The 46,972-nt window shown below is 53.4% G+C and carries 43 protein-coding genes, 1 tRNA gene and 1 other RNA gene; 31 read left to right on the top strand and 14 right to left on the bottom strand.

Features of this window, described 5'->3' with window-relative positions; translation table 11 throughout:
- Positions 1-27 precede the first annotated feature (27 nt).
- Positions 28-1,107, top strand: coding sequence for a class II fructose-bisphosphate aldolase (gene fbaA / locus JTI85_RS18315; RefSeq protein ID WP_003027029.1), 1,080 nt, complete (start codon positions 28-30; stop codon positions 1,105-1,107).
- Positions 1,108-1,164: 57 nt separating this feature from the next.
- Here the strand turns inward: fbaA and JTI85_RS18310 are convergent, their stop codons facing one another.
- Positions 1,165-2,070 carry a carbamate kinase gene (locus tag JTI85_RS18310; RefSeq protein WP_061068536.1) on the bottom strand — a complete coding sequence of 302 codons (906 nt, stop codon included), beginning with the start codon at positions 2,068-2,070 and terminating at the stop codon, positions 1,165-1,167.
- A 338-nt stretch (positions 2,071-2,408) separates the two neighbouring features.
- Here JTI85_RS18310 and JTI85_RS18305 point away from each other — a divergent pair, with 338 nt between their 5' ends.
- The 9 genes from JTI85_RS18305 to JTI85_RS18265 all read left to right on the top strand — a co-directional run bounded on the left by JTI85_RS18305 (position 2,409) and on the right by JTI85_RS18265 (position 11,979).
- Positions 2,409-3,632: an MFS transporter gene (locus JTI85_RS18305; RefSeq protein ID WP_219351861.1), complete on the top strand. Its 1,224-nt coding sequence runs from the start codon at positions 2,409-2,411 to the stop codon at positions 3,630-3,632.
- Between the two features lie 13 nt (positions 3,633-3,645).
- Positions 3,646-5,307: an acyl-CoA synthetase FdrA gene (locus JTI85_RS18300; protein ID WP_061068534.1), complete on the top strand. Its 1,662-nt coding sequence runs from the start codon at positions 3,646-3,648 to the stop codon at positions 5,305-5,307.
- Positions 5,308-5,323: 16 nt separating this feature from the next.
- On the top strand, positions 5,324-6,586 hold the full coding sequence (locus tag JTI85_RS18295) for a DUF1116 domain-containing protein (RefSeq protein ID WP_061068533.1): 1,263 nt from the start codon (positions 5,324-5,326) through the stop codon (positions 6,584-6,586).
- Between the two features lie 38 nt (positions 6,587-6,624).
- Entirely contained in the window at positions 6,625-7,497 is an 873-nt protein-coding gene (locus tag JTI85_RS18290; protein WP_199969652.1) for a DUF2877 domain-containing protein, read from the top strand.
- Entirely contained in the window at positions 7,415-8,347 is a 933-nt protein-coding gene (allS, locus tag JTI85_RS18285; RefSeq protein ID WP_061068532.1) for an HTH-type transcriptional activator AllS, read from the top strand. The genes JTI85_RS18290 and allS overlap by 83 nt, the downstream gene beginning before the upstream one ends.
- 126 nt (positions 8,348-8,473) lie before the next feature.
- Entirely contained in the window at positions 8,474-9,334 is an 861-nt protein-coding gene (locus JTI85_RS18280; RefSeq protein ID WP_040232115.1) for a small-conductance mechanosensitive channel MscS, read from the top strand.
- A 149-nt stretch (positions 9,335-9,483) separates the two neighbouring features.
- Positions 9,484-10,119 (top strand): arginine exporter ArgO, encoded by a 636-nt coding sequence (argO, locus tag JTI85_RS18275; protein ID WP_003027005.1) that lies wholly within the window; start codon positions 9,484-9,486, stop codon positions 10,117-10,119.
- A gap of 93 nt (positions 10,120-10,212) precedes the next feature.
- On the top strand, positions 10,213-10,959 hold the full coding sequence (locus JTI85_RS18270) for an oxidative stress defense protein (protein WP_199954402.1): 747 nt from the start codon (positions 10,213-10,215) through the stop codon (positions 10,957-10,959).
- A gap of 123 nt (positions 10,960-11,082) precedes the next feature.
- Complete coding sequence (locus tag JTI85_RS18265) at positions 11,083-11,979, top strand: LysR family transcriptional regulator (RefSeq protein ID WP_219351860.1); 897 nt, start codon at positions 11,083-11,085, stop codon at positions 11,977-11,979.
- On the opposite strand, the gene JTI85_RS18260 is transcribed toward JTI85_RS18265, so the two are convergent.
- The 5 genes from JTI85_RS18260 to argP all read right to left on the bottom strand — a co-directional run bounded on the left by JTI85_RS18260 (position 11,976) and on the right by argP (position 18,521).
- Complete coding sequence (locus tag JTI85_RS18260) at positions 11,976-13,442, bottom strand: acetyl-CoA hydrolase/transferase family protein (RefSeq protein WP_192464393.1); 1,467 nt, start codon at positions 13,440-13,442, stop codon at positions 11,976-11,978. The genes JTI85_RS18265 and JTI85_RS18260 overlap by 4 nt on opposite strands.
- Positions 13,443-13,466: 24 nt before the next feature.
- Complete coding sequence (scpB, locus tag JTI85_RS18255) at positions 13,467-14,252, bottom strand: methylmalonyl-CoA decarboxylase (RefSeq protein WP_003026994.1); 786 nt, start codon at positions 14,250-14,252, stop codon at positions 13,467-13,469.
- A gap of 10 nt (positions 14,253-14,262) precedes the next feature.
- Positions 14,263-15,258 carry a methylmalonyl Co-A mutase-associated GTPase MeaB gene (gene meaB, locus JTI85_RS18250; protein WP_124020899.1) on the bottom strand — a complete coding sequence of 332 codons (996 nt, stop codon included), beginning with the start codon at positions 15,256-15,258 and terminating at the stop codon, positions 14,263-14,265.
- On the bottom strand, positions 15,251-17,395 hold the full coding sequence (scpA, locus tag JTI85_RS18245) for a methylmalonyl-CoA mutase (RefSeq protein ID WP_219351859.1): 2,145 nt from the start codon (positions 17,393-17,395) through the stop codon (positions 15,251-15,253). The genes meaB and scpA overlap by 8 nt, the downstream gene beginning before the upstream one ends.
- 232 nt (positions 17,396-17,627) lie before the next feature.
- Complete coding sequence (gene argP, locus JTI85_RS18240; RefSeq protein ID WP_003026988.1) at positions 17,628-18,521, bottom strand: DNA-binding transcriptional regulator ArgP; 894 nt, start codon at positions 18,519-18,521, stop codon at positions 17,628-17,630.
- A 170-nt stretch (positions 18,522-18,691) separates the two neighbouring features.
- On the opposite strand from argP, the gene rpiA reads away from it, so the two are divergent.
- Both rpiA and serA read left to right on the top strand, forming a co-directional pair.
- Positions 18,692-19,351 carry a ribose-5-phosphate isomerase RpiA gene (rpiA, locus tag JTI85_RS18235; protein ID WP_086523812.1) on the top strand — a complete coding sequence of 220 codons (660 nt, stop codon included), beginning with the start codon at positions 18,692-18,694 and terminating at the stop codon, positions 19,349-19,351.
- Between the two features lie 271 nt (positions 19,352-19,622).
- Complete coding sequence (serA, locus tag JTI85_RS18230) at positions 19,623-20,855, top strand: phosphoglycerate dehydrogenase (protein ID WP_115642908.1); 1,233 nt, start codon at positions 19,623-19,625, stop codon at positions 20,853-20,855.
- A gap of 381 nt (positions 20,856-21,236) precedes the next feature.
- On the opposite strand, the gene JTI85_RS18225 is transcribed toward serA, so the two are convergent.
- From JTI85_RS18225 to zapA, 3 genes are all read right to left on the bottom strand, one after another.
- Entirely contained in the window at positions 21,237-21,833 is a 597-nt protein-coding gene (locus tag JTI85_RS18225) for a 5-formyltetrahydrofolate cyclo-ligase (protein ID WP_101742755.1), read from the bottom strand.
- A 19-nt stretch (positions 21,834-21,852) separates the two neighbouring features.
- Positions 21,853-22,036: non-coding RNA, 6S RNA (ssrS, locus tag JTI85_RS18220), on the bottom strand.
- 41 nt (positions 22,037-22,077) lie between these two features.
- Positions 22,078-22,407 carry a cell division protein ZapA gene (gene zapA / locus JTI85_RS18215; protein WP_003026980.1) on the bottom strand — a complete coding sequence of 110 codons (330 nt, stop codon included), beginning with the start codon at positions 22,405-22,407 and terminating at the stop codon, positions 22,078-22,080.
- Between the two features lie 167 nt (positions 22,408-22,574).
- Between zapA and JTI85_RS18210 the strand changes: the two genes are divergently transcribed.
- The 8 genes from JTI85_RS18210 (at position 22,575) to JTI85_RS18175 (ending at position 32,814) form a co-directional block, all read left to right on the top strand.
- Positions 22,575-23,153, top strand: coding sequence for a YecA family protein (locus tag JTI85_RS18210; protein WP_086523442.1), 579 nt, complete (start codon positions 22,575-22,577; stop codon positions 23,151-23,153).
- A 24-nt stretch (positions 23,154-23,177) separates the two neighbouring features.
- Positions 23,178-24,503 carry a Xaa-Pro aminopeptidase gene (pepP, locus tag JTI85_RS18205; protein ID WP_199986144.1) on the top strand — a complete coding sequence of 442 codons (1,326 nt, stop codon included), beginning with the start codon at positions 23,178-23,180 and terminating at the stop codon, positions 24,501-24,503.
- Positions 24,500-25,678, top strand: a complete 1,179-nt coding sequence (gene ubiH, locus JTI85_RS18200; protein ID WP_219351857.1) for a 2-octaprenyl-6-methoxyphenyl hydroxylase — start codon at positions 24,500-24,502, stop codon at positions 25,676-25,678. Before pepP ends, ubiH begins: the two co-directional genes overlap by 4 nt.
- Before the next feature lie 115 nt (positions 25,679-25,793).
- Positions 25,794-26,996, top strand: coding sequence for an FAD-dependent 2-octaprenylphenol hydroxylase (ubiI, locus tag JTI85_RS18195; RefSeq protein WP_219351855.1), 1,203 nt, complete (start codon positions 25,794-25,796; stop codon positions 26,994-26,996).
- 452 nt (positions 26,997-27,448) lie between these two features.
- Positions 27,449-28,543 (top strand): glycine cleavage system aminomethyltransferase GcvT, encoded by a 1,095-nt coding sequence (gene gcvT, locus JTI85_RS18190; RefSeq protein ID WP_219351854.1) that lies wholly within the window; start codon positions 27,449-27,451, stop codon positions 28,541-28,543.
- A gap of 25 nt (positions 28,544-28,568) precedes the next feature.
- Entirely contained in the window at positions 28,569-28,958 is a 390-nt protein-coding gene (gene gcvH, locus JTI85_RS18185; RefSeq protein WP_005123344.1) for a glycine cleavage system protein GcvH, read from the top strand.
- 177 nt (positions 28,959-29,135) lie between these two features.
- On the top strand, positions 29,136-32,009 hold the full coding sequence (gene gcvP / locus JTI85_RS18180) for an aminomethyl-transferring glycine dehydrogenase (protein ID WP_219351852.1): 2,874 nt from the start codon (positions 29,136-29,138) through the stop codon (positions 32,007-32,009).
- A 61-nt stretch (positions 32,010-32,070) separates the two neighbouring features.
- A complete protein-coding gene (locus tag JTI85_RS18175) occupies positions 32,071-32,814 on the top strand; it encodes an SDR family oxidoreductase (protein ID WP_219351850.1) in 744 nt (247 codons plus the stop codon).
- Positions 32,815-32,855: 41 nt separating this feature from the next.
- Here JTI85_RS18175 and bglA read toward each other — a convergent pair whose 3' ends face one another.
- The gene (gene bglA / locus JTI85_RS18170; protein ID WP_219351848.1) at positions 32,856-34,289 is read right to left on the bottom strand and encodes a 6-phospho-beta-glucosidase BglA; all 1,434 of its coding nucleotides are present in this window, start codon (positions 34,287-34,289) and stop codon (positions 32,856-32,858) included.
- 120 nt (positions 34,290-34,409) lie between these two features.
- Entirely contained in the window at positions 34,410-35,138 is a 729-nt protein-coding gene (locus tag JTI85_RS18165) for a MurR/RpiR family transcriptional regulator (protein WP_003838265.1), read from the bottom strand.
- 52 nt (positions 35,139-35,190) lie between these two features.
- Between JTI85_RS18165 and yqfB the strand changes: the two genes are divergently transcribed.
- Together yqfB and JTI85_RS18155 are read left to right on the top strand one after the other, a co-directional pair.
- Positions 35,191-35,502, top strand: coding sequence for a N(4)-acetylcytidine aminohydrolase (gene yqfB / locus JTI85_RS18160; RefSeq protein WP_219351847.1), 312 nt, complete (start codon positions 35,191-35,193; stop codon positions 35,500-35,502).
- Between the two features lie 163 nt (positions 35,503-35,665).
- On the top strand, positions 35,666-36,325 hold the full coding sequence (locus tag JTI85_RS18155) for a hemolysin III family protein (RefSeq protein ID WP_003026947.1): 660 nt from the start codon (positions 35,666-35,668) through the stop codon (positions 36,323-36,325).
- A gap of 90 nt (positions 36,326-36,415) precedes the next feature.
- On the opposite strand, the gene ygfZ is transcribed toward JTI85_RS18155, so the two are convergent.
- Positions 36,416-37,396, bottom strand: a complete 981-nt coding sequence (gene ygfZ / locus JTI85_RS18150) for a tRNA-modifying protein YgfZ (RefSeq protein ID WP_048213166.1) — start codon at positions 37,394-37,396, stop codon at positions 36,416-36,418.
- 255 nt (positions 37,397-37,651) lie between these two features.
- On the opposite strand from ygfZ, the gene sdhE reads away from it, so the two are divergent.
- Both sdhE and JTI85_RS18140 read left to right on the top strand, forming a co-directional pair.
- A complete protein-coding gene (sdhE, locus tag JTI85_RS18145) occupies positions 37,652-37,918 on the top strand; it encodes an FAD assembly factor SdhE (protein WP_005123351.1) in 267 nt (88 codons plus the stop codon).
- Entirely contained in the window at positions 37,899-38,306 is a 408-nt protein-coding gene (locus JTI85_RS18140) for a protein YgfX (protein WP_048213165.1), read from the top strand. The genes sdhE and JTI85_RS18140 overlap by 20 nt, the downstream gene beginning before the upstream one ends.
- Before the next feature lie 91 nt (positions 38,307-38,397).
- Here JTI85_RS18140 and fldB read toward each other — a convergent pair whose 3' ends face one another.
- Positions 38,398-38,919: a flavodoxin FldB gene (gene fldB, locus JTI85_RS18135; RefSeq protein WP_040232135.1), complete on the bottom strand. Its 522-nt coding sequence runs from the start codon at positions 38,917-38,919 to the stop codon at positions 38,398-38,400.
- Positions 38,920-39,032: 113 nt separating this feature from the next.
- On the opposite strand from fldB, the gene xerD reads away from it, so the two are divergent.
- From xerD to lysS, 5 genes are all read left to right on the top strand, one after another.
- Positions 39,033-39,929 carry a site-specific tyrosine recombinase XerD gene (xerD, locus tag JTI85_RS18130; RefSeq protein WP_005123354.1) on the top strand — a complete coding sequence of 299 codons (897 nt, stop codon included), beginning with the start codon at positions 39,033-39,035 and terminating at the stop codon, positions 39,927-39,929.
- Positions 39,930-39,952: 23 nt separating this feature from the next.
- Positions 39,953-40,666: a bifunctional protein-disulfide isomerase/oxidoreductase DsbC gene (gene dsbC, locus JTI85_RS18125; protein ID WP_101742745.1), complete on the top strand. Its 714-nt coding sequence runs from the start codon at positions 39,953-39,955 to the stop codon at positions 40,664-40,666.
- 5 nt (positions 40,667-40,671) lie between these two features.
- Positions 40,672-42,405: a single-stranded-DNA-specific exonuclease RecJ gene (gene recJ, locus JTI85_RS18120; protein WP_048213162.1), complete on the top strand. Its 1,734-nt coding sequence runs from the start codon at positions 40,672-40,674 to the stop codon at positions 42,403-42,405.
- A 217-nt stretch (positions 42,406-42,622) separates the two neighbouring features.
- Positions 42,623-43,721 (top strand): peptide chain release factor 2 gene (gene prfB, locus JTI85_RS18115; protein WP_096878465.1). Its coding sequence is split into 2 segments (ribosomal slippage): positions 42,623-42,697 and positions 42,699-43,721, totalling 1,098 coding nucleotides; the frame shifts between segments, so codons are not numbered across the junction.
- 9 nt (positions 43,722-43,730) lie between these two features.
- On the top strand, positions 43,731-45,248 hold the full coding sequence (gene lysS, locus JTI85_RS18110; protein ID WP_137376208.1) for a lysine--tRNA ligase: 1,518 nt from the start codon (positions 43,731-43,733) through the stop codon (positions 45,246-45,248).
- A gap of 96 nt (positions 45,249-45,344) precedes the next feature.
- On the opposite strand, the gene idi is transcribed toward lysS, so the two are convergent.
- Positions 45,345-45,893 (bottom strand): isopentenyl-diphosphate Delta-isomerase, encoded by a 549-nt coding sequence (gene idi / locus JTI85_RS18105; RefSeq protein WP_048213161.1) that lies wholly within the window; start codon positions 45,891-45,893, stop codon positions 45,345-45,347.
- Positions 45,894-46,059: 166 nt separating this feature from the next.
- On the opposite strand from idi, the gene actS reads away from it, so the two are divergent.
- Entirely contained in the window at positions 46,060-46,818 is a 759-nt protein-coding gene (actS, locus tag JTI85_RS18100) for an amidase activator ActS (RefSeq protein ID WP_048213497.1), read from the top strand.
- Positions 46,819-46,898: 80 nt separating this feature from the next.
- Positions 46,899-46,972, top strand: a tRNA-Gly gene (locus tag JTI85_RS18095).

Below are 46,972 nucleotides of genomic sequence, written 5' to 3'. Positions count from 1 at the left end.
CAAGGCCGAAGATACAGGACTCGTAATATGTCTAAAATTTTTGATTTCGTAAAACCAGGCGTAATCACTGGTGATGACGTACAGAAAGTTTTCCAGGTAGCTAAAGAAAACAACTTTGCTCTGCCAGCTGTTAACTGCGTGGGTACCGACTCCATCAACGCCGTTCTGGAAACTGCTGCAAAAGTTAAAGCGCCGGTAATTGTACAGTTCTCCAACGGTGGTGCTTCTTTCATCGCGGGTAAAGGCGTGAAGTCCGACGTGCCTCAGGGCGCTGCAATCCTGGGTGCTATCTCTGGCGCGCATCATGTTCACCAGATGGCTGAACACTACGGTGTTCCGGTTATCCTGCACACTGACCACTGCGCGAAGAAACTGCTGCCGTGGATCGACGGTCTGCTGGACGCGGGTGAAAAACACTTCGCAGCAACCGGCAAACCGCTGTTCTCTTCTCACATGATCGACCTGTCTGAAGAGTCTCTGGAAGAGAACATCGAAATCTGCTCCAAATATCTGGCGCGCATGTCCAAAATGGGCATGACTCTGGAAATCGAACTGGGTTGCACCGGTGGCGAAGAAGACGGCGTGGACAACAGCCATATGGACGCTTCTGCACTGTACACCCAGCCGGAAGACGTTGATTACGCGTACACCGAGCTGAGCAAAATCAGCCCGCGTTTCACCATCGCAGCGTCCTTCGGTAACGTACACGGCGTTTACAAGCCGGGTAACGTGGTTCTGACCCCGACCATCCTGCGCGACTCTCAGGACTATGTTTCTAAGAAACATAACCTGCCGCACAACAGCCTGAACTTCGTCTTCCACGGCGGTTCCGGTTCTACTGCTCAGGAAATCAAAGACTCCGTAAGCTACGGCGTAGTGAAAATGAACATCGACACCGATACCCAATGGGCTACCTGGGAAGGCGTTCTGAACTACTACAAAGCAAACGAAGCTTACCTGCAGGGCCAGTTGGGTAACCCGAAAGGCGAAGATCAGCCGAACAAGAAATACTACGATCCGCGCGTATGGCTGCGTGCTGGTCAGGCAACCATGATCACCCGTCTGGAACAGGCTTTCAAAGAACTGAACGCGGTTGACGTTCTGTAATTCAGTCTGCTAACGACAAACAAGGCTTCCTCCGGGAAGCCTTTTTTTCATCTCGGTTTACTTTGTCACGCAGGTACCTTTTTCTCCAGCCAGAATCTGCGGGGCATCTTTCAGGGCGCCGATAAATGCCGCGTTCCCGGTCTGTTTGACAAACTGCATCACCGCCGCCGCTTTAGGCCCCATCGCGCCATCAGGTGTGGCAAATGGCGTAAGTTCCTCAACGGTGGCATGTCGTAGCGCACGCGCCTGCGGCGTTCCCCAGTTTTCATACACGGCATCGGCGTCTGTCAGAATCAGCAGATGGTCAGCGTTGATGGATTGTGCCAGAACGGCAGCAGTCAAATCCTTATCAATGACGGCCTCGGTTCCCTGGTAACCATCACCCTGTGCAATAACCGGAATACCGCCGCCACCACAGCAAACCACAGTATGTCCCGCATCCATCAGCGTACGGATGGCGTCGCTATCGAGAATTTTCAGCGGAGTCGGTGAGGGAACCACGCGGCGAATATATTGCCCATCGGTTTTCATCTGCCAGCCATAGCGTGCTTCCAGCTCTGCCTGTTGATCCGGTTGATACACGGGGCCAATATACTTACCGGGAGCTGAGAAGGCTTCGTCCTGCGGATCCACCTCAACCCGGGTCATCAGCGTTGTGACGGGAGAGTTACCCGCGGATGACGCCAGTTCCTGAGTAATAGCGAAACCGATCATTCCCTGGCTTTCCGCGACCAGAATATCCAGCGGCCAGACCGGGGATTCTTTGTATGCTGCATTCTGTAGCGCCAGCAGGCCAACCTGAGGGCCGTTGCCATGAACAATGACCAACTGATAGTCACGGGCTAATTCGGCTGCCATCTCAGCAAATACCTGAATGCTCCGCCGCTGGTTTTCTGCGCTCAAAATTTCTCCGCGCTGTAATAACGCATTACCGCCAAGAGCAATGACAATTCTCTTTTTCATTGATGACCTCATTATGCAAATTATCTCGCGGTCAAAATAACGTTTTATTACCTTTATTATGTGATGGGAGCGACAAGTAAAATATCTACAAAAATAACTCGATAATTAATGATGATTTCAGTCTCTTTATTTAAATTGTTTTAAAAATGATTATTAGACTTTTTTTAATAATGCTGTGGTCAGTTCCCAGGAATTTATAACAATGGATTTTGTGTGACTTTGTTCAAATGAAATACATTTTTACCCCGATAAGGTAGGCGCAGTTAAAACATCAAACCTCACGTATCGTGTCAGGTAACATGAGGTATTCAGCGGTAATTATTACCGGGAGATTGCTTATGTCTGGTTCATATGAAGTGGCTGAGGCCACAAAGAAAAAGGGAATACCGGCCTGGTGGGTCACCGTTTTCCTGTTCTGGCTCGGATGGATTTTTATGTACGCCGACCGTACGGTGCTCAATCCGGTGATGGGCGAATTAGAAAAGGAATTTGGTTTAAGCGGCACACAGTTAGGTATTCTTAATTCCGTGTTCTATTTTTCTTATGCTTTGCTTCAGGTTCCAGCCGGAATTCTGGGCGACAAAATTGGTAAGAAAAAAGTACTGGTTCCAGGATTTATTCTATTTGGTGTTTTCACCGCGGTTACTGGTTGGGCGAAAAGCTGGTATACGTTGCTATTTGCCCGCGTGGTAACGGGGGCTGGTGAAGGAACCTACTACGGTCCGCAATACGGTCTCTCTTCCGAGCAGATCCCGAAGAAATATCGTTCTCTTGGCAGTGCGATCATCAACAGTGGTATGGCCTTTGGTATTGCGCTGGGTTTGATGGCCTCAAGCTGGCTGGTATACGATCAAGGACATTCGTGGCGCATGCCATTTTATGCGATGGCGGTTCCCTCGGTGTTGGTCGGGGTGGCTATATGGCTGTTCGTAAAAGAGAAGAAACGCACCGCTGATGTCGATGGTGCGCCGGTGAAAAAAGGTAAGTTCAGCGACCTGCTAAAAAATCGTAACTTAATTATTACTTATATAATGGTGTTCTGTAGCCTGTTCGGTTTCTTCGTAATCCTGACCTGGCTTCCCTATTATTTGCAAAATGAACGTGGTATTGCCGGTAGCGAAACCGGGTTTATCTCTTCGCTGGTGGCCTGGATTTCAATTCCTGGCGCGCTGTTATTCTCCAGCCTTTCTGACAAATTAGGCAAGCGAAAACCATTAATTATGTTTCTGGTGCCGGTAGCGATTATCAGCATGCTGTCAATTATTTGGATGCCGAATATGACAGGGGTAATCATTGCGCTGTGTGTCTATGGTCTGGTGGGTAAACTGGCGCTGGATCCAGTACTGGTTGCGCTGGTTGCCGACAGCGTGGATGAAAATAACTACAGCACCGCATTTGGTTTATTTAATTTCATCGGCATGAGCTCATCTATTCTTGCCCCCATTATTGCCGGCGCGGCACGTGATATGACCGGAAGCCTGGCTTCCAGCTTCTATGTTTCAGCCACTCTGCTGGCTATCGGTTTAGTTGCAATGCTGTTTTTAAAAGAAAAACGCACATAAAGAGGTAGCGGTAATGATTTACGCCTTTATTAAAAAGGGAAGTTTTCAGGATTCCGTCAGCCTGATGATCATTTCCCGAAAACTCAGTGAACGCCCGGAAGTCGATCAGGTTTCAGTCATGATGGGAACGCCAGCCAATAAATCAATGCTGGATTCCACCGGATTCTGGCACGACGACTTTGCTGACGCCACGCCAAACGATATTTGTGTCGCAGTCCGAACCGAAGGCGAAGAGCCCGGGATACTGGATTTGATCCGTGAGCAACTGGAAAAAGAGCTGAACGCGATTACCAATGCGTCAGGGAGTTCGCATCAACTGGTTAAAGCACGTCGCTTCGAAAGTGCGTGCCAGAAATTGCCTCAGGCTAATCTGTTGCTGATATCGGTCGCTGGGGAATATGCCGCGTCCGTTGCCAAAGAGGGACTGTTGGCGAACAAAAACGTGATGCTCTTTTCCGATAACGTGCCGCTGGAGCAAGAAGTTGAGCTGAAAACGTTGGCGCGCGAGCGCGGGCTTCTCGTCATGGGACCAGACTGCGGAACCGCGATGATAGCCGGAAGTCCATTAGCTTTCGCCAACGTACTCCCTGAAGGCGGGATTGGCGTGATTGGCGCGTCAGGCACCGGGATTCAGGAAATTACTTCGCAGATTGCACTACACCAGCAGGGTGTGAGCCACGCTATCGGTCTGGGTGGTCGCGACCTGAGTGCTGATGTTGGCGGCATCAGCGCATTGACCGCACTGGAAATGCTGGCTACGGATGATGCCACGCGGGTGATTGCGTTTGTCTCTAAACCACCGTCACCGCAGGTGCGAACCCGCATTATTGCCGCGATGCAAAACGTGGGTAAACCGGTTGTCGCGCTGTTTCTGGGAAGCAAGCCGGAGCAGCGTCGCGAAGGTAACGTCTGGCTGGCGAATTCACTTTCTGATGCTGCACAACTGGCGGTATTGCTGATGCGTGTGGCACTGCAGAGACAGGTTCAACCGGAAGTGGCAGGTAAAGGTATTTACGGTCTGTACGCCGGCGGCACGTTGGCAGCTGAAGCCGCTATGTTGCTCTCTGCCGGGCTGGGAGTACCCGTTAGCGAAAGCCATGACCAGGGAGTGATGCTGGAAGGCGGTGGCCATCGCATTGTCGACCTGGGGGACGACAGCTACACCCTGGGCAGACCGCATCCGATGATTGACCCGACGACTCGCAGCATTGAGATCGAAAAACTGGCCGCGTTGCCGGATGTGGGCGTACTGCTTCTGGATGTGGTGCTGGGCTATGGCGCCTGTGCTGACCCGGCTGGAGCGGTTGTTGAGGCGGTAGAGCAGGTGCGAGCCAAACGTGCCGCCCCGCTTGTGGTGATTGCCACTCTGACCGGAACCGAGGCCGATCCGCAGGGGCGCTGTGGGCAGGCGGAGATACTTCGCGAGGCTGGGATAGCGGTGGTGGAAACGCTGGAAGAGGCAGTTTTACTCGCCGTCAACCTGACACATCACCAGGAACGTAGCATCCTGGCATCCCATAGCGCACTCCTTGATGGCGTACAGGTCATTAACGCTGGATTACGCAGCTTTGCACTGGATCTGCAAAGCAGCGGTACGCCGGTTGTGCATTATCAGTGGGCGCCTGTTGCCGGTGGCAACGCCCGTCTTGCCAGTTTACTCAAACAGTTACATTAAGTTCAGAGGTACGGATATGTATTCATCTATTGCACAGGCCAACGAAGCCATTATCGAACGAATTAAAGCCGCGCGTCCCCACTGGGTTGCTGTGCGCCCTGCAAAAGAAGCGGTGGCCGAATTGTCTTCTGGACGCAAATTATTGCACGCTGGTCCGCCGATCGCCTGGGAAGAGATGACCGGCCCAATGCGCGGAGCCTGCATTGGCGCATCATTGTTTGAAGGCTGGGCGGTGACGGAAGAAGATGCCGTGTGGATGCTGGAGCAGGGTGAGGTTGATTTTATCCCTTGCCATCACGTTGGTGCGGTAGGTCCGATGGGGGGAATCACCTCCGCTAATATGCCGGTGCTGGTGGTGCGTGACGTGGTGCATGGTAACCAGTCCTGCTGCAACCTCAATGAAGGTATTGGCAAAGTGATGCGTTTTGGCGCCTACGGTGATGACGTGCAAAAGCGCTTGCGCTGGATGCGCGACACGCTGGCGCCAGTACTACAGGAAGCGCTCTCGCTGATGGAAAATGGCGTCGATCTGACGGCAATGATGGCGCAGGCCATCACCATGGGCGATGAGTTCCACCAGCGTAATATTGCTGCCTCTTCTCTGTTACTGCGTACACTCTCTCCGGTGATCGCGGGTCTGGATCGTCCGAAGACGGAAATCACTGAGGTACTGCAGTTCCTGAGCGTAACAGACCAATTCTTCCTCAATTTGGCTATGGCCTATAGTAAGGCAGTGATGGATGCCGCGGCGGAAATTAAGGCAGGCTCAGTGGTCACTGCGATGACGCGTAACGGTCGTGATTTCGGCATTCGCGTGAGCGGAACTGGCGATCGCTGGTTTACCGCGCCGGTAAATACGCCGCAGGGTTTGTTTTTTACCGGCTATAGCCAGGCTGACGCGAATCCGGACATTGGCGACAGCGCCATCACAGAAACGTTGGGGATTGGTGGTGCAGCAATGATTGCGGCACCCGGCGTAACGCGCTTCGTCGGCGCGGGTGGTATGGGCGCGGCGCTGGAAACCTCAGAAGAGATGGCGGAGATCTATCTTGCCAACAACCCGCTGTTTCAGATCCCCTCATGGGATTTCAAGGGGGCATGTCTGGGGCTGGATGTCCGTCGTGTCGTAGAGACGGGGATTACGCCGCTGATTAATACCGGTATCGCGCATAAAGATGCGGGGATTGGTCAGGTCGGGGCGGGAACCGTACGTGCACCGCTACTCTGTTTTGAAAAAGCACTTGAAGCTCTGGCCGAACTACATCACATCACCGCCTGATATTGAAGGGGCGGCAAGGCCGCCCCTGAGTATTACTGATGAAGACAATTAATGCTCTAGCCTGCGCCGGGTTTTATCGGCTTCCCGATGGCGAATGGAGACGGCATAGCTGTTTTACGCAGGCGATTAACTTTTGCCGTCCAGACGGTGAGTTATTGACGTTGCTTCGCCACGGAAAAGGAATGGGGCCGACAGCCGTATTGCTGAGTACCGTGCAGTTTCCCCACGTGGCTCAGATTGAATGGCTAAGCAAACAAGGAAATATCCTTCGAGGGAAAAACATCACAATTTGCCCGCGTCGCATACTGCAATTGCCAATAAGCTCCATCGCCATTGCCCCAGTCGATCTTTCTTTTTGTACGCAACACAGTGGCCTCTGCGGAGCGCTAAATCAACCGGTTCACACGATGTCGCACTATTCTGAGATTATTAAGCAGCTTTATTGTTGGTATTGCGGCATGACCCCCGACTGGAGCTGGCTGATCGGATGTGGACCTGGGCTGACGCCTAGCGGTGATGACATGCTCACTGGCATGTTGGCCGTACTGTATGCCGCAGGGTTTTCTGCGCAACTTCAGTATTTTTTACCTCCGGCGAAACAGCTGGCAAAACTCACTACATCAGTCAGTTGCAGCTATTTGAACAGCGCCAGAGTGGGGGAGTTTTCTACATCAGTGCAGAAGGTCATACGCGCTTTACAACCGGGGCGCGAGTCTCATTTTGCAATTGCGCATCTGCTTGCTGTTGGTCATACCTCGGGAGCAGATATATTGCTAGGGATAGCAATAGCTCAACAGTGGTTACAGAGGAACGATCCAAGGAGAATGCATGCTCGATCAGGAAACAATACGCACGTTTATTCGGGTTGCGGAGACGGAGAGTTTTTCCCGCGCAGCCAGTTCGCTTCATAAAACGCCAGCGGCGATTAGCTATCGTATCAAAACGCTGGAAGAGCAGGTGGGGACTCAACTCTTCATGCGCACTACGCGCACTGTCAGTCTGACATTGGCCGGACAGCATCTGCTTGAGCATTGCCGGCAGTGGCTCAACTGGCTGGATGCGATGCCGGATGAGCTTCAGCAAATCAATGCGGGCGTTGAACGGCAGGTGAATATCGTTATCAATAATCTGCTGTACCAGCCACAGACCACGGCGGATTTACTGACCTGGCTGCATCAACAATTTCCCTTTACCCGCTTTCAGATTTCCCGACAGGTCTATATGGGCGTGTGGGATTCACTGTTGTATGACGATTTCCAGTTAGCCATTGGCGTCACCGGATCGGAGTCGTTGTCCAATAATATTTCTCTGTTGTCACTCGGTGACATCAGTTGGCAGTTTGTGGTGGCGCAGAATCATCCTCTGGCTCGCCACCCCGCGCCTGTACTGTCAGACGATATGCTGCGTCGTTACCCGGCGATTAATATTGAAGATACCTCGCGCACGCTTACGCGCCGCGTTGCCTGGCTGCTCAGTGGTCAAAAGGAGATCAAAGTTCCGGATCTCAGTACCAAGCTGGCCTGTCATTTAAGCGGCCTCGGGGTCGGTTTCTTGCCGGAGCGGATGTGTCGTCCTTATGTTGAGTCCGGAGCATTGGTTGCCCGTGAGGTAATCAATCCACGCCAACCGTCACCGCTCTCTATCGCCTGGAAGAATGCAGGTAGCGGAAAGGTGGTCAGTGAAATTGCCGAAATCTTTAAGCAGAAAGATCCACTGGTCAGCGGGTTCTTGCGGATGATTGATCAACCAACCGATCATTGAATCTACGAATGCTTTTATTGGATCATGTTGAAAAATGGCATGTTCGGTCTTTTTTGTTTACCTTTAGTACAGTATTTTTGTGAGAATGATCTCATGAATTTTTTTGACATGACCAAGGAATACTAAATGGAAGATTTGAATGTTGTCGACAGCATAAACGGTGCGGGCACCTGGCTGGTGCGTAACCAGGAACTGCTGTTGAGCTATGCCGTCAACATCGTTGCGGCCATCGCGATTGTCATTATCGGTATGATCGTGGCGCGCATCGTATCAAATACCGTTAACCGCCTGATGCTGGCGCGTAAAATTGATGCCACCGTTGCCGACTTCCTCTCTGCACTGGTGCGTTACGGTATTATCGCGTTCACGCTGATTGCCGCGCTGGGCCGCGTTGGGGTGCAAACTGCCTCCGTGATCGCCGTTCTCGGTGCCGCAGGTTTAGCCGTCGGTCTGGCGTTGCAAGGCTCGCTGTCTAACCTCGCCGCAGGTGTCCTGCTGGTAATGTTCCGTCCGTTCCGTGCGGGTGAGTATGTCGATCTCGGCGGCGTGGCCGGAACCGTGCTCAATGTGCAGATTTTCTCCACCACTATGCGCACCGTTGACGGTAAGATTGTTGTGATCCCAAACGGTAAAATTATTGCCGGGAACATCATTAACTTCTCTCGCGAGCCGGTTCGTCGTAACGAATTTATTATCGGCGTGGCTTACGACTCCGATATCGATCAGGTGAAAAAAATCCTCACTGATATCATTCAGTCGGAAGATCGCATTCTTAAAGACCGTGAAATGACGGTGCGCCTGAATGAGCTGGGGGCTTCCTCAATTAATTTCGTCGTACGCGTCTGGAGCAACAGCAGCGATCTGCAAAGTGTCTACTGGGATGTACTGGAACGCATTAAGCGTGAGTTCGATGCCAACGGCATCAGCTTCCCGTATCCGCAGATGGATGTGAACTTCAAGCGTGTGAAAGAGAGTACGGCAGAGTAATTACGCGCCCGGAGGTGCTTTCGCTTTCCGGGCCGATAAAACTATCTTTCCATTAATTTCCCTAATCTGCGATTAAAATTATCAATTTCCGCTAATGATTTTCCCGCGCTATAGTCTGCTCCTAAGAGAAACAGTTCGGGATGATTAACGTGTTATCGTATTATTTTCAAGGGCTTGCACTTGGTGCGGCCATGATACTTCCGCTTGGTCCACAAAATGCCTTCGTGATGAACCAGGGCATTCGCCGCCAGTATCACATCATGATTGCTTTACTCTGTGCTATCAGCGATTTAGTGCTGATCTGCGCCGGTATCTTTGGCGGTAGCGCTTTGCTGATGCAGTCGCCGTGGTTGATGGCGCTGGTCACCTGGGGCGGAGTGGCGTTTCTGCTCTGGTACGGTTTTGGCGCGTTAAAAACGGCGATGAGCAGTAATCTGGAACTGGCCAGCGCTGAGGTAATGAAGCAGGGACGTTGGAAAATCATCGCCACCATGCTGGCGGTAACCTGGCTAAACCCACATGTTTATCTGGATACCTTTGTGGTGCTGGGGAGTCTGGGGGGCCAACTGGACGTTGAGCCTAAGCGCTGGTTTGCGCTGGGAACCGTCAGCGCTTCGTTCCTGTGGTTTTTCGGTCTGGCATTGCTGGCGGCCTGGCTGGCTCCGCGTCTGCGCACGGCTAAAGCACAGCGCATCATCAATACCCTGGTAGGATTAGTGATGTGGTTTATCGCTTTTCAACTGGCAAAAGAAGGTGTTGCGCACGTTCATGCGTTGTTCAACTAAGTGTTGTCTGATGGACAACGCAGCGAGATCGGCTAAGCTTGCCTGCATGTGCCCTGAGTTTCGGGGTAATTAATGAAACATGGAGGAACGACCGTGAAGTTCAAAATAATGGCCCTGGCGGCATTAGTCGGATTCAGCGCACTATCGGTACAGGCAAATGAGTTGCCAAATGGACCGCACATCGTGACTTCCGGAACGGCAAGCGTGGATGCGACACCAGACATCGCCACGCTGGCAATTGAAGTGAACGTTGCTGCCAAGGATGCGGCTTCAGCGAAGAAGCAGGCCGATGAGCGCGTGGCGCAATATCTGTCCTTCCTTGAACAAAACCAGATAGCGAAGAAAGATATTAACGCTGCAAACCTGCGAACCCAGCCGGACTACGACTACCAGAATGGTAAAAGTATCCTCAAAGGGTATCGTGCAGTGCGCACCGTAGAAGTCACGCTGCGTCAGCTTGACAAGCTCAACGCGCTGCTCGATGGCGCGCTGAAGGCGGGTCTGAATGAGATCCGTTCGGTATCACTGGGCGTTGCTCAACCGGATGCTTACAAAGATAAAGCGCGTAAAGCGGCAATTGATGATGCCATTCATCAGGCTGAACAGCTGGCCGCGGGCTTCAATAGCAAACTTGGCCCGGTGTACAGCGTGCGCTACCACGTTTCCAATTATCAGCCTAGCCCGATGGTACGGATGATGAAGGCAGACGCGGCACCTGCTGCCTCTGCTCAGGAAACCTACGAACAGCCGGTTATTCAGTTTGACGATCAGGTTGATGTCGTCTTCCAGATTGAGCCGACGGCGGGGCAACCAGCGGCAACGCCTGCCAAAACTCAGTAATTGTTGCAGACCCGGCTTTCCAGCCGGGTTTTTTCTGTGAGCAACTGTAAAAATGAGACTTCACATCCGGTCTTTTTTTTCGCCGTAATGAGGATAGGCCATAGCGATTTTTAAGGGGACGCTATGGATATTTTTATCTCAAAAAAGATGCGTAATTTTATTCTGCTGGCGCAAACCAATAACATCGCCAGAGCGGCAGAAAAAATACACATGACCGCATCGCCGTTTGGCAAAAGCATTGCCGCACTGGAAGATCAAATCGGCTATACGCTGTTTACCCGTAAAGATAACAACATCAGCCTGAATAAAGCCGGACAGGAGCTGTATCAGAAGCTGTTTCCCGTTTATCAGCGCCTCTCTGCCATTGATAACGAAATCCATAACGCCTCTCGCCGCTCGCGGGAAATCGTCATCGGCATCGACAATACCTACCCGACGATTATTTTTGACCAGTTGATTAGCCTTGGTGACAAGTATGACGGTGTAACGGCTCAGGCCGTTGAATTTAGCGAGAATGGGGTGATTGATAACCTGTTCGACCGCAAACTGGATTTTATTATCTCGCCACAGCACGTTTCCCCCCGCGTGCAGGAGCTGGAAAACCTGGCGATCAGCGAACTGCCTCCGCTGCGTCTGGGGTTTCTCGTTTCCCGGCGCTATGAAGAAAAACAGCCGCAGGATCTGCTGCGCGAGCTGCCCTGGCTGCAAATGCGCTTCCAGAATCGCGCCAACTTTGAGGCGATGCTGGATGCATACATGCGGCCCTGCGGGATCAACCCGACGATAATCTATCGTCCGTACAGCTTTATGGCCAAGATTAGCGCGGTGGAGCGCGGGCAGTTTTTGACGGTGATCCCGCACTTCGCATGGCGGCTGGTGAACCCGTCGACGCTGAAATATTTCGACGCGCCCGGCAGTCCCATGTATATGCAGGAGTTTCTCTATTCGCTGAAAAATCATCGCTATACCGCCACCATTCTCCAGCATATTGCTGAAGATCGTGACGGTAGTGCAAGTTAACCCAGCATCGAGCCTGTTTCGAGAAGGTTGCGATGCAGATCGAACGCATGGCTGAGATCGTGATGGATATGCCCGCCGGGCGCTTTTTCCAGATAGCGGTGCAAATAATCTCTGTAAAGCGGATGCGCACAGTTATTGATAATCGTGTGCGCCCGCTGCATCGGAGATAGCCCACGCAGATCGGCAATCCCTTGTTCGGTCACGATCACTTTAACGCTATGTTCGCTGTGGTCGACATGGCTGCACATCGGTACGATGGTTGAGATTTTCCCGCCTTTGGCAATCGACGGCGCCATAAAGATAGACAGGTAGGCGTTGCGCTCGAAGTCCCCGCTGCCGCCGATGCCATTCATCAGGTTCACCCCCGCAACGTGCGTGGAATTGGCATGACCGTAGATATCAAACTCCAGACCGACGTTGAGCGCAATAACCCCCAGCCGACGGATGATTTCCGGGTTATTGGAGATCTCCTGCGGGCGCAATACAATCCGGCTGGCGAAGAAGTCCATGTTGTCGTAAATCTTCTGTAGCGACGGGGCTGAAATGGTCAGGCTGGAGGCGCTGGCACCGGTTATCTTGCCCGTTTCCAGCAGATGCACCACCGACTCCTGCAACACCTCCGAATACATCATAAAGGGCGGGATATCCGGGTTCTCGCCCAGTCGAGCCATTACCGCGTTGTTGATATTGCCCACCCCGCTTTGTAAGGGCAGAAACTCAGATGGAATGCGTTTGTGCGCCATTTCTGCCAGCAGGAAAGAGACTACGTTATCGGCAATTTGTTGGCTGACCGGATTGGTTTTATCCGATGCATTTCCTGCATCGGGCAGTTCGGTATCCACCACCGCAACCACCTTTTTGGGGTCTATCTGTACGCACTGGCTGCCTACGCGATCCATGGTATGAAAAATGGGTACGCTGTTACGCCGCGGCGGCGCACCGGGTATCACGATATCGGCAAACTCCGCCACACGCGGATTATGGTAATGATTCAATTCAATGATCACTTTTTTCGCCCGCAGCAGCCAGGTGGGGGCATTACCGATACCGCTGGACAGCCAAATCCGGCCATCCGGCGCGATGGCTGAGGCTTCAATGACGGCAACGTCGATCTCGCCAAAAAAGCCGTAATTAACCATTTGCGCCACTTCGCTCAAATGGAGATCGACAAACCTCACCTGGCCCTGATTAATTTTCTCGCGCAGGCCCGATGACGTTTGATAAGGCGCACGCCAGGAAACGGCATCCGCCGCGGATAGTACATCATCAGCGGCGGCGCCAATTGATGCTCCGGTCAGCAGGCGGATCTGAAAAGGCTGTCCGTTCTGATGCTGTTCGCAGGCGCGTTGGGCAATTGCGGTGGGTAACGCTTTTGGCGAACCCGCGGGGGTAAAGCCGCTAAACGCCACCATATCATCGTGCTGGATAATTTCTGCCGCCTGTTCGGCGCTCATCCGTTTCATGGCCGTCTCCTTCCTCAGACGTGATTAATGGCCGACAAAATTAGGTTTACGTTTTTCCATAAACGCGTTCATCCCTTCCTGATAATCCTCGCTGTCGTACACCGCGCGGCGCATGCCCTGAATGCGCTCGAACTCATCGGAATTCATGGTGTGCGCTTCACCCAGCACGCGCAGCTCTTCTTTAATGACGGCGATTGCCAGCGGCGCTTTTTCCGAGATGTGGTGCGCCATTTGCAGGGTGAAATCTTCCAGTTCGTCTACAGGAACCACATGGTTGAGGATCCCGACGGCCATCGCACGCTGAGCGGTAATCGGCGAAGCGGTAAAAATCAGCTCTTTAACGATGTGAAAACCGGCGTCGCGAGTCAGGTTGTGGATGCCGACCAGGTTATACGGCACGCCAAGGTTGACCGGGGTCATCGAGAAGGTGGATGTTTCAGCGGCGATGATCAGATCGGAACTCATGATCATCTCAAACGCGCCGCCCCAGACGCTGCCTTCGACCATAGAGATCACCGGTTTTGGATATTTTTGGATCATGCGGGTTATCTGACGCAGCGGATCGTCATAAGAGAGCGGATCGCGACGTCCGGTCGGGAGTTCATGAATATCATGCCCGGCAGAGAAAACTTTGGCTCCACTCGGAGCGCGCAAAATGATGCAGCGAATGTCCGCACGATTGAGATCGCTCAGCGCCTGCATCAGATCGTCAATAAACACTTTACTCAGGGCATTGAGCTTGCGGGCGTAGTTGAACTCAATAACCGCGACTTTCTGGATGATGACCACGTTGACGTATTGATAAGACATAATGTTCTCTTTATTGAAAGTAATGATGCTGGATAAATTCGCTGATGTGCCGCAGACCGGTGCGCGGCGACAGATCGTTATTTTTGACGGCCTGTAGCGTCTGCTGGAAATAGCGGTCGAAATCAGTCCGCGCAAACAGCAGATGTAGGGCTTCTTCTTCAGCCTGCTGGTGTAACCAGTCCACCGCCTGCTGCTGGCGGACTTTTTCCAGTCGACCGCTGGCGGTAAGGCACGTTTTAAAGTCGGTTATCGCCTGCCAAACTTCCTCAATACCGCGTTTTTCCAGTGCGCTACAGGTCAGAACCTGCGGCTGCCACTCGTCATATTTGCGGCGCAGAATATGCAGGGCGGATTCGTACATATGGCGGGCGATGGCCACGTTGGTATGGTTCTCGCCGTCGTCCTTATTGATGACGACCAGATCCGCCATTTCCATCAGACCTTTTTTGATGCCCTGCAAATCATCACCACCGCCGGCGATTTGCAGTGAGATAAAGCAATCCACCATGCCTGCGACTTCGGTTTCTGACTGCCCAACGCCGACGGTTTCCACAATCACCACGTCGAAACCAGCCGCTTCGCAAAGCAGCATTAATTCGCGGGCGCGCTGGCTGGCACCACCTAAATGACCGCTGGAGGGAACCGGGCGAATAAACGCAGATTCTGCGCGAGACAGCTCCGTCATGCGGGTTTTATCGCCAAGAATGCTGCCGCCGCTGACCGGGCTGCTGGGATCGACGGCGATCACCGCCACCCGTAATCCGTGACGGATTAACAGCATGCCGAATGCTTCCAGAAAGGTGCTTTTGCCCGCGCCCGGCGTACCGGTTATCCCCAAACGCAGGGCGTTACCGGTGAACGGCATAATCGCGTCCAGCAACTGCGTACTCAGCGGCTGATGGCGCGGGTGGCTGCTTTCGACCAGCGTCATTGCCTGGGCGAGCGTAGCCCGTTCGCCAAGCCGCAAGCGACGAACGGTATCCTCAAGCGTGGCGGCGTTAATCATGATGCTGGCTGATACGGGTTAATACGTCGCGAACGCTGTCGAGCATTGGTGTGCCGGGGCCATAAATGGCGGCCACGCCATGCTCGTGCAGGAAAGCGTAATCCTGTGGCGGAATAACGCCTCCTGCTACCACGCAGATATCTTCACGCCCCCATTTTTTGAGCGCGGTAACCAGTTCCGGGATCAGCGTTTTATGACCCGCCGCCAGTGACGATGCGCCTATTACATGCACATCGTTTTCTACCGCCAGACGGGCGATCTCTTCTGGTGTGGAGAACATCGGACTGAGGTCAACATCGAAGCCGAGATCGGAGTAGGCGCTGGCGATCACTTTCGCGCCGCGATCGTGACCATCCTGGCCCATCTTGGCGATCAGGATCCTCGGTCGGCGACCATTTTCCGCGAGGAACTGTTCGGTTTGCGCAACGATGGCGTCGAACTCATCGGCGGATTTGTCGGACTGGTGATAGCTTTGCGCAATCACCCCGGTGACGCACTGGCTGGGAACCAGATAGCGGTCAAAAGCGGTTTCCAGCGCGTCGGAGATCTCACCAAGCGTGGCGCGAACGCGGGCGGCGTTAACGGCGGCGGCCAGTAGATTTTCATTATGCTGCGCGGCGTGGGTCAGCGCCGCGAGTGCGGCATTGACGGCATCAGTGTCGCGAGTTGCACGGATATGCTGCAACGAGGCAATTTGCTCGTTGCGCACCTTCACGTTGTCGATTTCCAGTACCGACGTTTCGTCTTCTTTATCTAGCTTGTACTTATTCACACCGACGATAACGCGTTTACCCTGGTCGATCAGCGACTGCTCGCGCGCGGAAGCTTCTTCGATCATCCGTTTAGGGAGCCCGGCTTCGATCGCTTTCGCCATGCCGCCTGCCTCATCAATTTGTTTGATGATCGTGCGCGCCTGCTTCACGATTTGATCGGTGAGCGACTCGACGTAATACGATCCGGCCAGCGGATCGACGGTGCGGCAGATCTCTGACTCTTCCTGAATGATGATCTGTGTATTACGCGCGATGCGGGCCGAGAAATCGGTGGGTAGCCCGAGCGCCTCATCAAAGGCGTTGGTATGCAGAGACTGGGTGCCGCCAAGCGTAGCGCCGAGCGCTTCAATGGTCGTGCGGATCACGTTGTTGTAAGGATCCTGCTCGGTCAGACTCCAGCCGGAGGTCTGGCAATGGGTACGCAGAGCGAGAGATTTCGGGTTGTTTGCGCCAAAACCGCTGACTGCTTCACTCCACAAATAGCGAGCCGCGCGCAGCATGGCGACGTTCATAAACAGATCCATGCCGATGCCGAAGAAGAATGACAGGCGCGGCGCGAAGTCATCAATTTTCAGCCCGGCAGACAGCGCGGCTTTGATGTACTCAATGCCGTCAGCCAGCGTAAACGCCACCTGCTGGACGCAGTTCGCCCCGGCTTCCCCCATGTGATAACCGCTGATGCTGATGGTGTTAAAGCGCGGCATATTGGCGGAACACCAGGCGATGATGTCGGCGATGATACGCATTGAAGGTTTTGGCGGGTAAATGTAGGTGTTGCGGCACAGGTACTCTTTCAGAATATCGTTCTGAATGGTCCCGGTGAGTTGCTCCGGCGTTACGCCTTGTTCTTCTGCAGCGACGATATAAAACGCCAGTACCGGCAGCACCGCGCCGTTCATGGTCATTGATACCGACATCTTATCCAGCGGGATCTGGTCGAACAGCACCTTCATATCTTCGACAGTATCGATCGCCACACCCGCTTTGCCGACGTCACCTGCCACGCGCGGGTTGTCTGAGTCATAACCGCGATGGGTGGCAAGGTCAAAGGCGACGGAAAGCCCTTTTTGCCCGGCGGCGAGATTGCGGCGGTAAAAGGCGTTGGACTCTTTGGCGGTAGAGAAACCGGCGTACTGGCGAATGGTCCACGGCTGCGCGGTATACATGGTGGCGCGCGGGCCACGCACGTAAGGCGGCAGACCGGGGAGGGTGCCCGTGACTTCCAGATTATCGAGGTCCGCTTCGGTGTACAGCGGTTTGATGGCAATCCCTTCCGCCGTCTGTCTTTCCAGCGACTCAACGGTTTTTTCCCGTCGACTGAGTTCTTTGTTGGCGAGTGTTTGCCACTCCTGCACGTTTGCCATTTTTTGCTCCGTATTACGCAATAAGTTGAATCTTTGCGGATACGGTGAGCTTTTTCATTTGGCTTGTCGCCAGCAAAAAATAGCCAACAGGACGTCGTTTTTTGCCGCGTGGCGTGTTTTATTTTGTGATGTATTTCAAAGACGTGGCGGGAATAGCATGAAAAGAGGGTAAAGGCTTGTAGGCCGGATAAGGCGTTACGCCGCCATCCGGCACTCTGGAGCAATAAATGGTTTAATCCTGACGCAACACCTTGTGCCCGTATTCCAGCAGCGCGTCGGTAACGTTGCGCATCATGCGGCTTTCCGGTGCAAAACGGTGCCAGTAAAGCATCCGACGCTGGAACAGGCCTGGCGTTAAGTCGATCAGCTCGCCGCTTTCCAGCTCTTTCTCAATCTGTAAGTGCGGGATCATGCAGCAGGTGGTGCCTTGACGCGCCAGTTGGACGAAAGCTTCAGACGAGTTAACGATGTGACACGGCACGCTGCCCGGCGGCAGGTCGAAGTTTTGTTGCAGGAACGCCTGGTGCATATCATCAAGATGGTCAAACGCTACCGCCGGGGCTTTCAGCAGGGCGGAGCGGGTGACGCCGTTAGGGAAATAACGTTCGGCGAAAGGTTTGGAGCCAACAAACAGGTAGTCCAGCGCGCCGAGTTTATCCACCAGACAGCTTGGCAGCGCCTGATGTTGGATACTCACCGCACCGACCACTTCACCACGACGCAGACGCTCCTGAGTGCGCGTTTCATCCTCAACCTGCAGGTTTAGCCGAATCGGCGAATTGGCCAGTACCGGGGCTAACGCCGGAAGTAACCAGGTTGCCAGGCTGTCGGCGTTCACCGCCAGAGAAAGCAGCAGCGGCGTCGATCCGGTTTGTTCATCACCCAGCCACTCGTCTTCCAGCAGTTCAACCTGGCGCAGAAGTGCCAGAAGCTTTTGTCCTTGTTCGGTAGGGCGCGGGGGGACGGTACGCACCAGCAGCGGTTGTCCGAACATATTCTCAAGCTGTTTTATGCGCTGTGAAACCGCGGATTGCGTGATGCACAGCTTTTGCGCCGCGCGCTCAAATCCTCGTTCACGAATAACCGCATCCAGTGCTTGTAGTGTTCTGTAGTCCGGACGTTTCATTGCTTTGACGCACTCCTGAAAATTTTGCTTGTTCTGCACTATGACACAAATTTAGGTTGGGTAAAGACGAAATCCGCCGCTTGCGAGCGGGTGTGGGAACATTTTTCTGCACAATGTTCTATAATGCGCGTGAATTTTCCCACCATATTCACACCACAGGCGAAACGATCATGACGCAGGATGAACTGAAAAAAGCAGTAGGATGGGCGGCACTTCAGTATGTACAGCCCGGCACCATTGTGGGCGTAGGTACCGGTTCAACAGCCGCACACTTTATTGATGCGCTGGGCACAATGAAAGGTCAGATTGAAGGCGCAGTGTCCAGCTCGGACGCCTCGACCGAAAAACTCAAAAGCCTTGGCATCCACGTGTTCGATCTTAACGAGGTGGACAGCCTTGGCGTATACGTTGACGGCGCGGATGAAATCAACGGCCATATGCAGATGATCAAAGGCGGCGGCGCAGCGCTGACCCGTGAAAAAATCATTGCTTCGGTGGCGAAGAAATTTATCTGCATCGCGGACGCGTCCAAAGAAGTCGATATTCTTGGTAACTTCCCGCTGCCGGTGGAAGTGATCCCAATGGCGCGCAGCGCAGTCGCGCGTCAACTGGTGAAGTTGGGCGGCCGTCCTGAATACCGTCAGGGCGTAGTGACGGACAACGGCAACGTGATCCTTGATGTACACGGTCTGGAGATCCTTGACGCCGTGGCGCTGGAAAACGCCATCAATGCGATTCCGGGCGTAGTAACCGTAGGTCTGTTCGCCAACCGTGGTGCGGATGTGGCGCTGATTGGCACACCGGACGGCGTGAAAACTATCGTAAAATGATCTGATGGGAGCGTCTTCTCCCGTTAAAAAAATTTTGGCAGGGCAAATTTGGTGACTTGTGTCACGTTTATAATATTGTCCTGCCGATCCCTCCAAAGAAAAAGTTATCGCCAGTATATTCCTCTGACAATTCCCGCTGAATGACATTTCCTCAGCACGGCGACGCAAACGTTCATATTGCCGCAATATTATTTTTTGATATGTTGAAGAGGAGGATGAAAATCCCACACACAACACATCAGTTTGAACAAAAAAAGACAGGGTCGGGGAAATGGCAAAGGTATCACTGGAGAAAGAGAAGATTAAATTTCTGCTGGTTGAAGGCGTGCATCAAAAAGCGCTCGAAAGCCTTCGTGCAGCAGGTTATACCAACATCGAGTTTCACAAAGGCGCTCTGGACACTGAGCAACTGAAAGAGTCCATCCGTGATGCCCATTTCATTGGCCTGCGATCCCGTACCCATCTGACTGAAGATGTGATTGACGCCGCAGAGAAACTGGTCGCGATTGGCTGCTTCTGCATTGGCACCAATCAGGTTGATCTGTCTGCTGCGGCAAAGCGCGGGATCCCTGTGTTTAACGCGCCATTCTCTAACACGCGTTCTGTTGCCGAACTGGTGATTGGCGAACTGCTGCTACTGCTACGCGGCGTCCCCGAAGCGAACGCCAAAGCGCACCGCGGCGTGTGGAATAAACTGGCTACCGGCTCGTTTGAAGCGCGTGGCAAGAAACTGGGGATTATCGGCTACGGCCACATTGGTACTCAGTTGGGCATTCTGGCGGAATCGCTGGGGATGCACGTCTACTTCTATGATATTGAAAATAAACTACCGCTGGGCAACGCCACGCAGGTACAGCATCTTTCCGACCTGCTGAATATGAGCGATGTGGTTAGCCTCCACGTGCCGGAAAACGCCTCCACCAAAAATCTGATGGGTGCGCATGAGATTGCGCTGATGAAACCAGGTGCACTGCTGATCAACGCCGCACGCGGTACGGTTGTCGATATTCCTGCGCTGTGTGATGCGCTGGCAACGAAACATCTGGCGGGGGCGGCAATCGACGTATTCCCAACCGAGCCTGCTTCTAACAGCGATCCTTTCACCTCGCCGCTGTGTGATTTTGATAACGTGATCCTGACGCCGCATATTGGTGGTTCCACGCTGGAAGCGCAGGAAAACATCGGCCTTGAAGTGGCGGGTAAACTGACCAAGTATTCCGACAACGGTTCTACGCTGTCTGCAGTTAACTTCCCGGAAGTGTCGCTGCCGCTGCACGGTGGTCGTCGTCTGATGCACATTCACGAAAACCGTCCCGGCGTACTGACCGCGCTGAACCAGATTTTTGCCGAGCAGGGCGTCAACATTGCCGCACAGTATCTGCAGACTTCCGCACAGGTAGGTTACGTGGTTATTGATATTGAAGCGGATGAAGATGTGGCGGAGAAAGCGCTGCTGGCGATGAAAGCCCTTCCGGGAACCATTCGCGCTCGTCTGCTGTACTGATTTCCTCTACATGGGCAGGCGGTTGACCTGCCCATCTTTCCTCTGATTTTCCTGCCTTACTATCTCTTTGTGTAACGCATACATTCTGTTTTCGACCCTTGCCGCAATTGGTAATTAAAGGCTGCGCTCTGCGTTGTACATCAATAAAAGGAATTTACGATAGGGGCTCAGCATAGCGCTGAAACGGAAAAGCCCCTACCGAAGCAGGGGCTCTGAAAAGGAAAGGGACGATGATGAGATACGTCATCATGCTGCTGATCCTGTTAATCATCGCTTCGCCAGCATATTAACAGAGAGTACGCAGGAGGGAGGTTCGCCTCCCTCACCCTTCACCGAGGAATTTAGGTCAAAAAAACGACGCTGTCAATCGACAAAAAACGGTTACCACTCCCAAATTTTGGATGGCGTCACCACCGCAGGCAGCGGAATATCCCACTCTTCAACCGGCAACTTCTCGACTAACTGGCAGTCATGCGCGTAGCCCACGGGTTGGATCTTATGCTGCTGCCAGTTTTGTAGCGTACGGTCGTAAAATCCGCCGCCCATGCCCAGGCGTTGCCCGTATTCATCAAACGCCACTAACGGTGTAATCAGTACATCCAGCTTTGACAGCGGCAATACGTCGCGTACATCAAGCCGTGGTTCCTGAATTTTTAAGCGATTGGTCACCAGGTCGCTGTGCGGATGATAGTGCAGGAACAGTAAATTACCGGGGCTGAAGGGATGAAGCACCGGAAGATAGACGCGCTTGCCCGCTCGCCACAGCTGTTCGATAAGCGGCTGAGTATCGAGTTCGCCATCAAACGAGAGGAATACTGCCACCGTATGTGCGAGTACAACTGGAGGAAAACTGAGCATTCGGGTCGCGGCCTGCTGACCGTACTGATGCTGCTGCTCAGAGGTAAGCGCACGTCGACGCTGACGAATCAGTTGACGAATTTCTTGCCGGGATAAAGGGAGTTCAGAAAGTAGTGTCATGGCTGTTGCCAGGTAGAAGGGAATCTCCGAGATGCCGCCGCAGGCTGTAACCCTTGAACCCTTGGTTCAAGGTGAATGCGTCGTCACAGTTTTAAGGCTTCTCGGACGGGCCGAGCATGCTCACCAACCATGGAGCGCCACATTCTTGTGGTATGAAATATCGGCTCAGGGGACTGGCCCGCTTGCAAACATCTCAGAGAAATTTTGTCTTCACGGTCACTCTACCACAGTAAACCGAAAAGTGTTATTCAAAGTTTTGGCCCGTTTTTTCGGTTATGCGACCCTGATCAAGCAACGCCTGTTCGATGGTCTGTTGTAGCATCCGAATACGTTGTTCCATGCTCGCCGCGTACTCACGCGTCTTCGCTTTTTCCTGAGTTAATTCATAGCTGATGTTCAACGCGGCGATGAAAACCAACTGCTCAGTATTTGTGACTCTAGTGCGAACTTTCAGATCTTGCAATCGCTGATTGAGATCGTCCGCAGCCTGATTCAACGCATCCCTTTGTTCAGGCGGGCAATTCACTCGCAGTGAACGGCCAAATATTTGGATATCGACGGGTTGTGCAGACATGCCACCTTCCTGCTGATTGACTGCGCTGCCTTCGTCTCCAGACCTTGGGTCCGCGAAGGGGCGACACTATAGCTACCCTGGTATCAAGATACAAGCCCTTTTCTGGTTCACCAGGGTCCAAAGTGGTAGCATACCATGAATATTCCTCCCTTTGATGACGAATGCTTATGTCTATACAGAACGAAATGCCTGGCTACAACGACGTTAGCCAGTTTTTGAACCAACAAGGGGCTGGATTAACCCCGGCCGAAATGCACGGCTTAATCAGCGGAATGATTTGTGGCGGCAACAACGACAGCTCATGGCAGCCGCTGCTGCACGACCTGACGAACGAAGGTCTGGCCTTCGGTCACGAGCTGGCTCAGGCGCTGCTGAAAATGCACTCTGCCACCAGCGATGCGCTGGAAGATGATGGTTTCCTTTTTCAGCTTTATCTGCCTGAAGGCGATGACGTTAGCGTGTTCGATCGCGCCGATGCGCTGGCTGGTTGGGTAAACCACTTTTTGCTGGGCCTCGGTGTGACACAACCGAAGCTCGACAAAGTGACCGGCGAAACCGGGGAAGCGATTGACGACCTGCGTAATATCGCTCAGTTGGGATATGACGAAGACGAAGATCAGGAAGAGTTGGAAATGTCGCTCGAAGAGATCATCGAATACGTGCGTGTAGCCGCCTTGCTGTGTCATGACACGTTTACGCGTCAACAGCCGACCGCGCCTGAAGTCCGTAAACCGACTCTGCATTAAGAACAAAACGCCAAGGAGAGTGTGATGAGCGAAATATCTCAGCAAGAATTCCAGCGCCGCCGCCAGGCTTTACTGGCACAAATGCAGCCCGGCAGCGCCGCGCTGATTTTTGCCGCGCCTGAAGCGACGCGCAGCGCGGACAGTGAATACCCGTACCGCCAAAGCAGTGATTTCTGGTACTTCACCGGTTTTAACGAACCTGAAGCCGTGCTGGTGCTGATTAAAAGCGATGACACTCATAACCATAGCGTTTTGTTCAATCGGGTTCGCGATCTGACGGCGGAGATCTGGTTTGGCCGCCGTCTCGGTCAGGATGCCGCACCGGCAAAACTCGGCGTTGACCGGGCGCTGGCCTTCAGCGAAATCAACCAACAGTTACACCTTTTACTCAATGGCCTGGACGCGGTGTATCACGCACAAGGCGAATATGCCTGGGCTGACGAGATTGTGTGCACAGCGCTGGATAAACTGCGTAAAGGTTCCAGACAAAATCTGCGAGCGCCTGCCGCGATTATCGACTGGCGTCCAATGGTGCATGAAATGCGCCTGTTCAAATCACCAGAAGAGATTGCGGTCATGCGTCGTGCCGGAGAAATCACCGCGCTGGCGCATACCCGTGCGATGGAAAAATGCCGTCCGGGAATGTTTGAATACCAGTTAGAAGGGGAGATTCACCACGAATTTACCCGCCATGGTGCGCGTTATCCGTCCTATAACACGATTGTCGGCAGCGGTGAAAACGGCTGTATCCTGCATTACACCGAAAATGAAAGTGAAATGCGCGATGGCGATTTGGTGCTGATCGACGCTGGCTGTGAATACAAAGGCTATGCGGGCGACATTACGCGTACCTTTCCGGTAAATGGTAAATTTACCCCAGCACAGCGTGAAATCTACGATATCGTGCTGGAATCCTTAGAGACCAGCCTGCGTCTGTATCGTCCCGGAACGTCCATTCAGGAAGTCACCGGCGAAGTGGTGCGCATCATGATTACGGGTCTGGTGAAACTCGGTATTTTGCACGGTGATGTCGATCAGTTGATTACCGAAAATGCACATCGCCCATTCTTTATGCATGGTCTAAGCCACTGGCTTGGGCTGGATGTGCACGACGTCGGCGTTTATGGTCAGGACCGCTCACGTATTCTTGAGCCGGGAATGGTGCTCACCGTCGAGCCGGGACTGTATATCGCGCCAGACGCCGATGTACCACCGGCTTATCGTGGTATCGGCATTCGTATTGAGGATGACATTCTCATCACCGAGGACGGCAATGAAAACCTGACCGCCAGCGTAGTGAAGAAAGCGGATGACATTGAAGCCCTGATGGCTGCGGCACGACTGCAATGAGCGTGATTATCGTCGGTGGTGGCATGGTCGGCGCGACGCTGGCGCTGGCCATTTCCCAGCTTAGTTATGGGACGCTGCCAGTTCATCTGATAGAAGCAAGCGCGCCTGACAACGATCGCCATCCAGGGTTTGATGCCCGGGCGATCGCGCTGGCGGCAGGGACCTGCCAACAGCTGGCGCGAATTGGCATATGGCAGGCGATAGCCGATTGCGCAACGGCGATCAAAACCGTTCACGTCAGCGATCGCGGCCATGCCGGATTTGTAACGCTGGATGCGCAGGAATACCGTATTCCGGCGCTGGGGCAGGTCGTAGAGCTGCACGATGTCGGGCTACGTCTGTTTGCGCTGCTGCGTAAAGCGCCGGGCGTCACGCTGCACTGCCCCGACCGCGTAGCCAGCGTGTCACGCACGCAGGAGCGCGTAGAAGTTACGCTGGAAAATGGCGAAATGATTGATGGTCGCCTGCTGGTGGCCGCCGACGGTACGCGCTCCGCACTGGCTACCGCCTGCGGCGTTGACTGGCAGCAACACCCCTATGAGCAACTGGCGGTAATTGCCAACGTCACAACCTCTGTGCCGCACGACGGTCGAGCGTTTGAACGTTTCACGCAATATGGCCCGCTGGCAATGCTGCCCATGTCTGATGGTCGCTGCTCGCTGGTGTGGTGTCATCCGCTGGAACGGCGCGATGAGATTCTGGCCTGGTCCGACGAACGGTTTTGCCGTGAACTGCAAACCGCGTTTGGCTGGCGGCTGGGGCGTATTATCAAGGCGGGTAAACGCAACGCCTATCCGCTTTCGTTAACCTCGGCGCAAAAAGCGATTACCCATCGAACCGTGCTGGTAGGGAACGCAGCCCAGACGCTGCACCCCATTGCCGGACAAGGTTTCAACCTTGGTCTGCGTGATGTGATGAGCCTGGCTGAAACGTTGACCCAGGCGCAGAACAGCGGGGAAGATGTCGGTGATTATGCGGTGCTGGCACGCTATCAGCATCGCCGCGAACGCGATCGCGAAACGACGATTGGCGTGACTAATAATTTGGTGTATCTGTTTGCCAATCGCTGGGCCCCGCTGGTTGTTGGACGAAATGTCGGGCTGATGGCGATGGAATTATTTACCCCTGCGCGCGATGCGCTGGCGGAGCGAACCCTCGGTTGGGTTGCGCGATAAATATGACCTGTAGGCCGGATAAGGCAAAGCCGCCATCCGGCAAGGGTCTCCGCAAAAATGCCTGATGGCGCTGCGCTTATCAGGCCTACGGATTACAGGTTTCGAGGTATAAACAGTGCAAAGTGTTGATGTAGCAATTGTGGGTGGCGGCATGGTGGGACTGGCGGTTGCCTGCGGCTTGCAGGGCAGCGGGTTGCGCGTTGCGGTGTTGGAACAACATGTCCCGCAGCCTTTGGCGGCGGATGCACCTCCTCAGCTTCGCGTATCGGCTATTAATGCCGCCAGCGAAAAACTGCTGACCCGTCTTGGCGTCTGGTCCGATATTGTAGCCTGTCGCGCTTGCTGCTACCACGGCATGGAAGTCTGGGACAAAGACAGCTTTGGACGTATTGCGTTTGATGACCAGAGCATGGGCTACAGCCATTTGGGGCACATTGTCGAAAACTCAGAGATTCATTATGCGCTGTGGCAAAAGGCGCAGCGTTCAGCGGATATTACGCTGCTGGCACCCGCTGAATTACAGCAGGTGGCCTGGGGTGAGAACGAGGCATTTCTGACCCTGAAAGATGGCGCAATGCTGACGGCACGCCTGGTCGTCGGTGCCGATGGCGCTAACTCCTGGCTGCGCAACAAAGCGGATATTCCGCTCACCTTCTGGGATTACCGCCATCATGCGCTGGTGGCGACAATCCGTACGCAGGAAGCCCACGGTGCGGTTGCGCGTCAGGCATTTCATGGCGAAGGTATCCTGGCATTCCTGCCGCTTAGCGACCCCCATCTGTGCTCTATTGTCTGGTCGCTCTCGCCGCAGGAAGCAGAACGTATGCAGCAGGCAAGTGCAGATGATTTCAATCAGGCGCTGAATATCGCTTTTGATAATCGCCTGGGGCTGTGCAGCCTTGAGAGCGAACGCCAGACGTTTCCGCTGACTGGACGCTATGCCCGCCAGTTTGCCGCCCATCGTATGGCCCTGGTGGGTGATGCGGCGCATACCATCCACCCGCTGGCGGGCCAGGGGGTGAACCTTGGCTTCATGGATGCGGCGGAGCTGATCGACGAGCTTAAGCGGCTACAGCGTCAGGGCAAAGATATTGGTCAGTACCTCTATCTGCGCCGTTATGAACGTAGCCGTAAGCACAGCGCAGCGCTGATGCTGGCGGGGATGCAGGGTTTCCGTGAGCTGTTTGCTGGCGAGAATCCGGCGAAAAAACTGCTGCGTGATATTGGTCTGAAACTGGCCGATACCCTCCCGGGCGTAAAACCGCAACTCATCCGCCAGGCGATGGGACTGAACGATCTTCCTGAGTGGCTACGCTAGTGTCCGTAAGGACAATCTTAAGAGTTTGAAACCCGTCACACTTTCCTCTCCCGGCCTGCGCGCCGGGATGGTTCTCTCATTTGAAATAATCTAATTCCACGCCTTTTTTCGCATTAGTTTTTTTAATATTACGTTTTTTTCATAACGCCATTTTTGACATTTTTTCCACATTTAATATGGATTGATACGGCTTAACTTCGCTTATATATGTCTGTTGTTCTGATGTATTGGCGTTTTACTGGTTTTTTATGCTGTCGTCGATCTGGTCATTTTTAGTCATAAGCTAATGTGATGGTTAATTTTGACTTATGGTTTAGCGTCTGTTTCGGTGGTAAGTTCAGGACAAAGAGAACGTTTGCGTCGTAGCCCCTGGAGCGGCTGCGGTGCTGGGTTTCGTGGCGAAAATTTCACCGCGAAAGAGTTGGTAGCCCCGCTTATTCAACGAGGAAAAGATGGCTCAACAGACTCCTTTGTACGAACAACACACGCAATGTGGCGCGCGCATGGTCGATTTCCATGGCTGGATGATGCCACTGCATTACGGTTCTCAGCTCGATGAACACCATGCTGTTCGCACCGATGCCGGAATGTTTGATGTGTCGCATATGACCATCGTCGACCTGCGCGGTAGCCGCACCCGGGAGTTCTTGCGTTATCTGCTGGCAAACGACGTCGCGAAGCTAACGAAGACGGGTAAAGCCCTCTACTCCGGTATGCTTAACGCTTCGGGCGGCGTGATAGATGACCTGATTGTCTACTACTTCACTGAAGATTTCTTCCGCCTCGTTGTAAACTCCGCCACCCGCGAAAAAGACCTCTCCTGGATTACCCAACACGCTGAACCATACGCTATCGACATCACCGTTCGTGACGACCTGTCGCTGATCGCGGTGCAGGGACCAAACGCGCAGGCAAAAGCAGCTACGTTGTTTACTGATGAGCAGCGTCAGGCGGTAGCAGGCATGAAGCCGTTCTTTGGCGTTCAGGCGGGTGATTTGTTTATCGCAACCACCGGTTATACCGGCGAAGCAGGCTATGAAATTGCCATGCCGAATGAAAAGGCCGCGGATTTCTGGCGTGCGCTGGTCGAAGCCGGTGTTCAGCCTTGCGGTCTGGGCGCGCGTGATACGCTGCGTTTAGAAGCTGGTATGAACCTGTATGGTCAGGAGATGGACGAAGGCATTTCTCCGCTGGCAGCTAACATGGGCTGGACCATCGCGTGGGAACCGGTCGATCGCGACTTTATCGGTCGGGATGCGCTGGAAATGCAGCGTGAAAAAGGCCACGAACAGCTGGTTGGGCTGGTGATGACCGAGAAAGGCGTGCTGCGTAATGAGCTGCCGGTGCGTTTCACCGATGCTTCCGGCAACCAGCAGGAAGGCATTATCACCAGCGGGACATTCTCCCCAACCCTGGGTTACAGCATCGCGCTGGCGCGTGTCCCTGCGGGTATCGGCGAAACTGCGATCGTGCAGATCCGTAACCGCGAAATGCCGGTAAAAGTGACTAAACCTGTTTTTGTGCGTAACGGCAAAGCCGTCGCGTAATTCATCCTTTTTTGGAGATTGATTGATGAGCAACGTACCTGCAGAACTGAAATACAGCAAAGAACATGAATGGCTGCGCAAAGAAGCTGACGGTTCTTACACCGTTGGTATCACCGAACACGCTCAGGAGCTGTTAGGTGACATGGTTTTCGTTGACCTGCCCGAAGTTGGCTCAACCGTCAGCGCGGGCGATGACTGCGCCGTAGCGGAGTCTGTAAAAGCGGCTTCCGATATCTATGCGCCAGTAGGCGGTGAGATTGTTGCGGTCAACGACGCGCTCAGCGACTCCCCGGAACTGGTCAACAGCGAGCCATATGCGGGTGGCTGGATTTTCAAAATCAAAGCCAGCGATGAAAGCGAAATTGAGTCGCTGCTGGATGCGACCGCATATGAAGCATTGTTAGAAGACGAGTAAATACGCTTCATCCTTCACGTTGCAGGTGTGTTGGCTTCCTCGCTCACCCCAGTCACTTACTTATGTAAGCTCCTGGGGAGGTGCTGCGTCGCCGCCGTCCTGCAACGCGAATTATTTTGCGTATTCAGGTAAGTAGAGACACCTACGATTCACTGCACGTTTCAGGAACCATCGCCCATGACACAGACGTTAAGCCAGCTTGAAAACAGCGGCGCTTTCATTGAACGCCACATCGGACCGGACGCCGCGCAGCAGCAAGAGATGCTGAATGCGGTTGGCGCCGAGTCGTTAAACGCGCTGATCGGCCAGATTGTGCCGAAAGACATTCAGCTCGCAACCCCGCCGCAGGTGGGCGAGGCGGCGACCGAATACGCTGCGCTGGCTGAATTAAAAGCCATCGCTGGGCGTAACAAGCGCTTCACGTCCTACATTGGCATGGGCTACACCGCCGTGCAGCTGCCACCGGTAATCCTGCGCAACATGCTGGAAAACCCGGGTTGGTACACCGCATACACGCCGTATCAGCCGGAAGTCTCTCAGGGGCGTCTGGAAGCTCTGCTGAACTTCCAACAGGTCACACTGGATCTGACGGGGCTGGATATGGCTTCCGCTTCTCTGCTGGATGAAGCCACCGCGGCCGCTGAAGCCATGGCGATGGCCAAACGTGTCAGCAAACTGAAAAACGCCAACCGCTTCTTCGTTGCGGCTGATGTTCATCCGCAAACGCTGGACGTCGTGCGTACCCGTGCACAAACCTTTGGTTTTGACGTGATTGTTGATGACGCGGCGAAAGCACTGGATCACCAGGATGTGTTTGGCGTGCTGTTGCAGCAGGTTGGCACCACCGGTGAAGTGCATGACTACAGCAAACTGATTAGCGAGCTGAAATCCCGTAAAGTTGTGGTCAGTGTCGCTGCCGACTTTATGGCGCTGGTACTGCTGACTGCCCCGGGCAAACAGGGCGCGGATATCGTTTTCGGTTCTGCACAACGCTTCGGCGTACCGATGGGTTACGGTGGCCCACACGCGGCATTCTTCGCCGCTAAAGACGAATTCAAACGCTCCATGCCAGGCCGTATTATCGGCGTCTCCAAAGATGCGGCGGGCAATACCGCACTGCGCATGGCGATGCAGACTCGTGAGCAGCATATCCGCCGCGAGAAAGCGAACTCCAACATTTGTACCTCGCAGGTCCTGCTGGCCAACATCGCCAGTCTGTATGCTGTTTATCATGGTCCGGTTGGCCTGAAACGCATTGCTAATCGCATCCACCGCCTGACTGATATCCTGGCAGCCGGTCTGCAACAGAAAGGATTGAAGCTGCGTCATGCGCATTACTTCGACACCCTGTGCGTTGAAGTAGCCGATAAGGCCGCAGTGCTGGCGCGTGCCGAAGCAGCAGAAATCAACCTGCGTAGCGATATCCATAACGCGGTAGGTATTACGCTCGATGAAACCACCACCCGTGAAAACGTGGTGCAGTTGTTCAATGTTCTGCTGGGCGACAGTCACGGCCTGAACATCGATACGCTGGATAAAGACGTGGCGCTCGACAGCCGTTCTATTCAGGAAAGCATGCTGCGTGACGATGCGATCCTCAGCCATCCGGTGTTCAACCGCTACCACAGCGAAACCGAGATGATGCGCTACATGCACTCACTGGAGCGTAAAGATCTGGCGCTGAATCAGGCAATGATCCCGCTGGGTTCCTGCACCATGAAACTCAACGCCGCTGCCGAGATGATCCCTATCACCTGGCCTGAATTCGCTGAGCTGCATCCGTTCTGCCCGCCAGAGCAGGCTGAAGGTTATCACCAGATGATCGGCCAGCTTTCCGAGTGGCTGGTAAAACTGACCGGTTATGATGCCGTCTGCATGCAGCCGAACTCCGGCGCGCAGGGCGAGTATGCGGGTCTGCTGGCGATTCGTCATTATCACGAAAGCCGTAACGAAGGTCATCGCGATATCTGCCTGATCCCGGCCTCTGCCCACGGTACTAACCCGGCATCTGCACAGATGGCGGGTATGCAGGTCGTGGTTGTCGCCTGTGATAAGAACGGCAACATCGACCTGGACGATCTGCGAGCAAAAGCAGAACAACATGCCGACAACCTTTCTTGCATCATGGTGACCTACCCATCCACCCACGGCGTTTATGAAGAAACGATCCGTGAAGTGTGCGACGTTGTGCACCAGTTCGGCGGCCAGGTTTACCTTGATGGTGCGAACATGAACGCTCAGGTTGGGATCACCACGCCGGGCTTTATTGGCGCAGATGTCTCGCACCTCAACCTGCATAAAACATTCTGCATTCCGCACGGCGGCGGCGGCCCAGGTATGGGACCGATCGGCGTTAAATCGCATCTGGCGCCGTTTGTACCGGGCCACAGCGTAGTGCAGATTGAAGGGATGCTGACCCGTCAGGGCGCAGTTTCTGCGGCGCCGTTCGGTAGCGCATCCATTCTGCCAATCAGCTGGATGTACATCCGTATGATGGGCGCAGAAGGTCTGAAGCAGGCAAGCCAGGTGGCGATCCTTAACGCTAACTACATTGCCAGCCGTCTGAAAGATGCTTATCCGGTACTGTATACCGGTCGCGATGGTCGCGTGGCGCATGAATGTATTCTCGACATTCGCCCACTGAAAGAAGAGACCGGCATCAGCGAACTGGATATTGCCAAGCGCCTAATCGATTACGGTTTCCATGCACCGACTATGTCATTCCCGGTCGCGGGTACCCTGATGGTTGAACCGACAGAATCTGAAAGCAAAGTGGAACTGGATCGCTTTATCAATGCGATGCTGGCAATCCGCGCTGAGATCGATCGCGTGAAAGCCGGTGAATGGCCACTGGAAGATAACCCGCTGGTTAACTCGCCGCACACGCAAAACGAGCTGGTAGCGGAGTGGAATCACGGTTATAGCCGCGAAATCGCCGTCTTCCCGGCGGGTGTGGCGAACAAATACTGGCCAACCGTGAAACGCCTTGATGACGTTTACGGTGACCGTAACCTGTTCTGCTCCTGCGTACCGATGAGCGAATATCAGTAATCTGCTGATTCAACTATCTTTTAAAGGCGCTTCGGCGCCTTTATTTTTTGGGAGAAACGTTATGGCTATAGCATTGGTGACGGGCGGCAGTCGTGGCATTGGTCGAGCAACCGCGCTGCAATTGGCGCAAGAGGGTTACACGGTCGCCGTGAATTTTCATCACAATATTCATGCGGCAACCGAGGTGGTGAACAACATCGTCGCTGCAGGCGGTAAAGCATTTGCTTTGCGTGCGGATATCAGTGATGAAAGCCAGGTGGTGGCAATGTTTGAGTCTATTGACCATGAAGGCGAGCCGCTGACTGCCTTGGTGAATAATGCCGGGATCTTGTTTGAGCAAAGCTCGGTCGAAAACTTAACCGCTGAACGCATTAATCGCGTCCTGGCGACCAATGTTACCGGCTATTTTCTGTGCTGTCGGGAAGCGGTAAAGCGAATGTCGTTTAAGCATGGTAGTCAGGGCGGGGCGATTGTGAATGTCTCTTCAGCGGCCTCACGGCTTGGCGCCCCTTTCGAGTATGTTGATTATGCCGCCTCAAAAGGCGCGGTGGACACGCTTACCACCGGTCTGGCGCTGGAGGTTGCTGCGCAGGGTATCCGCGTGAACGGTGTGCGACCGGGTCTTATCTACACTGAAATGCATGCGTCAGGCGGCGAGCCGGGAAGGGTCGATCGCGTGAAATCTATGTTGCCTATGCAGCGTGGCGGGCAGCCGGAAGAAGTCGCGCAGGCGATTACCTGGCTACTGAGCGAGAAGGCATCTTACGTAACGGGCAGTTTTCTGGAACTGGCGGGCGGGAAGTAGGGACTTGATTGCCGGATGGCGCAGCGCCATCCGGCAAAAAATCACAAATTCTCGCCGTTGCTGGCAATCACCGTTTTATACCACTCAAAACTCTTCTTCCGTGAACGCGACATATCGCCGGTGCCGTCGTCGTGTTTATTCACATAGATAAAGCCATACCGTTTGCTGTACTGGCCGGTGGTGAATGACACGCAGTCGATGCAGCCCCACGGCGTGTAGCCCATCAGGTCTACGCCATCATAGGTTACCGCTTTCATCATTTCTTCGACGTGAGCGCGCAGATAGTCGATGCGATAGTCGTCGTTGATGCTGCCGTCTTCTTCTACTTTGTCATAAGCGCCAAACCCGTTTTCAACGATAAACAGCGGCTTCTGGTAGCGTTCATACAGCTCACATAAGGCATAGCGCAGACCGACGGGGTCAATCTGCCAGCCCCAGTCGGATGCTTTGACGTGCGGGTTCGGTACGCTACCCTCAAAGCCGGAAATCGCATCACCGCTGCCACCTTCCGCTTTAACGGCGTTGGTCATGTAGTAGCTGAAACCGAGATAGTCACAGGTGCCTTCGCGCAGGATTTGCTCGTCGCCGTCTTCCATCCTGATGTTAAATTCACGGCGTTCCCACTCGTTCAGTACATATGATGGGTAGTAACCGCGCAGTTGAACATCGGTGAAAACGTAACGCTCACGCATCGATTCCTGCGCGAACATCACATCCTCAGGCTTACAGGAGAACGGGTACAGTGGCACCATCGCCAGCATGCAGCCGACTTTCATTTCCGGGTTGATGCGACGTGCGGCTTTTACCGCCAGTGCACTGGCGACAAACTGGTGATGCAACACCTGGTACATGGTCTCTTCCGGGGTTTCATGTTCGGTATACACCACGCCCGAGCAGCAATAGCCAAACAGCGGCGCGCGCCAGTTACGCTGGTTGTTGATTTCATTGAAGGTCATCCAGTATTTGACCTTGTGCTTGTAGCGCTCAAAAACGACTTCAGCAAAACGGACAAAGAAATCGACGACTTTACGATTGGTCCAGCTACCATACTGTTGAACCAAATGCAGTGGCATTTCGAAGTGGGAAAGGGTGATGACCGGTTCAATGTTGTACTTCAGCAGTTCATCAAACATGTCGTCGTAGAATTTTAACCCTTCTTCATTTGGCTGGGTTTCGTCCCCTTTCGGGAAGATGCGGGTCCAGGCAATTGACGTACGGAAGCATTTGAAGCCCATCTCGGCAAACAGCTTAATGTCTTCTTTATAATGACCGTAAAAATCGACAGCTTCGTGGTTAGGATAGTATTTACCCGGTACGACATCCTGAGTAATTTCTCGCGGAACGCCGTGTGCCCCACCGGTCAGGACGTCGCAAATGCTGGGGCCTTTGCCACCTTTGTTCCAGCCGCCTTCAACCTGATGCGCCGCCACCGCGCCGCCCCATAAAAAATCGTTTGGTAAGGTAAGTTTTTTCATCTGCGCTCAGTCTCAAATTAATACAATCTGATTTTGAGTCTAACAAAGGAAAGATAAATGTCACGATATAACAAAATAGCGTAAATGTGATTTGTTACATCAAAAAAACAGATTGTTTTTTTACGCTATTCTTTTCGCCAGCTTGCGACCGAGTGATTCCAGAATATAAATAACGGGGATCTGCGTGGTTATATCGTATACCCCGGCAATACGTGTTTGTGGAACATGCCAGGAGAGGTTAAAGTCGGCGAGTTTCGCCAGGCGAGAGTGCTCATGGCTGGTGACCGACAGAACCTTACAGTTGTGCAGACTGAACTGGCTGGCAAAGCGCAGGATCTCTTCTGTTTCACCAGACACGGAAAGCACAATCGCCAGCGCGTTTCTGGCCATGTCGTTAGTTACCGGGAAATAAGGATCGTCAATGTGATTACTGAATTTACCGACGTTTGAGAAAAAACGTGCGCCATATTTTGCCAGCGCTCCAGACGTTCCCGCTCCGACGAATATAATACGCTCGGAAGATAATATAATATCAACAGCCTGATCGAGCAGTTTATCGAACTCGTCGTTATTGACGCCTTTAAAGAAGCTGATAATTTCGCTGGCACCGAAATTAGCCTGTTGCGGTTCATTCTGCTCTAAATATAATTTAAAGCGTACGCGAAATTCTGAGTAACCCTCACACTTAAGCTTGCGGCAAAAGCGCAGTACGGTGGTGGTGGAAACGCCCACGGCATCAGCCAGTTCGCGAATGGTCATGTACATGACTTTGTCACGGTTTTTGATGACATAGTTGTAGACCAGCATCTCAAGATTGTTGAGACTGGCGATGGCAGCGTGGGAGAACATACTCACAATGGCAAAACTCACTCATCAGACTTTATCTACAGGGAATAATAACATGCAGCCAAATGACATCACTTTTTTTCAGCGTTTCCAGGATGACATTCTGGCCGGACGCAAAACCATCACCATTCGTGACGAGTCCGAATCACACTTTAAAGCCGGGGACATTCTACGGGTTGGACGCTTTGAAGATGAGGGCTACTTCTGCACGATTGAAGTTGTCGGCACCTCAACGGTTACGCTGAATACGCTAACGGAAAAACATGCCCAGCAGGAAAACATGGCGCTCGATGAGCTTAAACAGGTGATCGCCGAGATTTACCCGGATCAAACGCAATTTTATGTGATTGATTTTAAATGTCTTTAACTTTTCAGGTACAGATGTTAGCTGAAATATAAAATGCAATTATATGATTTTTATTAATTATTTATTATTTGATAAATATTTTAGCTAACATGTGTTCACTGGAACCATTCTCAGTTACGCTAGAGGCGCAATAACGAAAGTGTTCGTTTCTGGGGAGTAACTTATGGTTCAGAAGCCATTAATCGCGCAGGGATATTCGTTGGCAGAGGAAATAGCCAACAGCATCAGCCATGGTATCGGGTTGGTGTTTGGGATTGTCGGACTGGTGTTGTTACTGGTTCAGGCAGTGGATACCAACGCCAGCGCCATGGCTATTACCAGCTATAGCCTGTACGGCGGCAGCATGATCCTGCTGTTCCTTGCCTCAACCTTGTATCATGCGATCCCCCATCAGAGAGCGAAAGTCTGGCTGAAAAAATTCGACCACTGCGCGATTTATCTGCTGATTGCCGGGACCTACACGCCATTTCTGCTGGTGGGGCTGGATTCGCCGCTGGCACGCGGACTGATGATTGTTATCTGGAGCCTGGCGCTAATCGGTATTTTATTCAAACTGACTATTGCGCACCGCTTTAAGGTTTTGTCGCTGGTGACCTACCTGACAATGGGCTGGCTATCGCTGATAGTGGTGTATCAACTGGCGGTTAAGCTGGCGGCGGGTGGTGTGACGTTGCTGGCCGTTGGCGGCGTCGTGTATTCGCTGGGCGTTATTTTCTACGTCTGTAAGCGCATTCCTTACAACCACGCGATCTGGCATGGCTTTGTGCTGGGTGGCAGCGTTTGCCACTTCCTGGCAATCTATCTGTACGTTGGTCAGGCTTAACCCTTGATGCCGGATGGCGGCTAGCGCCTTATCCGGCCTACAAAATGTGCCTGTAGGCCGGATAAGCGTGCGCTATCCGGCGTTAATCTTTTACTCTTCCAGCGAATACGGCAGCGGTACGATATGCAGCGTTTTTGCATCGTCGCGAACGCGGAACACGCTGTCGGCTTCCATGTCGTTATTCATTACAACCTGCACCAGCACTTGTCCATCAGCCAGCTGTACCGCGGCGAGTACGGTGCCGGTACGACGCCAGTTCTCGCCCATTTTCAGCTCCAGGTCTTCACCCGCTTCCGGTACCCGACTGGCCGCTCCTGCCAGAGTCCACATGGCGCGTTTATTGGCGCCGCGGAATTTTGCACGAGCAACCATTTCCTGACCGGTATAGCAGCCTTTTTTAAAGCTGATACCGCCCAATGCCTGCAGATTGGTGGCCTGCGGAATAAACTGTGCGCTGTTGGCAGTATCAATAACCGGAATACCCGCTTCGATATCCAGCGCCAGCCACTGTTGGCTGTTATTCAATTCTGCTTCGCCACGCAGTTTCTCCGCAATCATCTCAGCTGTTGCGACATCAACGATCAGCAGGAAGCGTTCAGATGGATGCTCGAACCACAGCAGGGCGGAAGCGCCGTGGGTAACGACCTGCTTATCGCTGGTTGGCAGTTCGCTAAAGAGATTGGCTAGCGCCGCGCGCGCCTGGAAGCCCGCTACGCCCAGCAGGACGCGCTCGTCATCCGGGGCAATCACGACCTTCGAGAAGACGGCGTATTTTTTCAGTTCGGTCAATTGGGCATCACGCAGGCTACGGCGTTCAAGCCAGGCAAAACCATCAGCCTGACGGAAGAGACGCAGGTTGCTCCACATTTTACCTTTGGCATCGCAGTGAGCTGCCAGCAGGTGTTGCTGTTCGGTCATCTGGCTGACATCAGCGGTGACCTGGCCCTGGATGTACTTTTCACTGTCGACGCCGGTAATGGTGGCGAGAGCCCAGTCGTCGAGCGTCATTAGCGTCAGAGGCAAACGTGCCGACGCACACGGCTGGCGAGGAGGAAACGATGTAAAAGCCATAATAATGTCCTGATTTGCTTAACGCAGTGATAATGACTAATGGTAAAAGAGCTATAGGCTATTGCAAGCGGTTTAAACATCCTGTTTGTGCCTTATATTAAGCTTTGCGAGGAGACATCCAAAAAAGTGAACCCTTTGACTTAATGTGGTTTTATTTAGCGATCGCGCTTCCGTTTACTGATATTCCCGTAAAAGAGCGTGAAAAACACGTTACAATAGCCGGATACTTCGTTTTCGCGAGACAGGGAAAAGAACATGGATATTAACAACAAAGCACGTATTCATTGGGCATGCCGCCGCGGTATGCGTGAACTGGACATCTCTATCATGCCGTTTTTCGAACATGAGTATGACAACTTAAGTGACGAAGAAAAACGCATCTTTATCCGTCTGCTGGAATGTGATGATCCAGACTTATTTAACTGGTTGATGAATCATGGGAAACCGGCTGATGAGCAGTTGGAGCAGATGGTGCGACTCATCCAGACACGGAATCGGGAACGTGGTCCAGTGGCAATCTGATTTACGCGTTTCATGGCGCGCACAGTGGCTCTCTCTGCTCATTCATGGGCTGGTTGCGGTATTCATTTTATTGATGCCCTGGCCATTGAGCTACACCCCATTATGGTTGGTGCTGCTCTCTCTGGTGGTGTTTGATAGCGTACGCAGTCAGCGTCGCATTAACGCTTGTCAGGGAGAGATTAGACTGTTAATGGACGGTCGCCTGCGCTGGCAGGGGCAAGAGTGGTCTATCGTTTGTGCACCCTGGATGATTAAAACGGGCATGATGCTGCGTTTGCGTTCAGATGCGGGAAAACGTCAGCATTTGTGGCTGGCAGCGGACAGCATGGATGACGCTGAGTGGCGGGATTTGCGGCGGTTAATGCTGCAACAGGTAAAGCAGGGTTAACGCCGGCGAATGACTGATGGCGAGCAGCTACGGTTTAGCGCGCTATGTAAGCCGGAGAAGGCATTCACGCCGTCATCCGGCAAACTGGCTATCAGGACCAGTGTTCGGCCATTTCACCGAGAATTTGCTCACACCATGCCTGGATACGTTCATCGCTGAGGTCGTACTGGTTCGTTTCATCCAGAGCTAAACCGACAAACAACTGCCCATCGGCAATCACGGGTTTATCACTGGTGAATTCATAACCTTCTGTTGGCCAGTAACCGACAAACTTAACGCCTTTGGTGACCAGTTTATCATGCAGCATACCCAGTGCATCAAGGAACCACTCACCGTACCCCAGTTGATCGCCCATGCCGTAAAGCGCGACAATCTTGCCTTCCAGGTTGAGGTTGTCCAGTTGATCCCAGACCACTTCCCAGTCTTCCTGAATTTCACCGAAATCCCAGGTTGGAATACCCAAAATGAGCACGTCATACTGCTCCATTAGAGCCGGGGAATCATCCTTGAGATTGTGCAGTGTCACCAGTTCGGGACCCAGGATATCGCGGATTTTTTCTGCTGCCATTTCGGTGTAGCAGGTGCTGGAACCGTAAAAAAGACCCATGTTCATGACGTAAACATCTCAATTCTGCTGTAGCGTTGCGGGTAGTGTAACAGAATCGCCGCAATCCCGGCACAATGAGGCATAATGCATCAAAAATGAGAGTGGAATAAGGGGCGCGAGTGGAACAGGATCTGGCGCGCATCGAGCAGTTTCTTGATGCACTGTGGCTGGAACGAAATCTGGCAGAGAACACGTTAAGTGCGTATCGTCGCGATCTGACAATGCTTGTTGAATGGTTGCACCATCGTGGCATTTCACTGGCGACGGCGCAAAGCGATGATTTGCAGGCATTGCTGGCTGAGCGGATGGATGGCGGGTATAAAGCCACCAGTTCAGCACGTTTGCTCAGTGCCATGCGGCGTTTTTTTCAGCATCTTTACGGCGAAAAATTTCGCGAAGACGATCCAAGCGCCTCGCTTGCTTCACCTAAACTTCCGCAGCGTTTGCCAAAAGATCTCAGCGAAGCGCAGGTAGAACGGCTGCTGCAGGCTCCGCTTATTGACCAACCGCTTGAGCTACGCGACAAAGCGATGCTGGAGGTTTTGTACGCTACGGGGTTGCGCGTATCAGAGTTGGTGGGGCTGACGATGAGCGATATTAGTCTGCGCCAGGGCGTTGTGCGGGTGATTGGTAAAGGCAACAAAGAGCGGCTTGTGCCGTTGGGCGAAGAAGCCGTGTACTGGCTGGAAACATACCTGGAACACGGTCGTCCGTGGTTGCTCAACGGCGTATCGATTGACGTACTGTTTCCCAGCCAGCGTGCGCAGCAGATGACCCGTCAGACTTTCTGGCATCGTATTAAACACTATGCTGTGTTAGCAGGGATCGACAGCGAGAAACTGTCACCGCACGTATTGCGGCATGCTTTTGCCACGCATCTGCTCAATCACGGCGCTGACCTGCGCGTGGTGCAGATGCTGCTGGGGCATAGCGATCTCTCGACTACGCAGATTTATACACATGTCGCAACGGAGCGCTTGCGTCAACTACATCAACAGCATCACCCACGAGCGTGAGTGCTGACAGTAAAGGATAGGTTATGAAGAAACGTTTTATGATGCTCACCCTGCTGGCTACAGCGTTTTCAGGCATGGTGCATGCAGACGATGCAGCTATTCGCCAGTCATTAGCGAAGCTGGGCGTGCAGAGCACCGAAATTCAACCTGCTCCGGTTGCGGGCATGAAAACCGTACTGACCAATAGCGGTGTGCTGTACGTGACTGAAGACGGCAAGCATATTATTCAGGGGCCGATGTATGACGTAAGTGGCGCAAGTCCGGTAAATGTCACTAATCAACTGCTGATGAAGCATCTGAATGCGCTGGAAAAAGAGATGATCGTCTACAAAGCGCCGCAGGAAAAACACGTCATCACCGTTTTCACCGACATCACCTGTGGTTACTGCCACAAGTTGCATGAAGAGATGAAAGACTACAATGCGTTAGGGATCACCGTCCGTTATCTGGCCTTCCCTCGACAGGGGCTGGAAAGCCAGGCCGAGCAGGACATGAAGTCAATCTGGTGTGCAAAAGATAAAAACAAAGCCTTTGACGATGCAATGGCGGGCAAGGGCGTGAAAGCGGCGACCTGTGATGTGGATATCGCGAATCATTACGCGCTGGGCGTGCAGTTTGGCGTCAGTGGCACACCGGCGATTGTCCTGAGCAACGGCTATGTTGTTCCGGGCTATCAGGGGCCGAAAGAGATGAAAGAATTCCTCGACGCACACGAAAAACAGACCAGCGGTAAATAATTCGCGTGAAACAACAGATACAACTTCGTCGGCGTGAAGCCGACGAGACCGCCGAGCTACCAGCCGACTTGCCGCCGCTGCTGCGTCGTTTGTACGCCAGTCGCGGCGTGCGCAGCGCGCAGGAGCTTGAGCGTAGCGTGAAAGGCATGCTGCCGTGGCAGCATTTGAACGGCGTCGAAAAAGCGGTTGAGATCCTCTATAACGCCTTTCGCGAAGGAACCCGCATCATTGTGGTGGGGGATTTCGATGCCGATGGTGCGACCAGCACGGCGCTGAGCATCCTGGCAATGCGTGCGTTGGGCTGCAGCAACGTTGACTACCTGGTGCCTAATCGTTTTGAAGACGGCTATGGTTTAAGCCCGGAAGTCGTGGATCAGGCCCATGCCCGGGGCGCTCAGCTGATCGTTACTGTGGACAACGGTATCTCGTCTCACGCGGGAGTCGAACATGCCCGAACGTTGGGGATCCCGGTCGTTGTGACCGATCACCACCTGCCCGGTGACACGCTGCCGGGCGCAGAGGCGATCATCAACCCTAACCTGCCCGACTGTGAATTCCCGTCGAAATCGCTGGCAGGCGTTGGTGTGGCCTTCTACCTGATGCTGGCGCTGCGCACCTTTTTGCGTGATAAAGGCTGGTTTGATGAACGTGGTATCGCGCCGCCGAACCTGGCAGATTTGCTTGATCTGGTTGCTTTGGGCACAGTAGCAGACGTGGTGCCGCTGGATGCCAATAACCGTATCCTGACGTGGCAAGGTTTAAGCCGCATTCGTGCTGGAAAGTGCCGCCCTGGCATTAAGGCGCTACTGGAGATTTCCAATCGTGACCCGCTCAAACTGGCCGCCAGTGATTTAGGTTTTGCGCTTGGCCCTCGGCTGAATGCGGCAGGTCGTCTGGATGATATGTCCGTCGGCGTGGCGCTGCTGCTGTGTGACAACATTGGTGAAGCGCGCGTGCTGGCCAATGAGCTGGACGCGCTAAACCAGACACGAAAAGAGATTGAACAGGGGATGCAGGCAGAAGCACTGACCCTGTGTGAAAAGCTGGAACGCAGTAGTGACACACTCCCAGGCGGCCTGGCAATGTACCACCCTGAGTGGCATCAGGGCGTGGTGGGGATTCTGGCGTCGCGCATCAAAGAGCGCTTCCATCGTCCGGTGATTGCGTTTGCGCCTGCCGGTGACGGTACGCTGAAAGGCTCCGGACGTTCGATCCAGGGACTGCATATGCGTGATGTGCTGGAGCGTCTGGATACGCTTTATCCCGGCATGATCATTAAGTTTGGTGGACATGCGATGGCAGCAGGTCTGTCGCTGGAAGAAGCGCAGTTTGAGCGTTTCCAGCAGCGTTTCGGCGAACTGGTAACCGAGTGGCTGGATCCCGCCTTACTGCAGGGTGAAGTGGTATCAGATGGCGCTCTGAGCGCAGCGGAGATGACCATGGAGGTCGCGCAAATGCTGCGCGATGCCGGCCCGTGGGGACAAATGTTCCCGGAGCCGCTGTTTGACGGGCATTTCCGCCTGCTTCAGCAGCGCCTGGTCGGTGAGCGTCATCTGAAGGTGATGGTGGAGCCTGTTGGCGGCGGCCCACTGCTGGACGGAATTGCGTTTAATGTCGATACCACATGCTGGCCGGATAACGGTGTTCGCGAAGTTCAGCTTGCCTACAAACTGGATATTAACGAGTTTCGCGGTAACCGCAGCCTGCAGATTATAATCGATAATATCTGGCCACTTTAGCGTCACAATACACATAATCATTCAAGCTGCATCGAGGCGGCAAGTGAATGAGTCCCCAAGAGCGTACAACGAGTACGTGACTGGGGTGAATTCGCGCAGCCAACAAAGAGTCAGCTTGAAGGATGACGTGTATATTCGCTATAAAAAAGGGTGTGGATTGGTTACAATCCCGCTCTTATAACCGCATTTTGACTCGTTCAATAAAAGAAATCAGACCATGTTTGAAATTAATCCGGTAAATAACCGCATTCAGGACCTCACGGAACGCTCAGACGTTCTTAGGGGGTATCTTTGACTATGATGCCAAGAAAGAGCGTCTGGAAGAAGTAAACGCCGAGCTGGAACAGCCGGACGTGTGGAACGAACCCGAACGTGCACAGGCGCTGGGTAAAGAACGTTCTTCCCTTGAGGCCATCGTTGATACGCTCGATCAGATGAGCCAGGGCCTGGAAGATGTCTCCGGCCTGTTGGAACTGGCTGTAGAAGCCGATGACGAAGAAACCTTTAACGAAGCCGTAGCAGAACTCGATACGCTGGAAGATAAGCTGGCCCAGCTGGAATTCCGTCGTATGTTCTCCGGTGAATATGACAGCGCAGATTGCTATCTCGATATCCAGGCGGGTTCCGGCGGTACGGAAGCGCAGGATTGGGCCAGCATGCTGATGCGTATGTATCTGCGTTGGGCTGAAGCGCGCGGCTTTAAGACCGAAATTATTGAAGAGTCTGAAGGTGAAGTGGCGGGTATTAAATCCGTGACCATCAGAATCGCTGGAGAATATGCTTACGGTTGGCTGCGTACTGAAACTGGCGTACACCGTCTGGTTCGTAAGAGTCCGTTCGACTCCGGCGGCCGTCGCCATACGTCGTTCAGTTCGGCGTTTGTCTACCCGGAAGTTGACGATGATATCGATATCGATATCAACCCGGCGGATCTGCGTATTGACGTTTACCGTGCCTCGGGTGCGGGCGGTCAGCACGTTAACCGTACAGAATCTGCGGTGCGTATCACCCACATCCCGACCGGGATTGTGACGCAGTGCCAGAACGACCGTTCCCAGCACAAGAACAAAGACCAGGCCATGAAGCAGATGAAAGCGAAGCTTTATGAACTGGAAATGCAGAAGAAGAATGCCGAGAAACAGGCGATGGAAGACACCAAGTCAGATATCGGCTGGGGTAGCCAGATTCGTTCTTATGTCCTTGATGACTCCCGCATTAAAGATCTGCGTACCGGGGTTGAAACCCGTAACACGCAGGCAGTGCTGGATGGCAGCCTGGATCAATTTATCGAAGCAAGTTTGAAAGCAGGGTTATGAGGAACCAACATGTCTGAACAACACGCACAGGGCGCTGACGCGGTAGCCGACCTTAACAATGAACTGAAAACGCGCCGTGAGAAGCTGGCGAGCCTGCGCGAGCAGGGGATCCCGTTCCCGAACGATTTCCGTCGCGATCATACCTCAGACCAACTGCATGCTGACTTCGACGCGAAAGAAAACGAAGAGCTGGAAGCGCTGAACATTGAGGTATCCGTTGCTGGCCGTATGATGACCCGTCGTATTATGGGTAAAGCATCATTCGTTACGCTGCAGGACGTGGGCGGCCGTATTCAGCTGTACGTTGCGCGCGACGATCTGCCGGAAGGCGTCTACAACGAGCAGTTCAAGAAATGGGATCTGGGCGATATCCTCGGCGCGAAAGGTAAGTTGTTTAAGACCAAAACCGGCGAACTGTCCATCCATTGTACCGAGCTGCGTCTGCTGACCAAAGCCCTGCGTCCGCTGCCGGATAAATTCCACGGCCTGCAGGATCAGGAAGCGCGTTACCGCCAGCGTTACCTGGATCTCATCTCTAATGATGAATCCCGCAACACCTTTAAAGTGCGTTCACAGATCATGGCGGGTATCCGTCAGTTCATGGTGGGCCGCGGCTTTATGGAAGTTGAAACCCCGATGATGCAGGTGATCCCAGGCGGTGCGGCAGCACGTCCGTTTATCACCCACCATAACGCGCTGGATCTGGACATGTACCTGCGTATTGCGCCGGAACTGTACCTCAAGCGTCTGGTGGTTGGCGGTTTCGAACGCGTATTCGAAATTAACCGTAACTTCCGTAACGAAGGCATCTCTGTTCGCCATAACCCAGAGTTCACTATGATGGAACTCTACATGGCTTATGCGGACTACAAAGATCTGATCGAACTGACCGAATCGTTGTTCCGTACGTTGGCGCAGAACGTTCTGGGAACAACTAAAGTGCCTTACGGCGAAGAAGTCTTCGACTTTGGTAAGCCGTTTGAAAAACTGACCATGCGCGAAGCGATTCAGAAATACCGTCCGGAAACCAATATGGCCGATCTGGATAACTTCGATTCTGCAAAAGCGATTGCTGAATCTATCGGTATCAAAGTTGAGAAGAGCTGGGGTCTGGGCCGTATCGTGACCGAGATTTTTGAAGAAGTTGCGGAAGCGCACCTGATTCAGCCGACCTTCATTACCGAGTACCCGGCAGAAGTTTCTCCGCTGGCGCGTCGTAATGACGAAAACCCGGAAATCACCGATCGCTTCGAATTCTTCATCGGCGGACGTGAAATCGGTAACGGGTTCAGCGAGCTGAACGATGCCGAAGATCAGGCGCAGCGTTTCCAGGATCAGGTTAACGCTAAAGATGCGGGTGATGACGAAGCGATGTTCTACGACGAAGACTACGTTACCGCTCTGGAACACGGTCTGCCGCCGACTGCGGGCCTGGGTATTGGTATCGACCGTATGGTTATGCTGTTCACTAACAGCCACACCATCCGCGACGTGATCCTGTTCCCGGCAATGCGTCCGGTTAAGTAAGATGTGAACTGCCGGATGGCGGCTGATGCCTTATCCGGCCTACGCGGAAGACGATTCGTAGGCCGGATAAAACGCGTTTGCGTTGTCATCCTGCAATTAATGACCGCTGGAAAATGCGCGCAACAATTTTCGCGCCTTATCGTCTGAAACCTGCATTACCATCCACGGGCTGAAGGCCCACGGTGTAGCGTCAATCCCGCATAACACATCCTCAAGATTGCTCCACCGATAATCCATCACTTCCTCCGCATTCGGCTGCAGCGTGCTGATTAGCTGTGCGGCGTATACCGGACAAACTTCATTTTCCACAATTCCACTGGGATCTGCGGCACAATAGCGAAAATCAGCGTATACGGGCGTGAGTGCGCGAATGTCAGCTCCCAGCTCGAAGCGGGCGCGACGGATAATGGCGTCTTCAGTTGTTTCCCCTGATTGTGGATGACCGCACACCGAGTTTGTCCAGACACCCGGCCAGGCTTTTTTATGCAGCGACCGGCGGGTGACCAGTAGTTGCCCCTGCTCGTTAAATATCCAGCATGAGAAAGCGGAGTGCAGGGGCGTTGTGGCGGTATGCGCCGCATACTTTTCCAGCGTTCCACAGGGTTGGCCCTGTTCGTTCAATAAAATGACATGTTCCTGTCGCATTGCGTCCACCCTCAATCTTAAGCGCCTACATTATATGCTTAATTAAGTCATATTGATTAACAGAGGGTGTGAAATGCCAGAGCCGACGCTTCGTTACGCGATATGATTTGGCATCCGGTTTCTGGCTGCTATGATAAAGCGTCTGAAAATGTTGCGAGGTATTGTTTTGAGTGCAGGACGCCTGAAGAAAAATGGCTTGGGTATCGTGATGCTGCTGTGTGCCGGTCTGCTGTTAGCGGGCTGTTCCGGGAGTAAGTCGTCTGATACAGGAAGTTATTCCGGCTCCGTGTATACCGTGAAGCGGGGAGATACGCTATACCGTATTTCGCGCGCCACCGGCACCAGCGTGAAAGAGATTGCCCGTCTGAATAACATTTCACCACCCTATACCATCGAAGTAGGGCAAAGGCTGAAGGTCAGCGGCGGCGCGAAAACCAGTTCAAGCTCTGGCAAAACAACCAAGAAATCCTCGACTAAAACGGCAACTGTCAGACCATCTTCATCCGTGCCGCAGTCATCCTGGCCGCCGGTGGGGCAACGCTGCTGGTTGTGGCCTGCCAGCGGTAAAGTGATCCTGCCTTATTCAACGGCGGATGGCGGCAACAAGGGTATTGATATCTCAGCTGCGCGCGGCACACCGGTTTATGCGGCGGGAGCAGGGAAGGTAGTTTATGTCGGCAACCAGCTGCGGGGCTATGGCAACCTCATCATGATTAAGCACAGTGAGGATTACATTACCGCTTATGCGCATAATGATACGCTACTGGTGAACAACGGGCAGAGCGTGAAGGCCGGGCAGAAAATTGCCACCATGGGTAGCACTGATGCGGCATCTGTACGCCTGCACTTCCAGATTCGCTATCGCGCAACGGCGATTGATCCGCTGCGTTATTTACCGCCGCAGGGGAGTAAACCTAAGTGCTAACAGGCTATTTTATCAGCAGTTAGCATAGTTTGGGCTTGTCAGAGGGTGCGTAAGGTCTATAATGGCCCACGCACCTCTTCGCGGGCGTAGTTCAATGGTAGAACGAGAGCTTCCCAAGCTCTATACGAGGGTTCGATTCCCTTCGCCCGCTCCA

It is taken from the genome of Citrobacter sp. Colony219 (genome assembly GCF_019382635.1).
GTDB lineage: Bacteria > Pseudomonadota > Gammaproteobacteria > Enterobacterales > Enterobacteriaceae > Citrobacter > Citrobacter youngae.
This window is presented reverse-complemented; position numbering and strand designations above follow the sequence as displayed.

Excerpts from the sequence above, each read along its gene's own strand:
- fbaA (WP_003027029.1), top strand. The coding sequence starts at position 28 with ATGTCTAAAATTTTTGATTTCGTAAAACCAGGCGTAATCACTGGTGAT.
- JTI85_RS18310 (WP_061068536.1), bottom strand. The coding sequence starts at position 2,070 with ATGAAAAAGAGAATTGTCATTGCTCTTGGCGGTAATGCGTTATTACAG.
- JTI85_RS18305 (WP_219351861.1), top strand. The coding sequence starts at position 2,409 with ATGTCTGGTTCATATGAAGTGGCTGAGGCCACAAAGAAAAAGGGAATA.
- JTI85_RS18300 (WP_061068534.1), top strand. The coding sequence starts at position 3,646 with ATGATTTACGCCTTTATTAAAAAGGGAAGTTTTCAGGATTCCGTCAGC.
- JTI85_RS18295 (WP_061068533.1), top strand. The coding sequence starts at position 5,324 with ATGTATTCATCTATTGCACAGGCCAACGAAGCCATTATCGAACGAATT.
- JTI85_RS18290 (WP_199969652.1), top strand. The coding sequence starts at position 6,625 with ATGAAGACAATTAATGCTCTAGCCTGCGCCGGGTTTTATCGGCTTCCC.
- allS (WP_061068532.1), top strand. The coding sequence starts at position 7,415 with ATGCTCGATCAGGAAACAATACGCACGTTTATTCGGGTTGCGGAGACG.
- JTI85_RS18280 (WP_040232115.1), top strand. The coding sequence starts at position 8,474 with ATGGAAGATTTGAATGTTGTCGACAGCATAAACGGTGCGGGCACCTGG.
- JTI85_RS18265 (WP_219351860.1), top strand. The coding sequence starts at position 11,083 with ATGGATATTTTTATCTCAAAAAAGATGCGTAATTTTATTCTGCTGGCG.
- JTI85_RS18260 (WP_192464393.1), bottom strand. The coding sequence starts at position 13,442 with ATGAAACGGATGAGCGCCGAACAGGCGGCAGAAATTATCCAGCACGAT.
- scpB (WP_003026994.1), bottom strand. The coding sequence starts at position 14,252 with ATGTCTTATCAATACGTCAACGTGGTCATCATCCAGAAAGTCGCGGTT.
- meaB (WP_124020899.1), bottom strand. The coding sequence starts at position 15,258 with ATGATTAACGCCGCCACGCTTGAGGATACCGTTCGTCGCTTGCGGCTT.
- scpA (WP_219351859.1), bottom strand. The coding sequence starts at position 17,395 with ATGGCAAACGTGCAGGAGTGGCAAACACTCGCCAACAAAGAACTCAGT.
- argP (WP_003026988.1), bottom strand. The coding sequence starts at position 18,521 with ATGAAACGTCCGGACTACAGAACACTACAAGCACTGGATGCGGTTATT.
- rpiA (WP_086523812.1), top strand. The coding sequence starts at position 18,692 with ATGACGCAGGATGAACTGAAAAAAGCAGTAGGATGGGCGGCACTTCAG.
- serA (WP_115642908.1), top strand. The coding sequence starts at position 19,623 with ATGGCAAAGGTATCACTGGAGAAAGAGAAGATTAAATTTCTGCTGGTT.
- JTI85_RS18225 (WP_101742755.1), bottom strand. The coding sequence starts at position 21,833 with ATGACACTACTTTCTGAACTCCCTTTATCCCGGCAAGAAATTCGTCAA.
- zapA (WP_003026980.1), bottom strand. The coding sequence starts at position 22,407 with ATGTCTGCACAACCCGTCGATATCCAAATATTTGGCCGTTCACTGCGA.
- JTI85_RS18210 (WP_086523442.1), top strand. The coding sequence starts at position 22,575 with ATGTCTATACAGAACGAAATGCCTGGCTACAACGACGTTAGCCAGTTT.
- pepP (WP_199986144.1), top strand. The coding sequence starts at position 23,178 with ATGAGCGAAATATCTCAGCAAGAATTCCAGCGCCGCCGCCAGGCTTTA.
- ubiH (WP_219351857.1), top strand. The coding sequence starts at position 24,500 with ATGAGCGTGATTATCGTCGGTGGTGGCATGGTCGGCGCGACGCTGGCG.
- gcvT (WP_219351854.1), top strand. The coding sequence starts at position 27,449 with ATGGCTCAACAGACTCCTTTGTACGAACAACACACGCAATGTGGCGCG.
- gcvH (WP_005123344.1), top strand. The coding sequence starts at position 28,569 with ATGAGCAACGTACCTGCAGAACTGAAATACAGCAAAGAACATGAATGG.
- gcvP (WP_219351852.1), top strand. The coding sequence starts at position 29,136 with ATGACACAGACGTTAAGCCAGCTTGAAAACAGCGGCGCTTTCATTGAA.
- JTI85_RS18175 (WP_219351850.1), top strand. The coding sequence starts at position 32,071 with ATGGCTATAGCATTGGTGACGGGCGGCAGTCGTGGCATTGGTCGAGCA.
- bglA (WP_219351848.1), bottom strand. The coding sequence starts at position 34,289 with ATGAAAAAACTTACCTTACCAAACGATTTTTTATGGGGCGGCGCGGTG.
- JTI85_RS18165 (WP_003838265.1), bottom strand. The coding sequence starts at position 35,138 with ATGTTCTCCCACGCTGCCATCGCCAGTCTCAACAATCTTGAGATGCTG.
- yqfB (WP_219351847.1), top strand. The coding sequence starts at position 35,191 with ATGCAGCCAAATGACATCACTTTTTTTCAGCGTTTCCAGGATGACATT.
- JTI85_RS18155 (WP_003026947.1), top strand. The coding sequence starts at position 35,666 with ATGGTTCAGAAGCCATTAATCGCGCAGGGATATTCGTTGGCAGAGGAA.
- ygfZ (WP_048213166.1), bottom strand. The coding sequence starts at position 37,396 with ATGGCTTTTACATCGTTTCCTCCTCGCCAGCCGTGTGCGTCGGCACGT.
- sdhE (WP_005123351.1), top strand. The coding sequence starts at position 37,652 with ATGGATATTAACAACAAAGCACGTATTCATTGGGCATGCCGCCGCGGT.
- fldB (WP_040232135.1), bottom strand. The coding sequence starts at position 38,919 with ATGAACATGGGTCTTTTTTACGGTTCCAGCACCTGCTACACCGAAATG.
- dsbC (WP_101742745.1), top strand. The coding sequence starts at position 39,953 with ATGAAGAAACGTTTTATGATGCTCACCCTGCTGGCTACAGCGTTTTCA.
- lysS (WP_137376208.1), top strand. The coding sequence starts at position 43,731 with ATGTCTGAACAACACGCACAGGGCGCTGACGCGGTAGCCGACCTTAAC.
- idi (WP_048213161.1), bottom strand. The coding sequence starts at position 45,893 with ATGCGACAGGAACATGTCATTTTATTGAACGAACAGGGCCAACCCTGT.